The sequence below is a fragment of the Saccharothrix sabaoui genome, assembly GCF_051756985.1.
Lineage (GTDB): Bacteria > Actinomycetota > Actinomycetes > Mycobacteriales > Pseudonocardiaceae > Actinosynnema.
On record NZ_JBPKJK010000011.1, the window covers coordinates 1 to 57,671 of the forward strand.

The 57,671-nt window shown below is 72.2% G+C and carries 43 protein-coding genes, 5 pseudogenes and 1 CRISPR repeat array (1 of these 49 running past the window's edge); of the genes and pseudogenes, 24 read left to right on the forward strand and 24 right to left on the reverse strand.

All coding sequences use genetic code 11. The features are described 5' to 3' along the window. From ACR807_RS05305 to ACR807_RS05315, 3 genes are all read right to left on the reverse strand, one after another. Window positions 1–2,434: ATP-binding protein (locus ACR807_RS05305; RefSeq protein ID WP_438920066.1), on the reverse strand; the 2,434-nt coding region annotated here is incomplete at its 3' end. A 931-nt stretch (window positions 2,435–3,365) separates the two neighbouring features. Then, window positions 3,366–3,833, reverse strand: a complete 468-nt coding sequence (locus tag ACR807_RS05310; protein ID WP_438920067.1) for a helix-turn-helix domain-containing protein — start codon at window positions 3,831–3,833, stop codon at window positions 3,366–3,368. Between the two features lie 148 nt (window positions 3,834–3,981). Beyond that, the gene (locus tag ACR807_RS05315) at window positions 3,982–4,845 is read right to left on the reverse strand and encodes a helix-turn-helix domain-containing protein (protein WP_438920068.1); all 864 of its coding nucleotides are present in this window, start codon (window positions 4,843–4,845) and stop codon (window positions 3,982–3,984) included. A gap of 310 nt (window positions 4,846–5,155) precedes the next feature. On the opposite strand from ACR807_RS05315, the gene ACR807_RS05320 reads away from it, so the two are divergent. Both ACR807_RS05320 and ACR807_RS05325 read left to right on the forward strand, forming a co-directional pair. Then, a complete protein-coding gene (locus tag ACR807_RS05320; RefSeq protein ID WP_438920069.1) occupies window positions 5,156–6,346 on the forward strand; it encodes a helix-turn-helix domain-containing protein in 1,191 nt (396 codons plus the stop codon). A gap of 177 nt (window positions 6,347–6,523) precedes the next feature. Continuing rightward, window positions 6,524–6,670, forward strand: a complete 147-nt coding sequence (locus ACR807_RS05325) for a hypothetical protein (RefSeq protein ID WP_438920070.1) — start codon at window positions 6,524–6,526, stop codon at window positions 6,668–6,670. Here the strand turns inward: ACR807_RS05325 and ACR807_RS05330 are convergent. The 3 genes and pseudogenes from ACR807_RS05330 to ACR807_RS05340 form a co-directional block, all read right to left on the reverse strand. Then, the gene (locus tag ACR807_RS05330) at window positions 6,636–7,559 is read right to left on the reverse strand and encodes an ISAs1 family transposase (RefSeq protein ID WP_438920071.1); all 924 of its coding nucleotides are present in this window, start codon (window positions 7,557–7,559) and stop codon (window positions 6,636–6,638) included. The two genes, ACR807_RS05325 and ACR807_RS05330, sit on opposite strands and share 35 nt — an antisense overlap. Next, window positions 7,480–7,791 (reverse strand): annotated as a pseudogene (locus ACR807_RS05335) (transposase); the annotation flags it as partial. The gene ACR807_RS05330 and the pseudogene ACR807_RS05335, both read right to left, overlap by 80 nt. Window positions 7,792–7,983: 192 nt before the next feature. After that, window positions 7,984–8,106, reverse strand: coding sequence for a hypothetical protein (locus ACR807_RS05340; protein ID WP_438920072.1), 123 nt, complete (start codon window positions 8,104–8,106; stop codon window positions 7,984–7,986). Window positions 8,107–8,682: 576 nt separating this feature from the next. On the opposite strand from ACR807_RS05340, the gene ACR807_RS05345 reads away from it, so the two are divergent. Beyond that, on the forward strand, window positions 8,683–9,174 hold the full coding sequence (locus ACR807_RS05345; protein WP_438920073.1) for a TIR domain-containing protein: 492 nt from the start codon (window positions 8,683–8,685) through the stop codon (window positions 9,172–9,174). Next, window positions 9,171–12,701, forward strand: coding sequence for an NACHT and WD40 repeat domain-containing protein (locus tag ACR807_RS05350; RefSeq protein ID WP_438920074.1), 3,531 nt, complete (start codon window positions 9,171–9,173; stop codon window positions 12,699–12,701). The genes ACR807_RS05345 and ACR807_RS05350 overlap by 4 nt, the downstream gene beginning before the upstream one ends. 84 nt (window positions 12,702–12,785) lie before the next feature. Here the strand turns inward: ACR807_RS05350 and ACR807_RS05355 are convergent, their stop codons facing one another. Further along, window positions 12,786–13,751 (reverse strand): transposase, encoded by a 966-nt coding sequence (locus tag ACR807_RS05355; protein ID WP_438920075.1) that lies wholly within the window; start codon window positions 13,749–13,751, stop codon window positions 12,786–12,788. Beyond that, the gene (locus tag ACR807_RS05360; RefSeq protein WP_438920076.1) at window positions 13,699–14,487 is read right to left on the reverse strand and encodes a transposase; all 789 of its coding nucleotides are present in this window, start codon (window positions 14,485–14,487) and stop codon (window positions 13,699–13,701) included. Before ACR807_RS05360 ends, ACR807_RS05355 begins: the two co-directional genes overlap by 53 nt. A gap of 399 nt (window positions 14,488–14,886) precedes the next feature. Here ACR807_RS05360 and ACR807_RS05365 point away from each other — a divergent pair, with 399 nt between their 5' ends. Continuing rightward, on the forward strand, window positions 14,887–15,384 hold the full coding sequence (locus ACR807_RS05365) for a DinB family protein (protein WP_438920077.1): 498 nt from the start codon (window positions 14,887–14,889) through the stop codon (window positions 15,382–15,384). Window positions 15,385–15,452: 68 nt separating this feature from the next. Here the strand turns inward: ACR807_RS05365 and ACR807_RS05370 are convergent, their stop codons facing one another. Next, window positions 15,453–16,499 carry a saccharopine dehydrogenase family protein gene (locus ACR807_RS05370; RefSeq protein ID WP_438920078.1) on the reverse strand — a complete coding sequence of 349 codons (1,047 nt, stop codon included), beginning with the start codon at window positions 16,497–16,499 and terminating at the stop codon, window positions 15,453–15,455. Between the two features lie 71 nt (window positions 16,500–16,570). Between ACR807_RS05370 and ACR807_RS05375 the strand changes: the two genes are divergently transcribed. Further along, entirely contained in the window at window positions 16,571–17,515 is a 945-nt protein-coding gene (locus tag ACR807_RS05375) for a GlxA family transcriptional regulator (protein ID WP_438920079.1), read from the forward strand. A 5-nt stretch (window positions 17,516–17,520) separates the two neighbouring features. Here ACR807_RS05375 and ACR807_RS05380 read toward each other — a convergent pair. The 3 genes and pseudogenes from ACR807_RS05380 to ACR807_RS05390 all read right to left on the reverse strand — a co-directional run. After that, a pseudogene (locus ACR807_RS05380) lies at window positions 17,521–18,461 on the reverse strand (amidase family protein); the annotation flags it as partial. A gap of 33 nt (window positions 18,462–18,494) precedes the next feature. Next, the gene (locus ACR807_RS05385) at window positions 18,495–19,439 is read right to left on the reverse strand and encodes a serine hydrolase domain-containing protein (protein WP_438920080.1); all 945 of its coding nucleotides are present in this window, start codon (window positions 19,437–19,439) and stop codon (window positions 18,495–18,497) included. 210 nt (window positions 19,440–19,649) lie between these two features. Then, window positions 19,650–19,772, reverse strand: coding sequence for a hypothetical protein (locus ACR807_RS05390; RefSeq protein ID WP_438920081.1), 123 nt, complete (start codon window positions 19,770–19,772; stop codon window positions 19,650–19,652). A gap of 7 nt (window positions 19,773–19,779) precedes the next feature. Here ACR807_RS05390 and ACR807_RS05395 point away from each other — a divergent pair, with 7 nt between their 5' ends. Further along, window positions 19,780–20,214, forward strand: coding sequence for an Asd/ArgC dimerization domain-containing protein (locus ACR807_RS05395; protein ID WP_438920134.1), 435 nt, complete (start codon window positions 19,780–19,782; stop codon window positions 20,212–20,214). After that, window positions 20,202–21,467, forward strand: a complete 1,266-nt coding sequence (locus ACR807_RS05400) for an amino acid kinase family protein (RefSeq protein ID WP_438920082.1) — start codon at window positions 20,202–20,204, stop codon at window positions 21,465–21,467. Before ACR807_RS05395 ends, ACR807_RS05400 begins: the two co-directional genes overlap by 13 nt. Before the next feature lie 481 nt (window positions 21,468–21,948). On the opposite strand, the pseudogene ACR807_RS05405 reads toward ACR807_RS05400, so the two are convergent. Further along, a pseudogene (locus ACR807_RS05405) lies at window positions 21,949–22,047 on the reverse strand (helix-turn-helix domain-containing protein); the annotation flags it as partial. A gap of 109 nt (window positions 22,048–22,156) precedes the next feature. Here ACR807_RS05405 and ACR807_RS05410 point away from each other — a divergent pair. The 7 genes from ACR807_RS05410 (at window position 22,157) to ACR807_RS05440 (ending at window position 28,347) form a co-directional block, all read left to right on the forward strand. Then, window positions 22,157–23,323, forward strand: a complete 1,167-nt coding sequence (locus ACR807_RS05410) for an MFS transporter (protein ID WP_438920083.1) — start codon at window positions 22,157–22,159, stop codon at window positions 23,321–23,323. A 69-nt stretch (window positions 23,324–23,392) separates the two neighbouring features. Beyond that, complete coding sequence (locus ACR807_RS05415; protein ID WP_438920084.1) at window positions 23,393–24,100, forward strand: CPBP family intramembrane glutamic endopeptidase; 708 nt, start codon at window positions 23,393–23,395, stop codon at window positions 24,098–24,100. Window positions 24,101–24,197: 97 nt separating this feature from the next. Then, on the forward strand, window positions 24,198–24,668 hold the full coding sequence (locus ACR807_RS05420) for a hypothetical protein (RefSeq protein WP_438920085.1): 471 nt from the start codon (window positions 24,198–24,200) through the stop codon (window positions 24,666–24,668). A gap of 2 nt (window positions 24,669–24,670) precedes the next feature. After that, the gene (locus ACR807_RS05425) at window positions 24,671–25,312 is read left to right on the forward strand and encodes a hypothetical protein (RefSeq protein WP_438920086.1); all 642 of its coding nucleotides are present in this window, start codon (window positions 24,671–24,673) and stop codon (window positions 25,310–25,312) included. 52 nt (window positions 25,313–25,364) lie between these two features. Then, window positions 25,365–26,204, forward strand: coding sequence for a hypothetical protein (locus ACR807_RS05430; RefSeq protein ID WP_438920087.1), 840 nt, complete (start codon window positions 25,365–25,367; stop codon window positions 26,202–26,204). A 2-nt stretch (window positions 26,205–26,206) separates the two neighbouring features. Beyond that, a complete protein-coding gene (locus ACR807_RS05435; RefSeq protein WP_438920088.1) occupies window positions 26,207–26,989 on the forward strand; it encodes a hypothetical protein in 783 nt (260 codons plus the stop codon). Then, window positions 26,986–28,347: a protein kinase family protein gene (locus ACR807_RS05440; protein WP_438920089.1), complete on the forward strand. Its 1,362-nt coding sequence runs from the start codon at window positions 26,986–26,988 to the stop codon at window positions 28,345–28,347. Before ACR807_RS05435 ends, ACR807_RS05440 begins: the two co-directional genes overlap by 4 nt. Here the strand turns inward: ACR807_RS05440 and ACR807_RS05445 are convergent. The 3 genes from ACR807_RS05445 to ACR807_RS05455 form a co-directional block, all read right to left on the reverse strand. Beyond that, window positions 28,344–29,771 (reverse strand): toll/interleukin-1 receptor domain-containing protein, encoded by a 1,428-nt coding sequence (locus ACR807_RS05445; protein ID WP_438920090.1) that lies wholly within the window; start codon window positions 29,769–29,771, stop codon window positions 28,344–28,346. The genes ACR807_RS05440 and ACR807_RS05445 overlap by 4 nt on opposite strands. Window positions 29,772–29,996: 225 nt before the next feature. Then, on the reverse strand, window positions 29,997–31,439 hold the full coding sequence (locus ACR807_RS05450; protein WP_438920091.1) for a flavin monoamine oxidase family protein: 1,443 nt from the start codon (window positions 31,437–31,439) through the stop codon (window positions 29,997–29,999). 223 nt (window positions 31,440–31,662) lie between these two features. Next, window positions 31,663–32,592: a hypothetical protein gene (locus ACR807_RS05455; protein WP_438920092.1), complete on the reverse strand. Its 930-nt coding sequence runs from the start codon at window positions 32,590–32,592 to the stop codon at window positions 31,663–31,665. Window positions 32,593–32,711: 119 nt separating this feature from the next. On the opposite strand from ACR807_RS05455, the gene ACR807_RS05460 reads away from it, so the two are divergent. From ACR807_RS05460 to ACR807_RS05480, 5 genes are all read left to right on the forward strand, one after another. Further along, window positions 32,712–33,104, forward strand: a complete 393-nt coding sequence (locus ACR807_RS05460) for an MmcQ/YjbR family DNA-binding protein (RefSeq protein WP_438920093.1) — start codon at window positions 32,712–32,714, stop codon at window positions 33,102–33,104. 69 nt (window positions 33,105–33,173) lie between these two features. Next, complete coding sequence (gene trpB / locus ACR807_RS05465) at window positions 33,174–34,340, forward strand: tryptophan synthase subunit beta (RefSeq protein WP_438920135.1); 1,167 nt, start codon at window positions 33,174–33,176, stop codon at window positions 34,338–34,340. Further along, window positions 34,337–35,152, forward strand: coding sequence for a tryptophan synthase subunit alpha (gene trpA, locus ACR807_RS05470; RefSeq protein WP_438920094.1), 816 nt, complete (start codon window positions 34,337–34,339; stop codon window positions 35,150–35,152). Before trpB ends, trpA begins: the two co-directional genes overlap by 4 nt. A gap of 16 nt (window positions 35,153–35,168) precedes the next feature. Continuing rightward, complete coding sequence (locus tag ACR807_RS05475; protein WP_438920095.1) at window positions 35,169–35,990, forward strand: GntR family transcriptional regulator; 822 nt, start codon at window positions 35,169–35,171, stop codon at window positions 35,988–35,990. A 73-nt stretch (window positions 35,991–36,063) separates the two neighbouring features. After that, on the forward strand, window positions 36,064–36,894 hold the full coding sequence (locus ACR807_RS05480; RefSeq protein ID WP_438920096.1) for a type II toxin-antitoxin system PemK/MazF family toxin: 831 nt from the start codon (window positions 36,064–36,066) through the stop codon (window positions 36,892–36,894). A 3-nt stretch (window positions 36,895–36,897) separates the two neighbouring features. On the opposite strand, the gene ACR807_RS05485 is transcribed toward ACR807_RS05480, so the two are convergent. Genes ACR807_RS05485 through ACR807_RS05505 form a run of 5 tightly spaced genes read right to left on the reverse strand, consistent with a single transcriptional unit; the run spans window position 36,898 to window position 49,081 of the window. Continuing rightward, window positions 36,898–38,829: a hypothetical protein gene (locus tag ACR807_RS05485; RefSeq protein WP_438920097.1), complete on the reverse strand. Its 1,932-nt coding sequence runs from the start codon at window positions 38,827–38,829 to the stop codon at window positions 36,898–36,900. Beyond that, window positions 38,826–42,281 (reverse strand): DUF5682 family protein, encoded by a 3,456-nt coding sequence (locus tag ACR807_RS05490; RefSeq protein WP_438920098.1) that lies wholly within the window; start codon window positions 42,279–42,281, stop codon window positions 38,826–38,828. The genes ACR807_RS05485 and ACR807_RS05490 overlap by 4 nt, the downstream gene beginning before the upstream one ends. Further along, a complete protein-coding gene (locus ACR807_RS05495) occupies window positions 42,265–43,434 on the reverse strand; it encodes an ATP-binding protein (RefSeq protein WP_438920099.1) in 1,170 nt (389 codons plus the stop codon). Before ACR807_RS05495 ends, ACR807_RS05490 begins: the two co-directional genes overlap by 17 nt. Next, window positions 43,431–48,230, reverse strand: a complete 4,800-nt coding sequence (locus ACR807_RS05500) for a hypothetical protein (RefSeq protein ID WP_438920100.1) — start codon at window positions 48,228–48,230, stop codon at window positions 43,431–43,433. Before ACR807_RS05500 ends, ACR807_RS05495 begins: the two co-directional genes overlap by 4 nt. Continuing rightward, complete coding sequence (locus tag ACR807_RS05505) at window positions 48,227–49,081, reverse strand: DUF4132 domain-containing protein (protein WP_438920101.1); 855 nt, start codon at window positions 49,079–49,081, stop codon at window positions 48,227–48,229. Before ACR807_RS05505 ends, ACR807_RS05500 begins: the two co-directional genes overlap by 4 nt. A 218-nt stretch (window positions 49,082–49,299) precedes the next feature. On the opposite strand from ACR807_RS05505, the gene ACR807_RS05510 reads away from it, so the two are divergent. Both ACR807_RS05510 and ACR807_RS05515 read left to right on the forward strand, forming a co-directional pair. Beyond that, entirely contained in the window at window positions 49,300–49,446 is a 147-nt protein-coding gene (locus ACR807_RS05510) for a hypothetical protein (protein ID WP_438920102.1), read from the forward strand. 222 nt (window positions 49,447–49,668) lie between these two features. After that, the gene (locus tag ACR807_RS05515; RefSeq protein WP_438920103.1) at window positions 49,669–50,868 is read left to right on the forward strand and encodes a putative glycoside hydrolase; all 1,200 of its coding nucleotides are present in this window, start codon (window positions 49,669–49,671) and stop codon (window positions 50,866–50,868) included. Here the strand turns inward: ACR807_RS05515 and ACR807_RS05520 are convergent. After that, a pseudogene (locus ACR807_RS05520) lies at window positions 50,818–51,066 on the reverse strand (ATP-binding protein); the annotation flags it as partial. The gene ACR807_RS05515 and the pseudogene ACR807_RS05520 overlap by 51 nt on opposite strands. A gap of 734 nt (window positions 51,067–51,800) precedes the next feature. On the opposite strand from ACR807_RS05520, the gene ACR807_RS05525 reads away from it, so the two are divergent. Further along, entirely contained in the window at window positions 51,801–52,427 is a 627-nt protein-coding gene (locus tag ACR807_RS05525; protein WP_438920104.1) for a GDSL-type esterase/lipase family protein, read from the forward strand. 324 nt (window positions 52,428–52,751) lie between these two features. Beyond that, window positions 52,752–53,817: a CRISPR direct-repeat array (repeat unit 28 nt; unit sequence GTCTTCCCCGCGCGAGCGGGGGTGGTCC). Between the two features lie 108 nt (window positions 53,818–53,925). Here the strand turns inward: ACR807_RS05525 and ACR807_RS05530 are convergent. Together ACR807_RS05530 and ACR807_RS05535 are read right to left on the reverse strand one after the other, a co-directional pair. Next, window positions 53,926–54,732, reverse strand: a pseudogene (locus tag ACR807_RS05530) (ISAs1 family transposase); the annotation flags it as partial. A 33-nt stretch (window positions 54,733–54,765) separates the two neighbouring features. Continuing rightward, window positions 54,766–55,212, reverse strand: coding sequence for a transposase family protein (locus ACR807_RS05535; protein WP_438920136.1), 447 nt, complete (start codon window positions 55,210–55,212; stop codon window positions 54,766–54,768). Window positions 55,213–55,421: 209 nt separating this feature from the next. Here ACR807_RS05535 and ACR807_RS05540 point away from each other — a divergent pair, with 209 nt between their 5' ends. Further along, window positions 55,422–57,671: the 5' portion of an AfsR/SARP family transcriptional regulator gene (locus ACR807_RS05540; protein ID WP_438920105.1), read on the forward strand. 1,431 nt of this gene lie beyond the right edge of the window; the window shows 2,250 of its 3,681 coding nt (coding positions 1–2,250); it begins with the start codon at window positions 55,422–55,424; its stop codon lies off the right edge, out of view.

Here is a 57,671-nt window from a genome sequence, read left to right on the forward strand (position 1 = left end):
CCAGGCCGGCGGCGACGTCGTCCGGCGACAGGCTCAAAAACCAGTCCCGGACATGCTGGCGGCGCCTGACCTCGCGGTCGGGGTACTCGGCGACGAGCTTGCGGATGATGTTCGAGACGTGGACCTCCACCGTGCGGTGGGACAGCCCTTCGGCCTCGCCGATCTCCCGGTTGCTCATGTCCCGGGCCACCAACGACGCGACGACGAATTCCCTCCTGGACAACTCCGCCGGGCGGCGGACGTTCACGATCGGCCGCCCACGCAGGTCGAGCGCCAGTGCCATCACCCCGTCGGTGGCCAAGCGCTCCCCCAGCGCAACGCTGATGTCGAACTCCTCGTCACCGAACTCGCTGCGGGCCTTGCCTTCCGCTTTCTGCTGCACCCGCAGAAACGGCAGCAGCCCGAGGACCGACGCGTTGGTGAGCTTGCGGGCGGCGTTCGCGGCACCCATCAGCTGCGCGCCCCGCTCGTGGTCTCCGAGTTCGACCGCGATCAGGAACAGCAGCCACTTCGTCCACGCCGGCCCCCACGTGTCCTTGATCGCGTGCTGGATGCGCAGTGTGCGCTGCGCCAGCGTCAAGGCCTTACCGGGATCGCCGTGCAGCAGTTCGGCCAGCGACAGGGTCCACAGTGCCCAGGAGATCGACCACTCGGCTCCGGCCTTCTCCGCGGAGGCCAGCAGGCGTCGGCACCACGTGAACGCCGTGTCGCGGTCCGCGAAGAACACCGCACTCATCGCGCCGAACATGAGCGCCATGAACGCATCGCCGTCGTGCCCCGCGGCCAGGAACGCCGCCTCGGCCTTCCCGTAGCCCTCCACCGCTCCCAGTGCGAGGACCGGGTCCTGCTCGACCAGCCACAGCCGGGTCGCCCGCGCGTACAGCACCGGAGGAAACGTCTCCTGACACCCCAACGCCCGGGCACCGTCCTCGGCCTGCTCCAACAGCGTCAGCCCGTCGACCTGATTGCCCTGGATCAACGCCAGCCACGTCGACAACGACAGACCACTGATCCGGTCCACGGTCGGTGTCTCGGGCGACTCGTCCAGGGCCGAGGCCATCATGTCGCGGCTGTCGTTGATCCGGCCCGCGAACACCAAAGCCCTGCTGCGCCCGGTGGCGACCGTCAACCGCAGCGCCGACGTGGAGTGCCCCGTCGCGAGGAAGAACTCCTGCGCCGCGAGGATGTTCGGCAACTCCGCGTGGACGCACTGCATCCACGCGACCTCATCGGGCCCCAACCAGTGCTGCGCCGCCTGCTCGGCGAAGGAGAGGTAGTAGTTCGCGTGGGCACGGCGCAGCGTGATCGATTCCCCCGACGCCTCGACCAGCTCCTCGCCGTAGAGACGGATGGTCTCCAACAGCCGGAACCGCGTACTCGGCCCGCTCCTGTCGACGACCAGCAACGACTTGCGCTTGAGGCGGGTCAGCAGCGACCGGACCTCGGCCCGGTCGATCCCGCGGCTCTCCGACACCGCCGCTACCGCGTCCAGGTTGAACCCGCCGGCGAACACCGACAACAGCGCCCACATCCGCCGCAGCGGCTCGTCCAGCAAGCCGTAGGACCAGTCCAGCGTGGCGCGCACGGACCGGTGCTGCTCCTGCCGTGCGTCCCCGCCGACCAGCGTGTCCAGCAGTGCCCGACGCTGCGCCAGCATCTCGTGCAGCGTCATCGTCTCCAGGTTGACCGCAGCCAGCTCGATGTTCAGCGGGATACCGTCGAGCGCCTCGCACAACTCGATCGCCACGCAGTAGTCCGAGGCCGGAATCTCCACCCCGACCGCCTGGGCACGATCGATCAGCAGCTGGACTGCCTCGGGCACGCAGCAGGAACATTCCCCGACGCAGGCCGAGTCGTTGCTCGCCACCGACAGCGGCGGCACGGCCACGATGTACTCGCCCTGGACACCGAGGTTCTCCCTGCTCGTGGCCACCACCTGGAGCCGCGGCAAGGCCGCCAGCAGTTGACGCAGCAGTCGCGGCACCTGCCCCGATCCCGGGTCGGTGCCCACCAGGTGCTCGCAGTTGTCGAGCGCGAGCACCACCCTCCCCTTCGTCGACAGGGCCTCGATCAGCCTCGCCGCCGCCGGGGCGGGAGAGTTGTTCGGCAGGCCCAGCGCCTCGGCGATCGTCGACGCCAGCCGATCCTCCGTGGCCTTCAACCCCGCCAGCCGAACAAGCACCACCTCGTCGAAATCCTCGGCCAGATCAGCGGCGAGGCGTTCCAGCAGCCGCGTCTTGCCCACACCGCCCGCACCGGTCAGCGTCACCAGGCGCATCGTGCGGAGCAACTCGGTCGTCGCCCCGAGCAGAGCGCCACGCCCGATGAAGGTGGTCATGTCCGCCAATGCGGCACCGATCGCAAGTTCGGAAAGCACCTGCTCCTGATCCGATTCCGCCCCTGTCGCCTCGATCCCACCGGCGCCTGTCACCACGTTCGTTGCCCCCGACAGTTGTGCAGTCGGCGCCCCGACAGCGCCGACCAGGTTCCATAGGCCCGGCGTCGAACCACCTGCTGTACAGCCTCTACCAGGCAGAACTCCATACAGACAAGATATGATCACTCACCGTGCCCACGTGACCGTACACCGCAAATCTGCGGTCCCGCACGGAATACGAGCGAACCTCTGGTCAGTGACGGTCGCCACATGTGCCCATGGCCGACTCCTCACCCGGGCTCGACCTCGAATCGCCCCGACTCCACATCCGCCACGGTGACAGGTGGCATTGCACCGGCCTGCCCCATCCGGGTCGTGGTCAAGGCGCGTCGTGCATCCTCCGGCAGATCTCCGCCGTGCAACTCCAAGGCCACGCGTCCCCTGTGAGGAGCCGGCGACCGCCGACGCAGTCTCTCCGAGCCAGCAGCCACCCGACAGGCTCCGATGGCCTACAGGGAACGTCGGATCGACACCTGCCGACGCGACCTGTTCGACCGCACCCTCGTCTGGAACCGACCGCACCTGCCCCACGCTTTGCATGAACACGAAGTCCAACCTATGGGCCCCTGGTGGTCCCACCAGCGAAAACGCTGGTCAGCGTGGTCTGTAGCGGCCAGGTGTGGCCTGGTGTGGCGGGTAACGGCCGGTTGGTGCTCCGCGTGGGATCACGCGGTGGTCGTTGCCTGTCCCACCTGGCCGCTTGGGGCCGGGTGGTTCCGGACGTCAAGTTGGCAACGCCCCCGCTGCCTGCTCCGCAGACCATTCGGGTGATCGTTCCCGTAGGTCGTGGGATCACCAGCACCGGGGAACGCGGGCCCGGCGGGTAGGTCTGCGATCATGTGCGGCACGTGGACCGGGTGACGTACCCGCCGCCCTCCGGCCCTACTGCGGCGAACCAGGCCGGGGGCAGTCGGTGGCGGCGGGCGGTCTAATCCGTGGGCGGGTCCGGGCGGCATCGGCAGGTCTGGGCGGGGACGCTTTCGGCCAACCATGGTACCAACTCGATCGGGGGCACGTTCAACGCGGTGGCGAGCGCCATCAAGGTCGGTAGGCGGTCGAGGGAACGTTGACCCGTTTCGATCCTGGAGATGTAGGCCACGTTGAATCCGGCCCGTGCCGCCAGCATCTCCTGCGACATGCCACGCCGCATCCGTGCCCTTCGGAGAAGAACCCCAGGTGTATGGGCCGGGTCGAGCAGCGCCGCCAGAGGCACGTGCAGTGCCGTCGCCAGGGCGAACAGCGAGGATACGCGTGCCGATGTTCGGGAGTTCTGTTCGAGGCTGCGGACCAGGTTCAGACTGATTCCCGAACGGTCGGAAAGTTGTTGTTGGGTCATTCCCGCTTTCCGGCGGAAGCGGACGATGTTCTCCCCGATGGACAGGAGATCGACTCCCATTTCGCCGTGCGATGCGTGGTTACCGGACGATCGGGCGCACGAGGCACATATGTCCTGCTGGTTGTAGCGACTCAGGTTGGTGCCGCATCCACCCCGGCAAGTCCGTGACGCCCGGTTTGACCGGACTTCTACGTTCGCCATGGGTACATTACCTGTTCACTTTCGGCGACATCCCGGACTCGACTTCCACTGTCACTGTCACGTGGATATTGATGACGGGGAATGCGCCAGACTGCTCGAAGATGGCGGTCAAGGCCGTAATGAAGTCTACCCCGGAAACCGACCCCGCCGTTGAGCCACCGTGTTCGCTCCACAGGTTCTGTTGGAACTCACCCAGCAGCACCGACAGTTGGGTGACGGTGATCCCCAATGCTTCGACCAACCTCACATGCGTACCACAAAATATCGGCCGGTTCTCCCCCGATTCCCAGGACCTCACAGTACGCGGAGACACCCCTACAGCCTCCGCCAACGTTTCCTGGGTATGTCCAGCAATCTTGCGAGCCACGGCAAGCTGCGACTTTTCGGCACCCTTACACTCAACTGCTCGACTTTCCGCCTGGGCGCGACCTGCACTCTCGCGGGACTCGTCGTTAACGTGGAACCAGAGATGCCCCTGAGGGATTCCGAGCATCCTGGACCATCTGGCGAGTTTTCCGAGATCGAAAACACTCTCACCGTTCTCGATACGACTCAGTCGTGACGGCGATATGTTCAGCCACCTCGCCATCTGTTCCTGAATAATGTCGCGACGATGGAACGGATGGGTCCGGAACGCGCGAATCACCGCGCCCATCTGACGGGATTCAAGAGCCGGTCCGATATGTTCGTCGTCCCAGAATTCCGGAGGCACAGGCGGCACTGGTCGGGAAAAACGGTCCTTCTTCGCGCAAGCGGAACATTGCTCGCTTCGGTTGTCCCTTGCCAGCCGGGTTCCGCAGGGGCAGTGTCGCAGAAGACCCGGTCCACCCGTGAATGCATTCGCGCGGGATTTCGGGAACGTGATCGTCACCGTGACTGACCCTCTCGTCGCATAGGCGGTGCTGTGGTCCGTGGACGCCGGTAGCCAGCTCAGCCCTGTGGGGAGGAAGCGAGGCCCACACGAGACAGCGCGCGGCGTGGGACCACCCGAGCTGGCTACCGACACCGGGTCCCGCTGGCCGCGTCAGGTTTGACGACCGTTGTGGCCCGGTCCGTAGCCGCAGGATTGCAGTACGTGACCAGCACTTTAGGAGCGATCGAGGGCCCCAAGGGACATCAAAGGGACATGAGAGGGACACATGCAGGGGTATGGTTGTGGCTACACAGGGAGGTGGCGACACATGAATTTCGAGGATAATGGCGTAGCTGCACGGGTTATTGAAGCGCGGAAAATTGCGGGCCTGACTCAAGTTCAACTGGCCACACGAGCGAATGTGTCGCTATCGCTAATCAAGAAGGTCGAAAGAGGCGCAATGCCAGCCTCTCCAATGTTTATCGCATCCGTTGCACGCGCCCTCGGCCTTCTTGTTACCGACCTCACCGATTCTCGTAACTTTGACTCACTCCAGGGCAGTTACGGGCTGGAGAGAAGGTTCGTTCCAGACTTGGAACGCGCAATCATCGAAGGCAATAACACCCTCCTTGACGGACCACTGCATTCGCTACCCAGCCTCTCCCTTACGTTAAAGCGAGTCATCACCGGAGGGCGAGTCAGTCGTTACTCAGATATTCTTGAAGTCTTGCCTGACCTGATTCGCCACCTTAGCGTTCACTCTATCACCGCAGCATCCGATCAGCTTGAATTGGCTAACCGTCTTCTTGCTCAAGCGTACTACTCGGCAATGTTTGCCTCATACAAGTTCGGCCATCTCTCACTGAGCGCTTGGGCGGCCGAGCGAATGTCTATGACGGCAAATAAGAGTGGTGATCCACTGTGGGCAGCAATGGGTCACTACAGTCGATCCCAAGCTCTAATGTTCAGCGGAAGCTACCGCGCAAGCCAACTGATGCTTGACAGGGTCGAAGCCGACCTAGCAGATGAAAAAGACGCGCGCAAAATCGAAGTTCTAGGTGCCGCACACCTCGCTGGCTCGATCATCGCTGCTCGCCTTGATAAATCGACTCTGTCAGATGCACACTTGCAGGAAGCGCGAGACTTGGCTCGACACGTCGACACTACTGGTGATCAGTTTGACACTGCATTTTCTGCGGCCAATGTCGAAATTCACGCTGTTGCGGCAGCGGTGGAATCATCAGAACCCTCAGTGGCTCTAAAGCGTGGCGCTGGCCTCAACTTGACAGGCAAGCTGTACCCCTCCAGGATCGGCCACTATCATATTGACCTTGCTCGTGCATACTTCATGCAAGGTGACCATGAAAACGTAATCCGAGAGCTTCAATTGGCTCGGCAGATTTCACCTCAACAGGCACGCTATCATCCTCAAGTGCACGAACTGATTCGCGCATTGGCTCGCACCCGACGTCGCAGTGATCCGGTAGCACGACTGGGCGCATGGGCGGGATTGAAATAGCCAGCTAGTTGTCACTTGACCGCCCTAGGCATGGGTGCAAGTCGTCTCTCCAATTGTCCACGTTCCCTACACCTGGGCAAGTGGCCAAGTTTGTCACGCTGTGTCCACACTGACCGTGCACGGGATCAACACCAATAGGGCGCGTACCCGCATTCGCTACACAGGAAGAGCACAGCCGTGGTGGAGCTAGAAGCCTGGTACGACGTGGACCACGACGACCCCACGGTCGTGCGCACCCCGGCCGAGCTGGACGCCATGTTGGACGTCGTAGCCGGGCGGGAAGGCCGGATCATCGTGGACGTGTACGTGGTAGGGACACGGTGAAGTAGACCGTTTCGTGGCGGGTCTTTGCGCTGGTGGTGCGGCTGCGGGTGATTCGGACGGCCTGCTCGGCGTGCGGGGTGACGGCTTTGACGGTGCGGGTCTCGCGGCGTCCGTGACCACGGTCGCGAGTGCGGCCCCCGACGGGGATTTTGGGCCAAGGCAGGGATTTGAGTTGGGTGAGCAGCGTCGGTTGGTTGCCTTTGACCGCGGTCATCAGGTGGGCTCCGCGGGCGGCGACCTGCCGGACATGGTCGACTTGGGTGTGCAGGGCGTCGGCGACGAACACCATGCCCTTCAGGGAGCCCACGACCTTGTGGACGGCGTCGAGAAGCGGTGTGAACGCGGGGATCTCGTTCGTTTTCGCGTCCACGGTGACCTGGGCCAGGACGATGCCGATGTCGGTGTCCAGCGCGGAGAGCAGGTGGACCTGTCGGCCGTCGTCGAGGCGGGCGCCGCGCAGGGTCTTGCCGTCCACGGCGATGACGTGGCGGTATGGGCGTTGTCGGACCGGTGGTGATCGCCGGGCGCGGGTGGTGAGCCAACCGGCGAGGACGGTGGCCAACAGATCGGCGTCGAGGCGGGTTAGCAACCTCCACATCGTTGTGGCGCAGGGGATGCGATCGAAACCGAGCCGGTCGCGGGCGTGATGGTCGAGATCCTGCAGCCAGTCGGTGATGGCCGCGAATGACGACGCCCCGGCCAGGACCGCGCAGACCGCGATCGTGAGCAGTGCCGACAACGGGTAACGGATCCCGCGTGGGTCACGCGGGTCCGAGATCTTCGCCAGGGCGTCCCGCAGATCACCGTGCTCACCATCGGTGACAGGCGCCGGTGAGCCGTCGGGGGAGGGTGTCGTGAGGGTCAGTGCGGTGATGAGAGATGATGCCATCGGCGGGTGGGGTCTTCCTCGGAGTCGTGAAGCGTCGCAACTCCATGATCACCGACGCGATCTCACCCGCCGCCATCGCCTCCGCGAAGGCATGTTTCCCGGCGGTGTCGCGCGTTCGGCGCAGCGGGCTGCGGGCGGCGCCCCGGTCCTGCGTCGAGGCGGGCGTGACCAACACGGCCACCGGCAAACCCAGGGTGTCCACGACGATGTGCCGCTTGCGGCCCTGGACCTTCTTCCCGCCGTCTCAGCCACGCGTGGCCCGATTGACGGTCTCGGCCGCGCGCACCGACTGCGAGTCCATGACTGCCGCCGACGGAGCCGCCACCCGGCCCTCCGCCAGGCGGACACGGTCGCGCAACGCGTCGAGCAGCCGCTGCGACGCACCCACCTTCTCCCATGCGGCGAAACGCTTATAGACCGTTGGTCACGGTGGGAAGTCCGCCGGCAGCGCCCGCCACTTGATGCCGTTGTCGACCATGTAGCCGATCGCGTCCGCGATCAGGCAGTGGCAGTACTTCTCCCACCGCGCGCCCCGACCGCCAGGCACGCCGGATCGGGCCGCAGCGGGTCCAGCTCGGCTCACTGGGCATCGGTGACATCGGTCGGATACCGGGCCGTGCGTGCGGTGGGCCGGTGGGAGGCGGCCAAGCGGCAGCACGGGGCACCTGCGGTGGCCCCACCGGATGACAACGGAACTCCCGGCAGAGCGGCGCTTCGACAACGTCCGATCTACAGGAGTTCCCTCGTCTGCGCACCAAGGGCCTCATTCGCTCAAGCTCGGAAGCGGGCACTTACCCCGATCCTGCGGAGCCAACAGGCGCTGCCCCTACCAGGTGTTCCGAAAGCCATCGCGCTGGGCCAGCGTGCCAAACAGATCGTCGAAACGGGCCGCGTAACCCTTCACTGGCCCCGGAGCCGCGGACACGGACGACGTGCGGCGTCATGCACCTCGTACAGGAGCGAATCCCCACCTTCACCGGGTTATCACACTTACACCACCCTGTCAACAGACAACTTGTAACTACCGGTAAACGCGGCACGCGGATGTCACCGATGCTGCTGGAGTACCACCCCTGCTAGGGTCTGCCGATCCGGAGCGCATCCGGGAACTCCAGGGGGCGGGATGGCGGTCACCACGGTCCGGGTCTTTCTGAGCTGGTGTCACCGCGACGCCAAGGCCAAAGCGGCGCTGCTGGCTGAGTTGCTGCCCGCGTTGGAGCTGTTCACGGACCTGCGGGTGCAATGGTGGGAGGACAGCCATTTGACCTGTGGTGAGCAGTTCGCTCCGGCGATCTTCGACCGCATGGACGAGGCCGACTTCGGGCTACTGCTGGTCTCCACCGACTATCTGGTCAGCTCGTTCATCCGTAAGCACGAGCTGCCGCGGTTCGCCGGGCCGGACGCGGACCGGGGCGCGTTGCCGGTTCGACTCACCCCGTTGCCGCCGTTCGGCTCGGAGGTCGACTTCGGCGGTCTGGCGGAGCTGCAGATGTTCTCACTGGAGGGGCGAGCCTTCACCGAGACCACAGGTCCCCGGCGCAAGCGCTTCGGTATCGACCTTGCCGCCTCCATCCGCCGGCGTGCGCTGAACCTGAACGGATACCGGACGCTGTGAGCAGCAGGCTTGACCGCGAGCAGATCGCCGACCGCCTCCGTGCCCTGACCGGGGTCCTGACCTCCATGCAGCACGCCCGCGTCGCAGCAATCGGCGACCTGGTCGACGGGCAGGGCCGGTTCGTGTTGCGCGCGGCGCTGGAGGCGGCCGAGTTCACCGGGGACGACACCCGCGCGCAGGACGCGTTCCAGGACTTCCGGGACAAGGTCAACGCCCGCGCCCGCGATGCCGGCGTGGACCTGGTCCTGGAACTGGACAAGCGCAAAGTCAAACCCGACCGGCGTCACGGCTGGTTCACCGGGGACCCGGTCGGCCGCGTCCTGGCGTCCTACACGAACGAGACCTCCGGCCGCACCGGCATCACCCGCCCGGTCCTACCCGAAGTCGCCGAGATCGGCGACTCCCGCCGCCTGCGTGTCTACGTCGGGTTCCACCCCACCAGCGGCAATACCGCACGCCGGGCATCGGCGCTGATCCAGCAGTTGCAGGAGTCGCTGGCCACCCTGGCGGGGCAGGTGTGGGAGGTCGAGGACTCCCGGACGGTCGGCATCGGCGAGGACACCGAGCAGGCACGTGACCGACTGTGCGAGCAGGCCGACGTGCGGGTCGCTCTGATCAGCCCGGCTTTACTCAGCTCCGGCCGCGAGCGGCAGCGGGTGACCGGCCCGGGGTCCTGCCCGGTTGTGCCGGTCGCGTTCAGCCGGCTTCCCGACGGCCCGGTCAACCTCGCCCCGCTGCACAGCCATCAGATCGTGCGCCGTAGCAGTCCTTGGGTCGAGTTGACCAGCACCGCGCGGCGAGCCGAGTACGTCAACGAGGTGATCGCGGCCATCCGCACCGCCCTGCTCCCCACACCGCGCCTTGCCCTCGCCACTACCCCCGCTCCGGAGGACAAGGCTCCGTTCCTCGCCTGGGCCGAGAGCCAACTGCGCTTCGACATCGACCATCTCGTGCCCTCCAGGCTGGCGGAGACGGCCTTGACGGAATCCCGGCTGTGGCACGGCGATGTCTCCGCCGGGCCGCCGCTGCAGGCCGTGGAACGACTGGTGGAATGGGCCACCGACACCGCCCCCGGTGCGGCGCGGTTGTGCGCGTTGCTCGGCGATGTCGGCATGGGCAAGACGACCACCGCCAAACTGTTCGCCCAACGCCTGATGCAGTTGCACAACCAGGATCCCACCCGGCCGGTGCCGATCCTGTTCGACCTGCGCGACCTGCGGCTGTCCACACTGCCCGCTGGCGCGATGACGCTGGATCACATCCTCGACGGCATGCTCGACGCCCGTCGCCCGTCCGACGTGCCCCGCGACCGCCTGCACGCCGCCACCGTCCGTGCTCGCCTTGATCACGGCGACACCGTGATCGTCTTCGACGGCCTGGACGAAGTCCTGGTCAACCTCGATCCCCGCGACCGCAGCCTGTTCACCCGCCAACTCTGGCGCGCCCTGACCGGTCCCACCTCCACGCGGATGCTGCTGACCTGTCGCACCCAGTACTTCCGCGACATCCGTGACGAAGCCGCCTACTTCACCGGACTGGACCGCGAGGGCCTGCGCGGCAGTGACTACCTGGCGTTGCTCATGCTTCCCTTCGGCCACGAGCAGATCCGCGACTACCTGCTGGGCAACCTCGACCGCGACCCCGACGCCGTCGACAGGTTCCTGGACACCATCGCCGCCGTCCACGACTTGACCGACCTGGCCCGCCGCCCGGTCACCCTGCGCATGATCGCCGACATGGTCGAGTTCATCGAGACCGCCAAGCTCGAAGGCCGCGCCCTGCGCTCGGTCGACATCTACGCCGAGGTTGTCGACCGCTGGATCACCCGCGACGAGGGGAAACACACTCTCACCCCCGACCATAAACGACTGCTCATGGAGGAGATCGCCGCCGGGCTGTGGCGATCCCGTCAGAACTCCTGGACCCCGCAGCAGGTCGACGACTGGCTGCTGGACCTGCTCGATCGGCGTCCCGACCTTACCCGGCACTACCGCGAACGCCTGCCCGACCTGTGGACCGCCGACTTCCGCACCGCCACGTTCCTCAGCCGCGACGGCGACACCTACCGCTTCGCCCACCGCTCCCTATTCGAGTACTTCCTCGCCCGCCACCTCCACCGCATCCTCACCGACACCTCCGCACACGACCGGACCGAGCACCTCGCCGAAGCCCTGAGCATGCAGATCCCTAGCACCGAGACACTGGACTTTCTGGGACAGTCGCTCGCCGGCGCTTCCGCCCCGGCGCGCAAGGCCGCACTGGACGCTCTGCACCGCATCGGCCGCCACCACCACCCGCAAGCCTCCGAACTGGCCCTCGCCTACGCCCTGCACGCCCACCAGCGCGACTACCCGCGGCAGGACCTGACCGGTATCGACCTCTCCGGTGCCACCATGCCAGGCTGGCGCTTCGGCTCCAACGACCACACCAGGCTGCGCCTGACCGGCGCGCGACTGCGCGGCGCCAACCTCCGCAACGCCACCTTCCACAATGCGGACCTCACCGACGCCGACCTGTCCGACGCCGAGGCCACCACCGCCGAATTCCACCACTGTGACCTCACCAGGACCACCTGGACGGCGACCAACGCCGCAGGCACGATCCTGCGGCACTGCCGCATCGACGACCTCGACCTCACCCTCGCCCACACCCACCGCACCCAACTGCTCCTGTGCACACCGACACCCCAACCGGGACCGGAACTCCTCACCGCCCCCGCGAATTCGGCTCCATCGCGTGAGTACACGCTGCGGCATTTCACGGTTTCCGGCCAATTCGCCCGGTGCATAGCGTGGTCACCGGACGGCACCCGCTACCTCACCGGCGGCGGCGGCGGCGCCCGTCAATGGGACGCCGCCACCGGCGAACTCCTCCACCACACCACCACCGACACCGTGTGGTCGGTGGCATGGTCACCGGACGGCACCCGCTACCTCACCGGCGGCGACGACGGCGCCCGTCAATGGGACGCCGCCACCGGCGAACTCCTCCACCACACCACCACCACGTTCGTGCAGACGGTGGCATGGTCACCGGACGGCACCCGCTACCTCACCGGCGGCGACGACGGCGCCCGTCAATGGGACGCCGCCACCGGCGAACTCCTCCACCACACCACCACCGACACCGTGCAGGCGGTGGCATGGTCACCGGACGGCACCCGCTACCTCACCGGCGGCGACGACGGCGCCCGTCAATGGGACGCCGCCACCGGCGAACTCCTCCACCACACCACCACCGACACCGTGTGGTCGATGGCATGGTCACCGGACGGCACCCGCTACCTCACCGGCAGCAGCAACGGTTGTGTCCAGGTCCGTGATGTCATAACGGGGTCGGTGTCCGGCGTAACCATCGTCCTATGTCCTGGCGGTGAGGTGGTCGTCTACGACAGCTCCGCCAACATGGTCGTGGGGGTGACGGAGCAGGGTTGGCGATGGCTAGGGTGGAGCGCGCTCCAAGATGGATACATAGAACGCCTTCCCGCCGAGACCTTCGGCGAACTGCCGCCTTTGCCGTCATCGTGAACTGCTCCAACTTGGACTCCACTAAATTATTACCTCGTGCTGGATCTGAGCTTGACTCTGTCGGTGATCTTGGTCGCTGCTGTGTCAGCTGGCGGCTCGCCAGGAACGCAGGCGCGGGATGTCCTGCTCATCGAGGTAGTCCTGGAAAGCTGTCGGTGGTCGTGGGGGCGCGCTTGTTCCGGGAGGTTGCCGGCTGAGGCGTTCGATGTTGACCGCGATGGCGGTGAGCACGTGCTGTAGGTGGGTTTTGCTCTGTCCTCGGTAGCGGCAGCGGCGCATGCCATGACCGTGGGTGAACTCGAAAATGGTCCCCTCGATGCCGGAACGCACCGTGTAGCGCTTGTGCCAGGCCGGTTCCTGTCGTTCGGCGCGGTTGCGCAGCTGCAGTTCCAGCAACTTCTTCGGAGGGAAGCCCACGCTGCGCGAGGAAGCATGGGAGGTGGTGCACTGGGCTCGGACCGGGCAGGGTTGGCACTGGCCCTTGGTGAAGCGGGCCACGATCAGCGGGGCCGCGGTCGGTGAGGATGTCGGGTAGGGGCCGTGCCAGCCTCTGCTGATCTGGCCTTGTGGGCAGGTGACCTGGCGGCGGTCGAAGTCGATGCTGAAGTCGTCGCGGGCGAAGCCTTCGCCCTTCCGGTGCTGGTGGGTGGGGTTTCCCGGGAGTGGTCCGATGACGGTGATCCGGTGTTCGCGTTCGGCTCGCTCCAGGTGGACCAGGGAGGTGTAGCCGCCGTCGACCAGGTGCCGGTCGGGCCGCAGGCCGCGGTGTTGCAGTCTGGTGTGGATTCCGGGCAGGACCGAGGCGTCGGAGCTGGTGGCGGGCATGGTGGCCACATCGGTGATCACGTTCGGGCTGTCGCCGAAGCAGGTCTCGGTCACGTGCGCGAGGAACCCCTGCAGGCGAGTGACCTGCCCACGACACGCGTAGCGCACCGTCGGGTCGTAAGGCGAGACGATCCGATGCGCAGACGGCGGCAGACCGCTGCCCTGCTCGTCCTCACGCCACCGCAGGCGGCCCGTGGCATCCCGGTGGTAGTTCTGGACCAGCACCTGCCGCAGAGCCTGGACCTGGAAGACGTCCGGCAGGCCGGGATGGTTGTGGCCGAGGTGTTCTAGCAGGTGGCGGGCGTCCGCCCCGGTGGCGTCGATCCTGCTCTTGGACCGGGTCCGGGTTCTTGCCCAAACGTACGGGGCGGCCGTAGCGGCGGCCCCAGTGCCCGCCGACCAGCCCGTGCAGCGCACGATCGGCGACGCGGGCGAGTTCCTCCAGGGCCGCACGCACCGCCTCCGTCATCAATTCGAGGCGGGTCAGGTCGCGCACCGCGGCCAGGACGTGGGTGGAGTCGGTGCGCTGGGTGGTGCGTTCGCGGACCAGTCCGGCGTCTTTCAGACGGGCCAGGGCGGTATCGAGGAGGTGGTCTGTCCGGCCGGCCCGCAGGAGGCGGTCGCGGAAGTCGCCGAGCACGCTGTGGTGGAAGCCGGGGTCGTCGAGTTCGAGGCCGAGCGCGTACTTGAAGTCGATGCGGCAGCGCACGGCCTCGGCGGCACCGCGGTCGGACAGGCCCAGCAGGAACTGCAGCACGCTCACCGTGGCCAACTGGGCGGGCGAGAGCCCAGGGCGTCCGTTACGCGAGTAGCAGTCGGCGAAGTCCTCGTCCCTCCACAGGCCGTCGAGGCGGTCACGCACCCACATCGCCGTCGTACCAACGGGATTACCGGCTCGCGCCATCCGCGCGGTGAGCTCCGGGACCTCCACCACGGACCGGGGACCGACCGGTAACGACATCCGACCACCTCAGGGAGCATCGCGACTTCACCGACCCCCGGAAGCCTCCCTGTTACCGATCAGTCACCCTCCACGACACGCCAGCCATTCCAAGATCACCGACAGGGTCCAGCTCAGACACCGTTCCGACTCGTGTGGCACGACTCCGCCGTCGCCCACGAGCACCTCGCCGGCGGCTACGACCGGCGTCGACCGCGTCCGGCGGTCACCCACCATGCGGTACCTCCGGGACGTGCTCGCCGAGTACGACGTCGAGGTCGACCTGCGGTAGCTGTGCGCCGGCCACCGACCGGCGGCACACGAACTCCTGTCCGGAGGGCGGAACCAGACCGTGCGCCCATCCACACATGCCGATGAGCGCGTAGTTGTTCCTGGACGGCCGTCTGGGATGCTGCGCACATGTCCACCTTCCCAGCCGTGTCCGCCGAGGACGTTGTCGATCAACCGGTTCGCGCTCAGCTCGAGGCGTTCCTCGACGAGCACCGCGGCGCGCTCAACCGCTGCCTGGACGGCCTCACCGAGGAACAGGTGCGTCGATCGCTGGTGTCCTCCCGGACCACGCTCCTGGGCCTGGTCAAGCATGCGACCTTCGTCGAGAAGGTCTGGTTCGACGAAGCGGTCACCTGCCGCTCGCGTGCCGAGATCGGCATCCCCGCGACACCGGACGAGTCGTTCGTCATCGATGACGAGGACACCATCGCGACCGTCCGGCAAGCACACCGAGCCGCGTGCGGGGCATCCCGCCGCGCGATCTCGTCCTTGGGACTCGACGACACGGTCCACGGCAACCGGCGCGGCCCGCTCCCGCTGCGCTGGGTGTACCTCCACGTCCTGCGCGAACTCGCTCAGCACTGCGGACACGCGGACATCCTCCGCGAGCAACTCCTCGCCGAGTAGCGCGTCGTGTCCGCCCGTGCCACTGGACGGGTGACTGCCGAGGTGCGGGCGCGGCACCCGCGGGTCGACTATCGCGTTGTCGCGAATGGTTGCCGGTCGGACCGGACCGTGATGGCGTGGGCGTTCCGCTCCAGCGCGGCGAGGACGTCGGCGGCGTCGAACGCTTCGCCGGGCGCTGCGGCGCCCGGACCCCGGTGGCGTCCGTCGAGGAGTCGGGCGGCGCCTTCGACGACGATCGGCACGGTGACGGCGTAGATGTCGCGCCCGGTCGCGCTGATCCGCCGGGTGTCCGCGCCCTGACGCACGAGGACGTCCACGACGAACTGCTGCGCCGATCGCCCCTGCTCGTCGGTCGAGGCCGGAGCCGGCGTGGCGGCGTCACGGAGATCCTCGAGCGGAGCGGTGTTGAGGTGTGAACGCAGCTCGCCCACGTCGAGGTGGTGATCGATCGTGATCACCTCGGAGAACGGCAGCTGCACGACCGACTGGTCGCCCAGCGGCGACGGGTAGGACCAGGTGCCGGACGGTGCCGGGCTTTCCAGCGCGGTCAGTGCGCCGCCGCGGATCACCAGGCGGGTCGCGGTGTTGCGCGTGCCGGTGATCCTGGTGCCGGCGGTCGGCCACCAGCGGTCCAGGCCGATCGCGACCTCGACCTCGTCGGCTCGCGAGCCACCGTCGAGCGCGGCCGTGACCAACAGGTCCGCGAGGCCGCCGTAGAAGGCCATGGCGGGGACGACCGCGACGCCCGCGGCTCGGGCGGGGGCGTCGAGGTCGCGGTAGAGCGCCTGCACGACCGGCTGCTCGGCGGTGACGTCGAGGTAGTGGGCGCCGGCCTCGACCGCGGCGCGGGCAAGGGGCAGCGCGGTGTCGAGGAACGGCCCGGCGCAGTTGACGACCGCGCCGGTGCCGGCCACCGCCCGTCGGAGCAGGTCGGGGTCGTCGATGCCGACCACCCGGCGGTCCAGCGCCGCGTGTCGGGGTGGGACGGCGGCCAGGCGCTCGGCGCTGCGACCCGCCAGCACGGGGACGAGCCCGCGCCGCAGCAGCTCGTCGACGACGAAGCGCCCCGTGTGACCGGTGGCGCCGTAGACGAGGACTCGATCGGTTGCGTTCACGGGACCATCGTCGGGCGCGAGGCAGGTCGTGGACGAGTGTCTGAAACGACGTGGGCCGTACATTATGGGACATGCCCAGGATCGCGCTCGTCATGCACGGCTCCGCGATGCTCTACGAGATCGCGATCGCTTCCGAGATCTTCGGCGTCGACCGTTCGGAGCTGTCCCCGACCGGCACGTGGTACGACCTCGTGGTCTGCACCGCCGACGGTGCTCCACACCCCTGGCTGGCGCACCTGCCGACCACGTCGTACGCCGGGATCGCGCAGGTCGACACCGTCATCGTGCCCTCGTCCGACGACCTCGACGACAACCCCGACCCGGAACTCCTCGACGCGTTGCGCACGGCGCGCGACCGCGGCGCCCGCATCGCCTCCCTGTGCACCGGCGCGTTCGTCCTGGCCGCGGCCGGGGTGCTCGACGGCCAGGTCGCCACGACGCACTGGATGCACGCCGAGGACCTCGCCCGCCGCTACCCGCGGGTCGACGTCCGGCCCGACGTGCTCTACGTCGACGAGGGGGACGTGCTCACCTCGGCCGGCAAGACCGCGGCGCTCGACCTCTGCCTGCACCTGGTGCGTCGCGACCTCGGCGCCGCCGCCGCCAACGGGATCGCCAGGCGACTCGTCGTGCCCGCCCACCGGAGCGGCGGTCAGGCGCAGTTCATCACCCCGCCCGCCGAGCCACGTAACCCGAACGGCCTCACACCCACCCTCGAATGGGCACGTGCCCGTCTCGACCAGCCCCTGACCGTGCGCGACCTCGCCGGGCACGCCAACCTCAGCACCCGCCAACTCGCCCGCCGCATGCGGGCGGAACTCCAGGTCGGGCCGCTCGACTGGCTCCACCACCAGCGGATCACCCGCGCCCAGGAACTCCTCGAACGCACCGACGCCTCGATCGACCGGATCGCGACCAGCTGCGGCATGGGAACCGCCACCACCCTGCGCCGGCACTTCCACCGCGTCCTCGGCGTCACCCCCACCGCGTACCGGGCGACGTTCCGCCTGGAATGACACCGCGGAACGACGACCGCGCCCCAGGGCGGCCAGGTGGCCGGTCCGGCCCGGACGAGCTGGTCGAAGTAGGGGCGCTCGACGCCGTCGATGTCGATGCGCCGTTGCAGCGGATCGGGGTTGTGGTCGTGCGGGAACGCGGGAGTCGGCATGATCGGGCACACCACGGCGTCGAACTCGGCGAACAGCTGCCGCCGGCCGTCGCGGTGGAGTTCGCGGCGGTTGTTCGCCTCGATCCGGTCGCGGCGGCTGAACAGCATGCCGCGCAGCCGCGCCGCGTCGAGACTCCGGTCGCCTGCGCTCGGTCCGGCGGCGCGCGTCCGCAGCTGCTCGTCCGCCTCGACGGGAAACGCGCGACTGGGCCCGAGAACTGCAACTGCGTGTAAAGCGTCGCGGCTTCGGCCAGGTCGGGCAGCAGCGGACTGCGTCGTTCGACGCGGGCAGCACCGTCGACGAGCGCGGCGGCCACCCGGTTCACGTCCGCCCGCACGGCGGACCCGGTCGGGGTGAACGGGTGCTCGTCGAGCACCAGGACCCGGAAATCGCGGAGCCGTTCGTGGCGTGCGGGCGGCGGTGCGGGCGTGCGCAGCGAACCGGCTAGGTCGGAACCGGTGGACAACGCGCCGAACCCGGCCGCCAAGGCCGCCGCCGACCCACCGGAGGAGCCACCCGGCGTACGACGGTGCTCCCGCGGGTTGGTGGTGGTGCCGTAGATGTCGTTGAAGCTCCGGATGTCTTGCGGTCCCAACGGCACATTGGTCTTGCCGAGCAGCGGCCGGTTCTCACCACGCGCACGTGCCTGGTCGGCACGGCGTGCGGCGGCCCGCGCACGGTCGAAGTCCGGCACGCAGATCGCGTTGACCACCTCGTCGTCGCGCTCGGTACGGACGATCGCCTCGTCGGTCGGCTCCACCGACGTCACCGCTCCGGCGCCCGGGATTGCGATGACGACCCGGACTCCACGGTCGACGGTGCCCGGTCAGCGGCCTTCTTCCCCGGTCAGCTGTTCGAGCAGGGTGAAACCGTGCCGGTCCACCGGGATCGCGGTCGCGGAGAGGACGACCGCCGCGGTGCCGGCCGCGCGGTCCAGGCCCAGCCAGGTGCGGAAGCCGCCGGTGCCGCCGTTGTGCCAGGTGATGGCACGGCCGTTGCGCTCGATCGTGATCCACGCCGCGCCGATGCGCACCACCCGGCCGGTGAAGTCCTCGACGGGTTCCAGGGCGGTGGTGCCGGGTGCGGAGCCGTCGAGCAGCGCGGCGGCGAGGCGGGCCATGTCGCCGATGCGCGCGCGGATGCCCCCGGCCGGTCCCAGCGCTTCGCCCGTCCACGGCCGACGCTCGCGGCCCCACCTGGTGGTGCCGGTGAGTGCGGCCGGTCGCAGGTCGGCCGGGGTGGCGGGCGCGTAGAACACGTCCAGGCCGAGAGGGGCGGCGACCCGGTCCCGGAGCAGGCCCTGGAACGTCGTGCCGGCGGCGCTCGCCAGGGCGTGCCCCAGGAGTTGGAAGCCCAGGTTGGAGTAGCGGGGGCGGGGCGGGCCGGGGCGCACGCCACGTGCCTGGGTGAGCAACTGGTCGAGCGTGTCGCCGTACGGGTTCGCGCCGTGCAGCCACAGCGCCAGCGACCTGCGCAGCGGGGAGGCCGCGGCGGGCAGGCTCGGCAGGCCCGAGCGGTGGGTGGTGACGGAGGACAGCGTCACCCCGGCCACCGCGGTGTCGTCCAGCGGCAGCAGGTCGCCCAGCGTGGTGGACGGCCCGACCTCGCCCCGTTCCCTCGCGTCGGCGTAGAGCAGCCCCGTAATCCCCTTGGAGATCGAGCCGATCTCGAAGTCCGCGTCGGCAGGCGCGCCCGCGCTCGCCACCGAGGTCCCGGCAGGCGAAACCGTGGCCACGGCGGCCACTCGGTGCCGAGACCCCAGGCGCGCCACCAACTTCTCCGCAAGCGTTGCACCCGACAAGACCCACCCCTTGGAACCCTCACGCGACGACGGGCAAACGGTAGCCGGCGTGCCCCTGGACAACACGCTTCCTTCGACTACCGGTGATGCGACTTTGGTATGAAGTGACGTCGGCACGCCGTCGACCGCCCCTCGGCGACTTGATCAAAAAGTACGAACCCGCAGCTGCCTAACCGCAGGTCAGGCCGTGTAGCCGGCTTTTGGCACCTCACAGGCCATCGCCTCCGCCGAGCGCCTGGCCGACCGGTCGACGGCCCCCGAGCCCTCCGGCAGGTTCGGGCAGCCGCTGGCGTTCAACCTCATCCCCGAGATCGGCCTCGCCGACGACACCGGCTACTCCCACGAGGAGCGCAAGCTGGCCGCGGAGCCCCGGCGCATCCTCGGGCTGCCGGAACTGCGGATCACGGCGACCGCGGTGCGGGTGCCGGTCTTCGACTGCCACTCCGAGGCCGTCCACGTGCGCACCACCACCGCCGTGACCGCCGAGGCGGTGGAGGACGCCCTCGCGGCTGCCCCGGGGGTGCGCGTGTACCGGCGCGGGGCGACAACCGCCTACCCCATGCCCCGCGTGGTGGCGACCTCGGACGACGACCGCGCGCTGGTGCACGTCGGCCGGATCAGGACCGATCCCGACGACGACCGCGCCCTCTGGCTGTGGGTGGTCGCCGACAACCTGCGCGTGGGCGCCGCGGCGAACGCGGTCGACATCGTCGCGCTGGCGGTGAACCGGGGATGGCTCCGCTGATCCCCGAGGTCCTCAAGTTCGGAGGCTCCGCCTTCGTCGACAGCGCGGGCTTCGACCGGGTCGCCGAGCACGTCGCGCACCGAGCCGCGCGGTGCGGTCGCGTGGTCGTCGTGGTCAGCGCCATGTCCGGCACCACCGGACTCCTCCAGGAGGCGTTGCGCCGCCTCAACCCCGACCCGCCCGCCGGTGCTTCGGCGATGGTGCTCACGACCGGCGAGCTGGTCAGCACCGGGCTGCTGGTCGCGGCCCTGGCCACGCGCGGCGTCACCGCGACGGACCTATCGGGACACCGCCTCGGGTTCCTCGCCACCGGACCGGCCGACCGGGCCCAGCTGATCTCGGTCGATCCGGCCGGGTTGCGCGACGCGCTGCGGCGGTGCCCGGTGGTGGTCGTCCCCGGCGGCCAGGCCGTCGACGCGGCAGGCACCCTGGTGATGCTGGGCCGCAACAGCTCCGACCTGTCCGCGGTGGCGGCGGCGACAGCCGTCGGCGCACCGTCGTGCGAGATCTTCTCCGACGTTCCCGGTGTCTGCACCGCCGACCCGCACCTGGTGCCCGCGGCGCGGACGCTGCCCGTGGTCGGCCACGACACGATGCGCCTGCTCGCCGAGGCCGGGGCCAAGGTGGTCCAGGGGCAGGCGCTCCGCTGGGCACGGCGTCACGGGATCGAGGTGCGGTGCAGCACGATGCCACCGGCCGCGGTGTGCGGGACGGTGATCGCCGAGGCACCGCCCTCCGCGGCCTGCGTCGTGCACCAACGAGGCCGGATCTGGTCGTTCGGGACGACGGCGGACCGCGACGACGCCCGCACCGCGCTCCACGAAGAGGGCGTGGAAACGCTCACGGTGGGCACGTCGCTGCTGGTGGTCTCCCCCGACGGCCGCGACCGCGCCACCGCGCGCCACTGCGCGGCCGGTACCGCACACCCGGACTCGCGCCTCCTCACCGTCCTGCGGTCCGACGGCGCGGTGGAACGGATCGTCGTACCGCAGGACGAAGCGGTCGACGCCCTGCGCCGCGCCCACGACCGGTTGTACCCGCAGTCCGCACCACGGGCACCGGGCCCCCCGAGCCGAAGCTCCGCTCCCACCACAGCGGACTGCTCCTCGGTGCGGACCGCCCTCCCGTCCCGTGACCGGGCGGAGCCGTCGAACGGGCTCCCGACCCCACACCGACCCCATCCCGTCCGAGCCGGGCGGAACGGCGGTGGACGACCTCGCACCCCGTCGATCCGTTCCAAGCGTGCCGCCTGAGACGTCGGGATGCGCCGTGCTCGAACTCCGCCCGGCGCAACTCCGGTCGTGGCCGGTTCGACCCGCCCGTCCACGAACGGGTACGTGAACGCACCTTTCACCACCGAACGCGTGACGGCCCACCACGCGGGCCGCTGCTCGTGCACGTGCCGGTGGAACGCGACACCTCCGCGGATGTCGCGGGCTTGAACGATGTGGCCGAACGCCCCCGGTGACGGAGTTGTTCACCGCTCGGACGCCGTCACCCTCTGGTACCGGGTTCACGACGCCGGTCATGACGCACCGCAGGACGGCGGTTGGCGTGGTCGTGGTGCCACCGTGAGGGCCGGCCCGGTCTGGGCGAGGCAGCCGTCGAGCACGTCGGGCCGGTACTGGGCGGAACACCGGAGTCTGTCCGCGCGGCGCCCAGGTCCGCCGCGAGCCTCGTACCCGGGGCCACACCTCCTCGTGCCACACACCGACCGCCCGATCACGGTCCTGACGGCCCCACCGACCGCAACGCCTCCAGACCGCCTTCGCGCCAGGCCCGACGCCACTTCTCCACCTGACGCACACCCACCCGCAGCTCCGCGACGATCAAGAGCCATCACGGGGCCAGTTCCACCGCCAATACGAATTCAACCTCTATAATTAAAAGCGCCCGGGAATTCGATATAACTTTCCATTAATCATTCCCCTAGCGTCAGGGGATGCGTTCCGCCTTCGCCGGTTACCGGCACGTCCTGCGCATTCCCGCGTTCCGTCGCTTCTGGGTCGGCACGGCGGCGTCCCGCTGCGGTGGCGCGTTCACCACCGTCGCCCTGTCGTGGCTGGTCCTGGACCTGGCCGGGCCCGCCGAACTCGGTTTCCTGCTCCTGCTGTCCGGTATTCCGCTGCTGGTGACCGGCCCCGTGGCGGGACGGGCGCTCGACCGGTTCCCGGCGCGCCTGCTGCTGGGCTGGGACAACGCGCTGCGGTGCGCGCTGGTCGCGTCGCTGCCGGTGGCGCAGGTTGTCGGCGGGATCGGGCTCACCCACGTGTACGCGGTCGCCGTCGTGTCGGCCGCGTCGTCCTCGCTGACCGAGGTCGCGGAGGGCGTGCTCGTGCCGCACCTGGTGGCCGACGAGGACCTGGAGCACGCCAACTCGCTGCTCTCGGTGAACTGGGAGCTGGCCTACGTCGTCGGACCGCCGGTGGCCGGGCTGCTGGTGGGCGCGGCGGGCACCGGGGCGGCGCTGGTGGTGGACGCGGCGAGCTTCGCGGTGATGAGCGCGGCCGGGTTCGGCCTGCCCGCGCTGCCGACCCGGGCGGACCGCCCGGCGCGCGGGTCGGCGGCGCTGTGGCGGTTCCCGGTGGCCTTGGCGCTGACCGCGGGTACCGCCGGGTTCCTGTTTCTCGGCGGCGTGGTGGAGGTGTTCTACCCGGTGCACGCGCAGGGCGCCGGTCCCGTGCTGTACGGGGTGCTGCTGGGCGCGACGGGGGTGGGCGGCCTGTGCGGCGTGCTGGTCGGCGTCCCGCTCTGCCGGCGGCTGCCGGCCCGATGGCGGGTCGCGGCGGTCGTGGCGGCGGGCGCGCCGGTGTTCGCGCTGCTCGCGGTCACGCCGCCGGGCGCGGTGGCGGTCGGCGTGGCGGCGCTCGCGTCGTTCCTGTGGGGCCCGTACCACGCGGTCGAGCGGTCGGCGTTCCAGCGGGCCGTGCCGGACGCGGTGCGCGGGCAGGTGACCGGGGCGCGGACCGCGCTGTGCTCGCTGGGGTTCCCGCTGGGCGGCGCGGCGGGTGGCGCGCTGCTGGCCGGCGCGCCCACCTCGACCGCGGCGCTCGTCGTGGCCTGCTCCTACGGGGTGGTCGCGCTGGTCACGGCGGGGGCCTCCCGTTGACCTCGCCCGCGGCACGGGCTATGCACGGTTGTGGACGTTGGTGGGAACGAACCGCGGTTCGGGTGGCGGATGCTGGGCGTGTACCTCGCCGCGCAGGCGACGATGGTGGCCGCGTCGGCGGTGGTGCTGCTGCCGTTCACGGCGGCGGACGGGGACCGGCTGCCGCCGTGGACCCTGCTGGCGCTGCTGGTCGTGCCGATCTCGCTGGCCGTGGTGGTGGCGGTGGCGGGCACGCGGTGGCTGGGGCCGGGGCCGGCCCGCGGTCGGGCGGTGCGCGAGTTGGCCGTGCGGTGGGACTGGCGGGACCTGGGGGTGGGCGCGGCGCTGGGCGCGGGCGGCCTGGTGCTGACCCTGCCCGCGGTGGCGCTGTGGTCCCGGTGGGTGGGTGACGACCGGGCCGGGTCGGCGGTCGGGGACGCGTTCAGCGGGCTGGCGCTGCAGCCGACGGCGGCCGTCGTGGCGTTCCTCGCCGTGTGGCTGATCGCGCCGCTGGGCGAGGAGGTGCTGTTCCGGGGTGTGCTGTGGCGGGCCCTGGAGCACTGGGGCTGGAACCGCTGGGTGGTGTTCGCGGTGACCTCGCTGGTGTTCTCCGCGGTGCACCTGGAACTGCTGCGCACCCCGTTGCTGGTGGTGCTGTCCATCCCGATCGGCCTGGCCCGGCTGCTGACCGGGAACCTGCTCGCGGGCGTCGTCGCCCACCAGGTCAACAACTTCCTGCCCGCCGTGGCGCTGCTGCTGACGACCACCGGCGTCCTGCCCGCCGCCGGTCCCGGCTAGCGGCGTTGGGCCGTTCGGGGGACGTCGTGACACACCCGGCGCACCGGGGGCGATTCACCGGGTGACGAGCCAGCCACTTCGGCCTGGGAGGTCCACGGTGCCCGACGCGCTGCGCAGCCGTGTGATGGCACCCGTCTACGCGTTGATCGTGTCGTTCTGCGCCGTCCTGGTCCTCGGGGCCGCGGCGGACCGGGAGGGCACGACGACGACGTCCACGACTCCGCCGCCCGCGACGGCGCCCCCCGCGACGTCCGCGCCCGAACCCGCCGCGCCGGTGTTCCGCCTGATCACCGAGGAGCGCGACGGCCTCGTCGTGCGGCGGGAACCGGCCTCCGGCCTGGCCGGGAAGCGGGTGGAGGTGCTGACCGGCGGCGGGCCGGTCGTGGTCGGTGAGGGTGCGGAGCTGTCGGTGGGCGCCGGGTCGCGGCGGGTGTGCGTCCTGCTGCCCGAGGGGTGGACCGCGCCGCCGCCCGCACACCGGTTGGACGGGCGCGTCCACTGCTGGGACGTGACGCCCCGCGCCGACGGCACCCCGGTGAACCTCGTCGTCACCGGACCGGGGAGGTGAGCGTGCGCAGGACGACGGTGCTGCTGCTGACGGCCGCGTGCGCGGTCGCCGGTGGCCTGCTCGGCAGCCACCAGTGGCAGCTGGGCTTCTGGCGGCTGACGGCGGTGCTGGTGGTCGGCTCGGCCCTCGGGGTGGCCGTCGCGATAGGACTGCTGACCACCGACCCGGTGCGGCAGGTGCCCGTCCCGCCGCGACCGGCCGTGCCGCCGGGCAGCGGTCCGCCGGGTGCCGAACGACCGGGCGGCGAACGACCGGGCAGCGAACGACCGGGCAGCGGTCCATCGGGTGCCGGACCTGGTGTCGCACCGCCCCCTGCCGGGCCGCCGCGGAACGCGTCGGTCCCGGCCCCGCGGCAGGAGTCGGCGCGGCAGGGGTCGGCCCGGGGCGGGCGGGAGTGGTGGACCGAGTCGCCCCCCGCCGACCCGGGAGGCGGCGAACCCGCCGCCGCGCCGCCGCCCCGCCACGAGGTGACCCGGGCCGTGGTGGCGCAGTGCCCGCACTGCGGCGGCTTCCAGCTCGACGTGCGCCAGGACGGCGACACCTACGAGTTCGACTGCCGCGACCCGCGCTGCCGGTACCGGTGGTCGTGGCGCGCGGGTGACGCGTGGCCCACCACCGTGGTGCGGCGCAACCTGAACGGATGACGCTCGACCGACCACGAGGAGGCGGAGGACGGTGAACTCCTACCGGCAGTCCGTGTCGCGATCCGACCCGGGGTGCGTGGTGATCCTGCTGGACCGGTCGGACTCGATGAAGCTGACCTGGGGCCGGACCGGGGCGTCGCTCGCGGTCGGGGCCGCGCTCGCGGTCAACAACATCCTGCTCGACATGTGCATCAAGGCCACCAGCGAGGTCAACGCGCCGGTGCGGCACTACTTCGACGTCGGGATCTTCAGCTACGGCGCGCGCGCCGGCGGGCAGGGCGAGGGCGTCGAGTCGGCGTTCGGCGGCGCGCTCGCCGGGCGCGGCCTCGTGCCGCTGCCCGAACTGGCCGAGCACCCGGTGGCGGTGCGCGAGGAACCGTCGATCGACGTGATGCCGGTGAGCGCGAGGATGCCCGTGTGGGTCGATCCCGTGCACGGCTACCGCACGCCGATGTGCCAGGCGATCGCGGTGGCCGGCGGGCACCTGTTCGACTGGGCCGCCGCGCACCCGGACTCGTTCCCGCCCATCGTCGTCAACATCACCGACGGCATGGTCACCGACAGCCCGTACGAGGGCACCTCGCTGGCGGACTGGGTGAAGCGGTTGACGTCGATCGCGACGAACGACGGCGCGGCGCTGTTCTTCAACGTCTTCCTCTCGCCGTTCGAGGTGGACGAGGTCGTGTTCCCGGCCGACCCCGGCGGCCTGCCCGTGCCGGGGCCGGACCTGTTCGCGCTGAGCAGCCCGCTGCCGCAGCCCATGATCGACAACGCCCGCGTGGACGGCTACGACGTGCGGCCGGGGGCGCGCGGGCTGGCGTTCAACGTGGGCCGCTCGACGCTGCTGCGGGTGCTCCAGATCGGCACGAGGGTGCCGGGTCGGGCGAGGTAGCCGTGCACGCGCGGCAGGTCGTGTTCTACGCGCCGAAGCACGGCAACGCCGAGGCCGAGTGGGAGGACGGCGCGGCGGCGGCCCCGGCGGACAACGGCCGCGGGCCCCGGTTCGCCGTCGCGGACGGCGCGACGCAGGGCTTCGGCTCGGCGCGCTGGGCGCAGCGGCTCGTCGCGGGCTTCGTCGGCGCGGGCAGCCCGGCGCCCGCCCTGGACCGCGCGTCGCTGCACCGGTGGGCGCGGCACGCGCAGGACGACTGGCGCGCCGACCCGCGCGTGGCGGGCGCGACGCCGTTGCAGCGGCACAAGATGGAGGTGGTCGGGTCGTTCGCCACGTTCGTCGGCTGCGAGCTGCGCGACCTGGGCGGTCCCCGGCCGCGCTGGACGGCGGTGGCGCTGGGCGACGCGGTGCTGTTCCACGTGCGGGGGCAGCGGCTCGTCGGCCAGTTCCCGGCGATGGCCGCCGAGGACTTCGGGTCCAACCCGGACGGCGTGCCCACCACGCCGGACGGGCTCGCCGACGTGGTGGGGCGCGTGCTGTTCGCCGAGGGGGACCTGGCCGACGGCGACGTCCTGTACCTGGCGACCGACGCGTTCGCGCAGTGGGTCGTGGCGACCGGCGGTCCCGCGCTGTGGTCCGACCTGGCGTCCCTGGAGCACCCGGACGCGTTCCGCTCGCTCGTCGCCGACCGGCGCGCGGCCCGCGAGATGGTCAACGACGACGTCACCCTCCTGCGGGTGCTGGTCGACGCCGCGCCGCCCGAGCACCTGGTGGTGTGCCTTTGACGCGCTACCCGACGCCGGACGAGTACGTGAAGGCGGTGCAGCGGCCCGAGTCGTTCACCAGCGCCGAGCTGCGCGGGCTGGAGCTGGTGACGCACCCGCTGTACGGCATCCCGATGCCCGCGGCGGGGACCAGCGCCGTCGTGTTCAAGGCGGTCGGCGGCGGCGGCGAGGAGCACGCGCTGCGCTTCTTCACCCGCGACGGCGAGTGGAGCGGCGAGCGGTACGGCGCGCTGCGCGACCACTTCACCGCGAACGGCCTGGCGGGCGCGGTGGCCCTGCCCCGGTGGGTCGACGACGGCGTGCGCGTCAACGGCCGGACGTGGCCGGTGGTGCGGATGCAGTGGGTGGAGGGGCACACGCTGAACCGGCACGTGGACGAGCTGGTGGGACGCCGGGACACCGCGTCGCTGGAGGCGCTGGCCGGGTCGTGGCGGGAGCTGGTCGGGCGCATCCAGCGCGCCGGGTTCGCGCACGGCGACCTCCAGCACGGCAACGTCCTGGTCGACGGGGGCGGCGACCTGCGGCTCGTCGACTTCGACTGCTCGTGGATCGCCCGGTTCACCGGCGCCGCCGCGCCCGGCGAGACCGGGCACCGCAACTACCAACCGGCGGCCCGGCCGTGGGGCCGGTGGATGGACACGTTCTCCGCGCTGGTCATCTACCTGTCGCTGCTGGGCCTGGCGCGCGACCCGGCCGGCTGGCGGACCCTCTACACGGGCGAGAACCTGTTGTTCCGCGACGAGGACTTCCGGCAGCCGTTCCAGACCCCGGCGTGGCGGCACCTGGCGGGCGTCGGCGACCGGCGGGTGGACGAGTTGACCCGCCGGCTCCAGGAGTGCTGCGCCCCCGGTTGGGCGGCCGGGACGAGCCTGGACGACCTGCTGGCGCCGCGGGCCGTGCCGTGGTGGGAACGCACGCCCCAGCCCGCCGCCCAGTCCCCCACCACCCAGCCACCTGCGGCTCAGCCACCCGCGGCCCAGTCCCCAGCCGCCCAGTCCCCAGCCGCCCAGTCCCCCGACACCCGGCCACCCGCGGCCCAGCCGCCGACCACCCCCACCCCCGTCGCCGTTCCCCCGCGTCCGGCACGCCCCACGCCGCCCCGCCCGCGCCCGCCCGGCGGCCAGTGGTGGGTCGAGCCCGCTGCGCGACCGACTCCCCGACCGGCTCCTCGACCGGCTCCCGCCAAGGCCGGGCTTCGCCGCCCGGTGCTAGTGGCCGCACTGGTCACCGTGCTCGTGCTCGTCGTGCTGCTGCTGGCGGACCCCCGGGAACCGGAGGCGGCGGTGGGCACCGGCGCAATGGTCGGCCTGATCACGCTCGTGGTGGGCCTGGTCCGCCGCAGGCGGCGGTCCCGCTAACTGAAGAACCCGGTGGAGGCGGCGAAGGCGACCGCCCCGAGGATGCCGAACACCGCGATGACGATCCCCGTCCTGGCCCGCGCCTCACCGCGCGTCGCGCCCACCACGGTCAACGACAGCCCGAGGACCGCGAGGATGAGCAGGACGGTGACGGCGACGGGCGAGCCCTCGCCCCCGGTCAGCGCGATGAGGAGCAGGGGGAGGCCGAGCGCGCCCAGCAGCGTGCCGACGAACGTCACCGTGCCGCCGGGCGACCGCGCTCCCTCCGCGACCTGACCGGCCGGTGCCTGTCCGGCGGGCACCTGTGCGGCCGGTGCCTGCCCAGTCGCCGCCTGCCCGGCGGGCACGGTGGCGGCCTGGGCCTGTTCCCCGTCCCACCACTGCTCGGCGGGCGGTCGCGGTGCCGTCCCGCGCCGCTCGTCACCGCGGACGACCATCCCGCGCAACCACTCGGGCGCGGTACCGCGGGCCGGGGTTTCCGCAGTTGAGGTGTGCGCGGTCGGGGTCTCCGGGTTCGACGTCACGACGGGCCTCATCCCGAAGGGCGGCGTCTCGACCTGCCGCTCCTCCGCCGCCGCCCCCGCAGCACCGGTCTCCTCCCGCTCCTCTTCCCGAACGGGCTCTTCCCGGGCCGCCACTTCCCGGGCGGCCTCCTCGCGAACGGCCTCCCCCGCTTCAGCGGCCTCCTCCGCCCCGGGCCGTTCCCCGGCGGTCCGCCGCCAGTGGTCGGCGGCGGGCAGGCGGGTCTCCCCTCCCGGCGGCTCGACGCCCTCCTCCGGCTCCAGCCCGGCGAGGATCTCGTCGATCTCCCGCGAGTTGTTGCGGGTGATCTCCCCCCGCTCGCGGAACTCGCGCAGCAGCTTGACGATGTCGGCCCGCGCGACCGCGTCCTCCTCGGTCTTCAGGTGCCGCCGCAACTGCCCGACGATGTCCTCCTGCCGCTCGGGCGTGATCTGCGCCGGCCCGAGTAGCTCGGCGATCCGGTACAGGTACTCGAACGGCACCCGGGGCGGCTCGGGCAGCGGGTCCGGCAGCACGAGGGGCCGCGAGGTCAGCTCGGTCAGCGCCGCGACGAGGTTGACGATCGCGTTGGCGTCGCGCTCGCGGTAGTCGACGAGCTGCCGTTCCATGATCGGGATGCGCAGGTTCGCCAGCGGCCCGACCTGCACCGGCAGCACGGGCAGGCCGAGCGCGCGGGCGTACTCGAACTCCTGCCGGCACGGCAGCGACTTCCAGGACGCCTGCGACAGCGCGAACACGAACACCTTGGCCGACCGGATGGTCCGGATGATCTCCCGCCACCACAGCTCGCCGCCGTGGATCTCGTGGTCCATCCACACCTCGCGCCCCATCCGGCCGAGGTCGTCGCGCAGGGCGCGCACCAGCGCCTCGTCCGCCCTGGTGTAGCTGACGAAGATGGTCATGGGTCATGCCCTCCGGTCTGGGCGCCAGGCGTGAGCACTCACCCCATTGGTCGTCCCGGACCGGCGTTTCGTTGCGCCCGGCCGCCCAACCCGGCGACCCGGTCCGGCAATCGGTCCGGTGACCCGATCACCCGACGCGGCGCAGCACCACCGGGCCCGGCAGGAGGCCCAGCACGGCCCACCTGCCGAGCCCGCCGACCCCGCGCGGCTCGACCGACCTCGTGCCTAGTCCTTCCAGGGCAGCTCGTCGCGCAGGCCCTCGTTGATGGCGTGGGCGTTCTTCACCGCTGCCTTCAGCGCGCCCTCCACCCACCGGCGGTGGCGACGGTCGCACGCGTCGTTGGCGAACCACACCCGGCCCACCGGTCGGATCACGTCCTCGTAGAAGCCCTCGCTCATCTCGAACGCGCGGAACAGGGGGCCGATACCGCAGGCGAACCAGTCCAGCGCCCAGTCCTTGTAGACGCCGAACTCGAACGTGTCCCGCGCCTCCGGGTGGATCTTGACCAGGTCCTCCAGCGCCTGCTGCACGCTCTCCTCCCCCGCCAGCGGGGTGTAGGGCATGCTGTCCTGCTCCCAGCAGTAGGACGCGATCATCACCCCCTTCCCGTACCGGGTGTCCTGCCCGGCCGGCGGGTAGACGATGTTGCGGATCGCCAGGTCGGTCACCGTCAACCCGTGCGTGATGCCGTACTTCGTCTCCCACCACCGTTCGCTGAACTGCATGAACAGCTTGTGCGCGCGGCCGTAGTAGGTGTTGCGGATGGCGTACCACTTGTCCGGGTCGAGGCCCTGGATCTCCATGTGCCGCAGGGTCGCGAACGGCACGGTGACGACCACCTCGTCGGCCGCGACGGTGTGCGTGCGGCGGCCCGAGCGGTAGTGCACGCGCGCGCCGTCCTCGCCCTGGTCGATCGCGTGCACCTGCGCGCCGAACCGGATGTCGTCCATCAGGTGCGGCTCGAAGGCGCGCGGCAGCGAGTCGGCTCCGTCCACGATGTACGACAGGTCGCCGAAGACGTCCTCGTAGTAGTGGGAGAACCACTCGACGAGGGAGAAGTGGTAGCGGCCCTCCAGGTTGAACAGCGGTCCGAGCATGGACAGCGCGCCGTCGCCGAGGCCGCGCTCCTTCAGGTAGCCCAGCAGCGTGTACTTGTCGTAGTCGAGCAGGATCTTGTGCCACGCCTTGTCCGGGTCCTCGTTCTCCATGACGTCGACGAGCGGTTGCACGGTGTGCCGCAGCAGGTCGTGCGGCGTCCGGGCGGCCTCGTTCGCGGTGAGGTCGAAGCGGAACGCGGAGGCGTCGAAGTCCCGGCGGCGCACGCCCTTGCCCTGGAGGTACACGAACGTGTCCTCGTCGTACATGGGGAAGGGCTTCGTGGCCAACCGGAACTTGTCCCGGATGAGCCACTGCACCAGGGGGTGCTGCTCGGGGAAGCGCATGGCGCCGAACTCGCCGTACATGTCACCCGCGAAGTCCCGGTGGGTCAGGATGCGCCCGCCCAACCGGTTCTGCCCCTCCAGGATCGTCACCTGGTGGCCGGCTTCCTTGAGCAGCAGCGCGGCCGTCAACCCGGCCATCCCCGCCCCGACCACGACCACCCGCCGCCGCGGCGCCGAGCTCTCCGGCAACCCGTCCTTGAGCAGGTCGAGCACGTCCAACACCATGACCACACCTCACACCCGTTGGTCCGACCGTCCATTGGAGACAGAAGGGGTGGCCATCCCGTAACGACCGTAGCCCTGGTCGCGACCACCGGCCAACGCCCTGATGGAGTGGTTCCCGGCGGCGCCGCCGCGGTCGACGGGTACACCCCCTGGGCCGAACGGGTCGTCACGTCCCCCGGTCAGGTGGCGGAGCCCCGTCACCCCACCGGGCGGTGGGAGCCGGTCAGGGTGTCGCGGTGATCCGCGAACGGCGGGTGAACCGGCCGTCGTCGTCGGTGGTGAGCCAGGAACCGCCACCCACCGGCCGGACGTCGCCGGCGTCCCGGGCACCGGTCTCCAGCCGGCCCCGCGCCTCGCCGGTGCGCACGTCCACGAGGTGGTGCGCGAACTCCTCGTCGTCGGTGTCCTCGTCGTAGACGATGACGGCGACGAGGGCGGTGCCGTCGTCGAGGTAGCCGCCGGCGTACTCGAAGCAGACGTGCCCCGGGCCGGTGCGGAACGGCTCGGCGGTGGTCCGGGCCAGCACCTCGCCGCCGGGGTAGGCGTGGAAGGCGACGTCGCCCTGCTCGTGGTCGACCGTCATGAACCCGTCGCCGCCCGGCGCCAGGTCCACCAGGCAGCGATCGGCCCACGGGTACGGGTCCAGCTCGACCGCGCCGCCCTCGAAGCGGCCCCGGTACACCCGCGCGCCGTCCTGGCCCTCGCCGACGTCGAGCAGCACGTGCACGCCGTCCGGGTGCGGGAAGTGGCTCCCGCCGTGCCCCTCGCTGCCCAGGTCGGCCTCGGCGAGGACCGCACCGGTCGCCGCGTCCACGACGACCCACCGGTCCGTGTCGCCGCGCTTCGACATGGCGTCCGGCCGGTAGAGCCACACCACGCCGCCGTCGAGGGAGAAGGCGCAGTCCGGGCGGGCGGCGAACCGCTTCGTCCCGGCGGGGCCGAAGTCGACCCGCCACAGCTCCCGGCCGTCGGCGTCCAGGCACACCAGCGCGTCGTCCACGGTGTACGCGAGGCGGCCGAGGTCGGGTGCGGCGGAGTGGCCGGCGGGCTCGACGCCCCCGGGCAGCGGGAAGACGGCCACCGGGCCGTCGGGGAGGGTGAGGGCGTGGACCGAACCGTCCACGTGGCGCGTCACGACGCGGGGCACCGTCATGCGGCACAAGGTATCCGGCCACGGCGACACCGGGGTTCCGGACCTCGTACGCGTCGCGGCCGACGGGATTGTCGGTCCCCGTCGCTAGCCTGCCGACAGGACGATCAAGGGGGACGACCGTGGACGAGGACGAGGTGCTGGACCGGGTGCGGGCGGTGTGCCTGGCGCTGCCGGAGGTGGTGGAGGAACGCGCCTGGCGCGGCACGCGGTGGCGCGTGCGGGGGCGGACGTTCGCGCACGTGCTGGAGGTGGAGGACGGCGACCCGCCCTCGTACGCGCGGGCGGCGGGCACGGACGGGCCGGTGAGCGTGCTGACGTTCCGGGCGGAGGGCGCGGAGCTGGACGCGTTGAGCCACGCGGGGCCGCCGTTCTTCAAGCCGGAGTGGTCGGCGACCACGGTGGGCGTCGTGCTGGGCGACGGGGTGGACTGGGAGGAGGTGGCGGAGCTGTTGACCGAGAGCTACTGCGCGTCGGCCCCGAGGAAGCTGGTCGGCCTGGTCGAGCGGCCGTGATCGCGCTTGCGCGGCACCCCTGACACATCTAGAGTTCTAGATGTGTCAGTCGACAACGAGCCCGCCTTGATGCGGGCACCCGACGCCACCGGCCGCTTCGGCCGGTTCGGCGGGCGCTACCTGCCGGAGGCCCTGGTGCCCGCCGCGCGGGCGGTGGAGGCGGCGTTCCGCGAGGCGTGGGCCGACGCCGCCTTCACGACCGAGTACCGGCGGCTGCTCGCGACCTACGTGGGCCGGCCGACGCCGGTCACCGAGTGCGCGCGGCTGTCCGAGGTGCTGGGCGTGCGCGTCCTGCTCAAGCGGGAGGACCTCGCGCACACCGGGTCGCACAAGATCAACAACGTGCTCGGCCAAGCCCTGCTGGCCAAGCGGATGGGCAAGCGCAAGCTCATCGCCGAGACCGGGGCCGGCCAGCACGGCGTGGCCTCCGCGACCGCCGCCGCCCTCCTCGGCCTGTCCTGCACCGTCTACATGGGACGCACCGACGCCCGTCGCCAGGAGCTGAACGTCTTCCGCATGGAGCTGCTGGGCGCGGAGGTCGTCACAGTGGCCTCGGCGGCGGGCACCGGCACGCTCAAGGAGGCCACGAACGCCGCGCTGCGCGCGTGGGTCGCCGAGACCGACGACGCCCACTACTGCCTGGGCTCCGCCCTCGGCCCGCACCCCTACCCGTGGATGGTGCGCGAGTTCCAGCGCGTCATCGGCGACGAGGCGCGCGCCCAGTGCGCGGAACGCCTGCCGGCCGCCGTGCCGGACGTGGTCGTCGCGTGCGTCGGCGGCGGGTCGAACGCGGCGGGCACGTTCGCCGGGTTCGTCGACACCCCGGCCGCGCTGGTCGGCGTCGAGGCGGCCGGCGGCAGCGCCGTCGACAAGGGCGTCCCCGGCGTGCTGCACGGCTTCCGGTCGCACTTCCTCCAGGACGGGGACAGCCAGGTCCTGGAGGCGGAGTCGATCTCCGCCGGCCTCGACTACCCCGGCGTGGGGCCGGAGCACGTGCACCTCGCCGAGACCGGCCGCGTCCGGTACACCGGCGTCACCGACCACCAGGCGATGCGGGCGCTGGAGCTGCTGACGAAGACCGAGGGCATCCTGCCCGCCCTGGAGTCGGCGCACGCCGTGGCGTGGGTGGTCGACGCCGCCGCGACCGGCGAGCTGGCCCCCGGGTCCACGGTGCTGATCACGCTGTCCGGGCGCGGCGACAAGGACGTCCAGCAGATCAGGGAGTACCTCCGATGAGCGTTGCCGCAGCCGGCTTGGAGCAGCACCTGAAGGCGGCGGGACGACCGCTGCTCGTGCCCTACCTCATGGCCGGGGTCGTGCCCGACTGGCTCGACCTGGTGCGCGGGGTCGCCGAGGCCGGGGCGGACGCGATCGAGATCGGCCTGCCGTTCTCCGACCCGATGCTCGACGGCCCCACCGTGCAGCGCGCGGCGGCGGCGGCGCTCGACCGGGGCGCCCGGCCGAGGCCGCTGCTCGACGAGCTGGCCGGGCTCGACCTCGACGTGCCGCTGGTCGTGATGACCTACGCGAACGTGGCCGAGACGCTGGTGCCGTCGCGCGGGGTCGCCGGGTTCGTCGACCACCTGGCGGCGGTCGGCGTGCGCGGCGCGATCGTGCCGGACCTGCCGCTGGAGGAGTCCGCCGAGTACCGGGCGCGGGCCGCCGACGCGGGCGTGGCGGCCGTGCTGCTGGCCGCGCCGTCGTGCGACGACGACCGGTGCCGCGAGATCGCGTCGGCGTCCGCCGGGTTCGTCTACAGCATGAGCTCGATGCAGACCACCGGCGAGCGCCACGACCTGTCCGGCACGGCGCGCGCCCACTCCCGGCGGTTGAGGGCGATGACGGACCTGCCGGTGGTGACCGGGTTCGGCATTTCCTCGGTGGAGCAGGCGGTGGACGCCTGCCGCGACGCGGACGGGGTGGTCGTCGGGTCGGCGCTGCTGCGACCGCTGGTGGACGGCGCGCCGATCGCGGACGTGGTCGACGCGGTGGCGGCGTTCCGCCGGGCGCTATCCTCGGCGCGGTCGGGGGCGAGTCCGGTGGCGTGACGGAGTCGGGGGTGGCGTGGAGCGCAACGACCGCGGGTTCGGTGGCCGCGTGCCCAAGTACCTCGCGATCTACCGGGTGCTGGCCGAGCGGATCGAGGCCGGGCACTACGAGCCGGACGCGCCGCTGCCCGCGCAGCGCGAGCTGGTCGAGGAGTTCGACGTCTCGCTCATGACGGTCCGGCAGGCGGTCCAGGCGCTGGAGGCCGACGGCCTGCTGGAGACCCGGCACGGCGTGGGCACGTTCGTGCGGCGGCCGGCGTTCTCCTACGGGCTCACCGGTCTGCGCAGCCTGTCCCAGGAGCTGGTGGAGCAGGGCATCGAGCTGTCCACCGAGGTGCTGGGCGCGTCGGTCGCCGCCGCGCCCGCCGACGTGGCCGGCCGGCTGGGCCTGCCCGCGGACGCGCCCGTGCTGGCCGTGGAACGGCTGCGCAGCACGTCCGCCGGCCCGCTGGTGCTCCAGACCTCGTACCTGCCGGAGGCGCTCGGCGCGCGGGTGGACGTGGACGCGCTGCGCCGCCAGTCGCTGTACCGGCTGCTGGACGAGCTGGGCACGCCCGTGCGGCAGGCCGGCGAGACCATCCGGGCGGTGGCGCTGACCGACGCCGAGGCCGCGCTGCTGGACCGCGCCCCCGGCTCACCCGCCCTGCTGAGCTGCCGGCTCAGCCGCGGTGAGGACGGCGCGCCGCTGGTCGACGACCGGGCGCTGCTGGTCGGCGACGACACGGTGATCACCGCGGAGCGGGCCGTGACGGGGACGAACCTCTCCTACGGGCACGCGGCGCACGGCGCGGCGGTGCGGGGTGCGGCGGTGCGCGGCGGTAGCGGCGCTGGGCGGTAACGCGGTTCCCCGGCTGGGGCGACACGACGGCGTACGGCCCGCCGCGAGGGCGGCGGGCACGGGAGGAGCACGCGTGCGGTTGATCGGGAAGTTCATCGCCCAGTGGCTCGCCGCCGGGTACCTGACGTTCCCCGCGGTGTACCTGTGGGTGTCGCAGAACGACCCCGGGCGGTTGGTGGGCAACGACTTCCTGCTGGTCAACGCGTGCGTCGCACCGGTGGCGGCGGTGTGGGTCGTGCTGCGGCACCGGCGGGTCCGGCTGGGGTTCTGGTGGGCCGCCGCGCGGGTGGTGGTGCTGCTGGCGCTGTCGGGCGTGGTGACGTGGTACGCGATGGACCCCGTGCGGGTGGGCGTCCGGGAGCTGGACCCGACGCGGATCGCCGTGCTGCTGGTGTTCCTGTGGGCGTGGATCGCCGGGTCGCGGCTGCTGGACCGGGCCCTGGGCGCGCCGGCGCGGCGCGGCGGCGGGGTGGTCTGGCGGGGCGACGACGTCCGGCCGGGGCGCGGCGAGGTCTGGTCCGCGCTGGTGCCGTTCGAGGAGGGGTCCCACGACGGGGACGGGCAGCGGGCCAAGGACCGGCCGTGCGTGGTGGTCAGCACGTTCGCCCGGCACGCGTACGTCCTCAAGATCACCAGCGTGGACCAGGGCGACCGGCCCGGCTACCTGGCGCTGCCCGCCGGCTGGCACCCGTGGTCGGAGAAGGCGAGCTGGGTCAAGCTCGAACCGCTGATCAAGGTGTCCTACCTGGACTTCCGGCAGCACGTCCGCGACGCGCCCGAGCGGGCGTGGGCCGCGATCGAGGAGCGGTACCCGCCGGACGCCACGCCGCAGCGGCACACGCCGAGCGCGAAGCCGCGGACGCCCCGGCGGGGCCCCCGTTCCCGCCGGGACGCCCGGACCTGACCCCTACCCCCCGACCGCGGCCAGCCACGCCCGCCGCGCCGAGGCGCGGGTGAACTCCCGCACGTGCAGGCCCGCCCGCAGCCAGGCGACCGGGAACTGCTCGCCCGCGTCGCGCACCACCCGGCCGAACGCGTCGCGCTCGCGGTCGCGGGAGGTGGCGGCGAGGTCGGCGAGCAGGTCGGCGGTCGTGGTCAGGCCCGTGGCGCGCAGGGCCGTGACCTCGCGGTGGGCGGAGGCGACGGCGGCGACGGCCCGGCCGCCGAGGGTGATGCGGTGCAGGACGTTCTCCAGCGGTCGCAGCGGTGCGGGCACGCGGTCGGCCGGTTCCGGGCGCGGCGGCAGGACCTGGCCCGCGCCGCCGGCGACGTGGGAGCGCTGGACGCGGTCCAGGCCCAGGTCCACGTGGTGGGCCAGGTCGTCGGGCAGGGCCAGGTCTCCCGAGGCGGCGAGCGCGGTGACCGTGCCCGGCCGGTCCGGGAGGAGACGTGCCACGACCCGGAGGGCCAGGCCGGGCGCGCCGGCGAGGACGGTGAGGTTGTCGCGGGTCTGGTTCGTGTGGCCGACGAGGTCGAGGATTCCGTGCGCGGTGTCGAGGCGCAGGGCGGGGCCGGCCGAGCCCAGGACCGTGCCTTCCAGGAAGAGCAGGTCGGCGCCGGCGGGGCGGCGGGCGTCCGGTGCGGTGTGCGCGTGGAAGGCGCGGAGCACCTGGTCGGGCAGCGGTTCGGCCCAGAGGCGGGCGAGCGGGTCGGCGGTCCACGGGGTGGGTTTCGCGGACACGGCGCGCACGGCCTTGCCCGCGCCGAGCCGGTGGTCGGGCGAGGCGGTGCCGCCGGACAGGAGGAGGCCCGCGCGGCCCAGGGCGCGGTGGGTCAGGCCGGACTCGCCGACCGCCACCGGTCCGCTCGCGGCGGCGGCCACCCGTTCGGGGCCGCCGGGGGTGACGGCGGGGACGGTCCACAGCCGGCCCGAGTCGTCGACGAGGTGCGTGACGACGCCGGCGTAGCCGGAGGTGCTGATCACCGGTTCGGTGCACAGGCCGTGCAGGCGGAGCGCGCCGATCGGGTGGTACTCGCGCCGGGCGGTGCCGCGCAGGTCGTCCGGGTCGCCGGTGCCGGTGCGGAGGTCGTGGCAGAGGAGCATCAGGTCGACGAGTTCGGCGGTGAGCTGTTCGCGGTCGAACGACGGGTCGCCGGTGCGGGCGGCGGTGAGGGCGTTGGCGACGCGCAGCCCCGCAGCGGCGGCGCGGTGCAGCCCGGCGACCCGGGCGGTGTGCACGGCGCGCAGCAGTTCGGCCCGCACCACCGCCCCGCTGCCCGCAGCGCCGGAACGAAGGATTGTTGAACAACCCTCCCACACCGCCTCGGCCGCCGACCGCTGCTCGGGAGTGGCGGGGGCCGCCGCCGGGAGGTGGTTCCCGGTAGCTGCCGGGGACCTGGTAGCTGCCGGGGACCTGGTGCTCGGCGGGGGTCCGGCACTTGGCGAGGATTCGGCGGCGGGCGGAGCGGCTGTGTCGTGACCGGCGCCGGAGCCGGGGCCGGAGGCGGAGGCGGGGTCGGAGGCGGGGTCGCGGTCTTGCTCTTGGTCTTGGTCTTGGTCGGGGTCGGGGTCGGCTTCGGGGTTGTGGCCGGCTTCGGGGTCGGGGGCGTCGACCTCGTCGGCGATGTCCGCCGCCGCCACCGCGATGCCCCGGTGCAGGCACTTCGGCGCGAGCAGGCAGGTGCAGGACAGGTTTTCCGCCTCGGCCAGCACCCCCGCGCGCAGGGTCCAGGTGAGGACGGTCTCCGGGTCGAGTTCCGCGCGGGCGGTCGTGGGGGTGGTGGTGACCGTCCAGCCGGTCGCCTTGTCCAGCGAGGCGTCGATCCGCTTGCGCAGGCGCGGCGGGAGGGTGTCGAGCACGTCGGCCACCACCGCGGGCGCCACCGGGGGCAGGGTCACGAGCGCACCTTCTCCCCCACCCAGCGGGCCAGTTCCCGGGGGCTCAGGGCGGCCACCGGCATCCCGGCCGCGACCAGCGCGCCCGCCACGGACGTCGAGTAGCGCGCCTTGCCGGCGTCGTCCAGGCTCGCGCAGCCCAGCACGGTCACGCCCGACGTCACCAGCTCCCGCACCTGCGCGACGAGCGCGCCCACCGGGCCGCCCTCCTCGAAGTCGCTGACCAGCACCACCATCGTCCTCTCCGGCACGGTCACCAGGGTCCGGGCGTGCCGCAGCGCGCCCGCGATGTGCGTGCCGCCGCCGACCCGCACCTCCAGCAGCAACGACAACGGGTCGGCCACCCGCTCGGTCAGGTCGACCACCTCGGTCGAGAACGCCAGGAAGTGCGTGGTCAGGGCGGGCACCCCGGCGAACACCGACGCGGTCAGCGCCGACCACACCGTGGACGCCTCCATCGAGCCCGACACGTCGACGACCAGCACCAGCCGCCAGTCGCTGGACCGGCGACCGCGCGTGCGGAACACCGGCCGCTCCGGCACCACCAGCACCCGGCCGGTCGCGTCACGCCTGGCGGTGGCCAGGTTCGCGCGCAGCGTGCGCGGCAGGTCGAGCTTGCCGCCCGGCCGCCGGGTCGGCACCGGCAGCTGCACGCCGGTCAGCGCGGGCCGCACGCGGTTCGCCAGTTGCGCGGTCAGCTCGCGCACGAGCCGCGCCACCAGCGGTCGGAGCCTGGCGAGCGACTGCTCGGACAGCCCGCCGGCCAGCGACAGCACGCTGCGCAGCAGCTCGACCGAGGGCCGCACCGACCCGGGGTCGATCTCCAGCGCCGCCTCCAGCCGGCCGCCCTCGGCGGCGGTCGCCAGCACCTCCTCGCGGACGCCGTCGCCGAACAGCTCGGCCAGCTCCTCGGACCACTCGCGCACGTCGGGGAACGGCGACGACCGGTCCGCGCCGAGCCCGCCGGCCGCCGCGCCCTCGCCGCGCTCCAGCCCGTACAGCTCGTCCAGCGCCGCCGCGTAGCGCGCCGCACCTGCCGGCCGGTCACCCCGCGCGCCGAGCACCAGCCGCCACCGCACGCCCGCGCCCAGCTCCCGTCGACCACCGGCTACGGGTGCGTCGGCGGCGGCCGGCGGCACGGGAACCGGATCGTCCACGACGGGTGGTGGAGTCCGGGCGCCGTCGGCGAGCGGGGCCCGCAGGTGGTGGGACTCCAGCACGTCGGCGGCGGCGCGCTCGGCTTCCAGCCACACGGCCAGCAGTTCGGGGTCGGGTGCGCCGACCGCGTCCACCCGGTCGCCGGTCCGGGCCTCGACCACCGCGAGCACGCGGGCGCGGGCGGCCGGGCCGATCGAGGTGAACGCGCCGCGCAGCGCGGGCAGGCGGTCCAGGAAGTCGCGGTCCGCCAACGACTCCACCCGGGCCAACAGCGGGTCGAGCGCCTCCGGCGCCTCCAGCAGCGGACCGGCCGCCGCCAGCACACCGGTCAACGACCGCTTCAGCACCCCCCGCCGCTCGGGCGTGCTCGCGCCGTCCACCCAGGACGCCACCCGCTCGCCCAGCACGTCCGGCGGCACCAGGCCCAGCAGCACCCGCACCGCGCCGGCCGCGCCCGCGATGAGCGGCGCGCCCTCGTCGGCCAACCGGCGCAGGCACGCCGCCAGCCGCACCCCGGTGCCGTGCGCGTCGTGCCGCTGCCCCAGTTCGACCAGTGCCCGCGCGTCCGCCACGTCCTCCGACCCGGCCAGCCCGTCGAGCTGCGCGACCGCCGCCGTCTCCAGTTCGGCGGCGAGCAGCGGGTGCCCGTCGAGCACCGTCCCCGGTGTCCCGGGCAGGTGCCCGGCGCGCAGCCGGTCCACCAGGTCGAGCCCGGCGAGCAGCTCGGGCAGCGTCCCCGAGGCCGGCAGCACGGTCGCCGCGTCGCCCAGCAGCTCGTCCACGACCTCCGGCAGGCCGCACCGGGCCGCGTCGGCCAGGTCGGCCAGCACGTCGGCCGGCGTGTGCCCGCCGCGTTCCTCGCGTTGCGCCCGGCGCGCCCGCAGCCGTCCGCGCGCGGCCAGCGGCAGCGTGGCCCCCCACAGCCCGGCCACCGGCAGCATCGCCGCGGTGGCGGGCGTCCACGCGACGGTCCAGCGGGTGCTCAGGGCGTCACCGCCGCCGACGCCCGAGGTCCCCGTCTCCTCGCCGTAGGTGACGCCCAGCACGGCCAGTCGCCGCAGCGCCACCTCGCGCCGGGCGTCCAGCGCCGACCGCAGCGGGTCCAGGCGCAGCGCGACCGGTTCGCGGGAGCCCGGGCCGGGCAGCCGCAGGTCGGCCACCAGGTCCTCCACCGCCGGGGCCAGGCCCGACCTCGGCGTGCCCGGCGCGAGCACGCCGGTGCGGTGCCCGACCAGCACGTCCCCCGCGGCGCGGGCCACCACGCGACCGCGCCCCAGCGGTTCGGCGTGCGTCAGCACGGTCTGCACCGCCTCCACGACCTCGCCGCGGCCGGGCGCGGGCAGGCCGCGCAGGCGGGCCAGGTCGACGGCCAGCCGCAGCGCCTCCCGCGCCTCGCCGGGGCCGGCCGGGTGGCCCAGCTCCCGGACGCGCGCGCAGATCCGCACGATGACCGACGCGGCGGCGGCCTCGATCGCCGCCGGGTCGCCCGCTGCCTCCAGCACGGCCTGCTGCCACTCGGGGTCGCGGATGCCCGCCGGGTAGCCGGACCGCTCGTCCAGCAGCGCGAACCCGTAGGGCACGAGCGAGGTGACCACGTCGGACGACGACGGCGCGTCCTCCTCCGCGGGAGGCCCGGACAGCAGCGCCGCCGCGTGGAACGACCCGATCACCGCCGCGCACCGCCGGTCGCCCACCTCGGCCACCGCGCGCCGCATCCACGCCTCCCGGCGCAGGTCGAACGGGTCCACCTCGCCCGCGTCCGACCGCATCGCCCAGCCGACGTACAGCGCGGCCCGCCGCACGGCCTCCGGGTCCTGCCCCGGCGCGGCCACCTCGACCAGCCGGTCCCACAGGTCGTCGCCGTCCCGGCCGGTCACCGCGCGGCGCAGCGCGTCGGTCAACGGGGCCGCGTCCCGCGCGCCGGGCGAGTGCCCGGACCCGCGCAGCGCCAGCGGCAGGTCGCACGCGCGCACCTCGACGCCGTGCCTGTGCGCCCACCGGATCGCGGCCAGCTCGGGCGAGAAGTCGGCGAACGGGTAGAACGCGAGCCCCCCGCCGTCCCTGCCGGCCCCGGACAGCGCGACCGGCGCGACGAGGTCGGGCGCGGCCAGGTGCGGCAGCCACTCCGCCAGCTCCGCGGGCAGCTCGACCAGCAGCACCTCGGGCGCGAACGCCTCCAGCAGGGCGGGCACCGCGGCGGCCAGCGCCGGCGAGTGGTGCCGCACCCCGATCAGGTGGGGCGCGCGGTGGCCGACGAGCCGGTCGGCCACCGCGGTCCCGTCAGGCGTCGAGGACATCGCGCAGTTCCCACAGCCGCCGCCACGTGCGCGCGCCGCTCTCCGCGCGCCGCCGCACCGCGCCGTCCCAGTAGCCGAGCAGCCGGGCCGCGTCACCGGGGTCGTCCTTGCGGACCACGCCCAGCAGGTGGCCGGGCAGCAGGGACAGCGGGTCGCGGTCGCCGGGGAAGTAGGCGTCGGCCAGGCCGAGCGAGGTCGCGACGGACACCGCCTCGGCCGTGCTCATCACGGTGGACGGCCGCTCGACCGCCCAGCCCTCCTGGGACACCCCGTTGCGCAGGTCGCGGAACGCGGTGACCAGCACCTCCAGCACCACGTCGTCCACCTTGAACGGCGCGCCGACGCGTTCCAGCGCCGTGCGGGCCTGCCGCCGCACCAGCTCCGTCTCCGCGGCCAGGTCGCCGATCGGCCCCACGGCCTCGAAGTTGAACCGGCGCTTGAGCGCCGCCGACATCTCCGACACGCCCCGGTCGCGCAGGTTCGCGGTGGCGATCACGGTGAAGCCGGGCGCGGCGTGCACGGTCGCGCCGTCCGTGCCGGACAGCTCGGGCACGGCGATGCGCCGGTCGGACAGGATCGACACCAGTGCGTCCTGCACCTCGGGCAGGCAGCGGGTGACCTCCTCGACGCGCACCACGCCGCCGCCGCGCATGGCGGTGAGCACCGGCGACGGCACCAGGGCGCGCGGCGACGGCCCCTCGGCCAGCAGCAGCGCGTAGTTCCAGCCGTAGCGCAGCTGGTCCTCGGTGGTGCCGGCGGTGCCCTGCACGACGAGCTGGCTGCTGCCGCACACGGCCGCGGCCAGCAGCTCGGACAGCATCGACTTGGCCGTGCCGGGCTCGCCGACGAGCAGCAGGCCGCGCTCGCCGGCGAGGGTGACGACGGCGCGTTCGACCAGCGCCCGCTCCCCGACGAACTTCGCGCTGATCACCAGCCGCTGCGGCAGGCCGGCGACCTTCTTCGGCAGCGCCAGCGCGTCGCCGCCGCTGCCCATGACGAACGTGACGACGGCGCGCGGGGTGAGCCGCCAGCCGGGTGGCCTGGGGCCGTCGTCGTGGGCGGCGAGGAACGCCAGCTCGCCGGCGTGGGCGTCCTCGGCTGGCTCGACCTGCCTCGGTGCGGCGGTCGTGGCGGTGGCGGTCGTGGCGGTCACCTGCGTCCTCCGGTCTTCAGTTCCTCGTAGGCGGGCGCGTCGCCGTCGAGCACGCGCCGCCAGGCCCGGGCGAACAGGTCGGCGACGGGTTCGCGGGGCACGATCGCGTCGCGCGGCCGGTCTGCCGGCCGGAAGCCGAACAGGGGCGCCTTCCACGACTCGACGGGCAGGTGCGGCGCGCCGAGCGCCAGCCAGCCGCCGGGCAGGAACAGCGACCGCCCGGCGCGGGCCCGCTTCGCGGTGAGCACCAGGTCCGTCGCGGCCAGCTCGGCGCGCGCCTTCTTCAGGCGGGCGGGCTTCCAGCCGGTCCACCGGGCCACGTTGGCGTCGGTCGGGTCGGGCAGGGCCAGCAGCTGGAGGTACAGCACGGCCGCGTCCTCCCCGAGGGAGCACCGCTCGGCGACCTCGGCCACCAGGTGCGGCACGGACACCAGCGGGTCCTGCGCGTACGCCGCCGGGTCCACCCCGTCGGGGGCGGTCACGGCGCACGCGGCGGCCGTGCCGGGCGCGGCCAGCAGGTCCAGGTCCGCGAGCACGCCCTGCTCGTTCCCGACCTCCACCACCGCCGCCAGCAGGTCCCGGTCGCCCGGGCCGACCAGGGCGGGGCGGACGACCAGTCGGGAGTAGTGGTCGTTGACGCCGCACACCTCCAGCCACGGCCGGTGCCGGTGCACCTGCCCGGCCCCGGGCGGGTCGAGGTCGAGCAGCTGCTTGAGCGTGTCGCGGGAGTTGTAGTACGCGGCGACGAAGGCGAAGCCGGGGTGCGCGACCCGTTCCCGGGCCAGTTCCAGCGCCCGGGGCAGCCGCGCGCGCAGCGGCGAGCCGACCGGCAGGCGGTGCGCGAGCCACAGCAGCACGTGCGGCAGCGCGCCGAGGGTGGTCGCGCTGAAGGCGTCCCGGTGGCGGGCCACGAGGTTGCCGTCCTCCCAGCGGTGGTCGGCGTCGGTGGTGAGCCACGACGTGCTCTCGGGATCGGCCACGCCGCTGACGAACTCGGCGGTGTTGCGGAGGTTCGGCAGCTTCGTCGCGTCGACCAGGACGTCGTCGGGGACGGGCGTGCGGCGGCCGTGCTGCGCGACCCACACCTCGGCGACCGCGTCCACGTCGGGGCCGCGCTCCCACAGGTCGGCCGGGTCGGCGGGCACGGCGGCGGCCAGCAGCCGGTACCGTTCGCCGACGTCCAGCCTGCGCAGCCGCTCCTTGGCCGCGGACGCCTCCGCCTGGGACAGGCCGAGCAGGTGCCGCTGCTCGGTGCTCAGGTAGTGGGCGTTGTGGTTGTCGACGCCGGCCATGCCCGCCAGCAGCACCTTCGCCTCGGCCGATCCCAGGCCGGTGCGCTCGACGAGGGCGGGCACCGCCTCGGGGAACCACGGCGCGGGGCCGCGTTCGGCCAGCAGCTCCAGGAACCGGGCGACCTGCCGGGCGCCGAACGCGTGCCCGACGACCTCGTGCGCCGCCAGCCGCCACGTGCCGGGCAGCTCGAACGTCCCGGAGCGGCTGTGCTGGAGGCCCTCGTAGCTCTGGTAGGAGTCGGAGGACCACCGGTCGTCGAGCAGGGTGGTGAAGCCGTCGCCGACCGGGACGACCCGGTCCTTGGGCGGGACCTTGCCGCGCGAGACCTCCGCGGACGGCACCTTGACGTGCACGAGGCGCCAGCGCCCGTCCGCGTCGGCCAGCCCGGCGTCGGCGACGGCGCGCAGCAGCAGTTCCAGCGCCGGGCGGTGCGCGTCCGGCGTGAGCGGCGACGCGGCGCGGTGCGCGACGGCGGCGAGGTGCGGGAGCACGCGGTGCCACCCGGGGTGCACGGCGGGCAGCTCGCGCCCCTCGGCGCGCTCGACCGCGCCGGACAGCGCCTCCAGCAGCTCGGGCAGCGCGGTCCGGCCGTCGTGGCCGTTGTTGTACCAGCCGCCGAACCAGGACAGGGCGTCGACGAGTTCCCGCTCGGTGACCGCGGTGGCGGTGGTGTCGTGGGCCGGTTCCGCGGTGCGGGCGGCCTCGGCGACCTCGGCGTAGCCGCGGAAGGCGCGCCGGGCGTCGGCGGCGCGCCGCACGACGTCGGACACGCCCGCGATGAGGTTCGCGTCGGTCAGGCCGGGCAGCTGCTCGGTGATGGCGCGCGACAGCGGGTCGTGCTCGCCGCGCCGCACGGCCGCGAGCTTGTCGCGCACCGGCATCCGCTCGGTCGCGTCGGCCACGTCGAGCAGCCGTTCCACGGCCTCGCGGGTGACGGCGCGCAGCGCGGCCGACCCGGCCCGGTCGCGCACCCGCAGGGCGTGCCACCAGTCCCTCGGCGGTACGACCGGGGTGCCCATCGCGTACGGCGGGTGCTGGGCGAGCGCGGACACCGAGCCCCACGAGGTCCCGTCCGGGTCCTCGAACGACACCACGTCGCCGCGGCCGGTCAGCGCGACCTCGGAGCCGGGGAACCGCAGCAGGCCCACCGGTTCGCGGGTCGTCAGCCGCACCCGGCGGCCGTCGACGCCCTCGCCGGTCCACGAGCGGTCCGCCTCGCGGCGCACGCGCCAGCCGTGCAGGCCGTCGGCGACGCCCAGCGGGCTGTCCCCGGTGCCGGGCGCGGCGGGCCGCAGGTCGCAGTGGACCGCTTCGAGCCGCGCGCCGTCCGCGGCGAAGTCCTCCAGGAAGCGGGGCTTGCTCGCGCGGCCCACCGCGCCGGTCGCCGGGTCCACCTCGCGCCAGCGCAGCTCGCCGCTGTCGTAGTCGGTGGTCCACGTGGTCGTGCCGTCGCCGTGGGTGTCGCGGGGCTGCGGGATCGTGGTGTCGCCGGGGTGCACGGCCCGGGAGCCGGTGAACCGGCCGCCGCCGGGCAGCGCGATCGACGGGTGCGGGACGTCGGGCCGCCAGCCGTGGCGGTCCTTGCCGTCCACCGCGAAGACCCGCTCGGGCGCGTCGCTCCAGTAGCCCCGCTCGCCCTCGGCGGTGTACCAGGTGACCAGGAGGACGCCGTCGAACCAGGACGCGTGCACCCGGCGCCAGTGGGACCGCTGGTCGACGGGGACGCGCGAGACGTGCTCGGCCAGGACGCCGTCCGGGCCGACGACGACGAAGCGGTCGCCGCGGCCGAGCACGAGCGCGGGCCAGCCCTCGCCGGCGATGCTGATCGCCTCGTCCTGCTTCCCGCCGTCGAGCAGGCGGGCCGCCGCCTCCTCCAGGGCGGGCCAGCCCAGTTCGTCGAACAGGCCCGCGCGCAGCGTGCGGTGCAGCGCGTCGGCCACGTCGGTGCCCGCGACGGCCTCGGCCGCCTCCGGCACGTCGACGTACGCCTCGGGCAGCCGCAGCGGGCCCAGCGCGTCCAGGTGCCGGAACAGGTCGGGCAGGCCGCCCGCGGTGATGCCGGCGGCGTGCCGGGTGAGCCAGTCCCGCAGGGCGGTGCGCAGGCCCGGCACGGAGAAGGCGTTGAGCAGCACGTCGCGGCTGACGGTCGTGGGTCGGGTGTGCGCGCGGAGGTGGACGACGAGGCCCTCGCCCAGCGACCGGCCGAAGCGCTCGGAGGCGGCGAGCGCGGCCAGGTCGCGGCGACCGGGCGCGGCGTCGCCGGACCACTCCGCGACGTTCAGGTGCGGTGCGGCGCGGTCGTGCTCGGCGATCGGGACGCCGCGCTCCACCAGCAGGTCGAGCAGGTCCAGCTCGCCCTGGCGCCAGTTGTGCAGCACGCGCACCGGCACGTCGTCGGCGACCAGCCGGTCCGCCATCCGCGCGACGAGGTCGAGCAGCTTCTCCGAGCGGTTCACGCCGCGCCAGCCCGAGGAGCGCACGGACACCACGGACGACAGCCAGTCGGCGGGCCGCGCGGCGCCGCCGGGCTCGACAAGGTCGCGGGTCGCGCCGCAGCGCTCCAGGACGTCGAACCAGGTGTCCAGCGCGGCCACCGAGTCGGGCACGAACTCCAGCAGCCGCGCGCGCACGGCCTCGTCGGCGGACGCCAGCGCCACCAGCTCGCCCTGGTAGGACTTCCAGAACGGCGCGCCGGCGCGGCTGATCGAGGAGCAGTCCAGGACGGCGCGCAGCAGGCGCTCGTCCTCCTCCCGGCGCGGGCGCCCGGCGGCCTTGGCCAGCCGGCGGAGGTCCTCGGGCATCCCGGTGTACGGGGGCAGGCCGCCGCGGGTGCGCTCCACGCACAGCGTGAAGAACAGCTCGTGGGCCGCGTCCACGTCGTCCTTGCGGGCCAGGCCCTTCGCGTGCGCGGACAGCGCCTTGGCGGTCAGCGCGCCGGCGAAGGCGAACTCCAGGAACACCTCGCGCGTGCGCTCGGCGTCCACGACGAGGTCGTGCACCTCCTCCGCCTCGCGGGCCTTGCCGAACATGCTCGCCGCGTAGGTGGTGTTGCCGTGCTGGAGGAAGATCCGCCCGGCCTGCTCGTAGAACGTGGGCAGGAAGTGCGGCGCGGACCGGCCGAGCATCTCGCCCAGCGCGGTGAAGCCGTCCTTCGCGGCCCCGGCGCGGGACTTCGCGGTGCGCGCCAGGCGCTCGACGTCCTTGACCAGGTTGAGCGCGTGGTGGGCGTTGGCCGGGTCGTTGACCAGGGCCCACGCCGGGAAGCCCAGCGCGCTGCGCCGGCCGGTGCCGACGTCGGCGGTGCGCACGGGCGCGCCGAATCCGAGGTACTCGCAGGTGAGGTCCTCGGCCGCGCCGAGCACGGCGGGCACGAGCCGCACCACGACCCGGTCGCCCAGGGCGGGGTGGGTGTAGTGGCGGGCGGTGACCGTGTCGCGGTCCTCGCCGGCGGCGACGGTGCCGGGCAGTACGGCACCGGCGGCGATGAGCTGCTTGTCGTTCACGCGAGCACCGCTTCCTCGACGACGCGCCCGGCGTGGATCGCCGAGGCCATGCGCATCCCCTCGGACCACGCGACGGGTCCGACGTCGGTGAGCGCCAGTCCGGTTCCGTCCTCCAGCGACCAGCGCAGCTCGCCGGTCCACGTCTCGCCCTCGGGGTAGTCCGAGCCGAGCCAGAAGCGGGCCTCCACGACCCGGCCGCCCTCGAACGCGGAGTACACCGCGTCACCGCCGCGCACCGGGTAGCCGAGCGTGCGGCACCGGCCCAGCGCGTGGTTGAGCTGCTCGAACCTGCCGTTCGCGTAGTCGGCCACGGACGACTTGCCGGCCACGTCGGCGGGCGCGGGCCGGGTGAAGGTCTGCCGGAACAGCTGCTGCACCCTCTGCTGCACGCCCAGTTCCGCGCCGAACTCGCGCAGCTCCTCCAGGTCGTCCAGCAGCACGGGGTGCGGCACGCGCACCACGTCGGCGGTGACGCGCACCGTCTCGCCGTCGAGGGTGACCACGCCGAGCCCCCGCTCGGGGTCGGCGTCGCGCAGGAAGCCGGTCTCGTCGCCCGCGGTGACCACGAGGTCGCGCAGCGCCGCGGCCCACGCCTCGTCCGCCCACGCCTCGGCGACGAGCGCGGCGGGCACGGGCAGCGAGCGCGTCATCCAACCGTCCACCGTGGACGCGCACTCGGCCTCGTGGCGCGAGAGCCACTCGGCGAGCTGGCGCAGCTGCACGACCTTCGGGTCGTCCTTGAGCGAAGCGGGTACCGAGGAGAGCAGCTTGCCCTTGCCGTTGCGGCACTGGACGCGCCCGTTCTCCCCGAGCCGCACCTGGTACCCGGACGCGGCGTCGAGCCAGCCCACGGTTCCTCCTGCGAATCGATCTGCGACGGTGATGGCGGGAGGCTAGCGACGGGGTCCGACAAGAAGATCACCGCGACCGGTTCGCGATCGCGCCGTGACGGCGGGTCGTGCCGCGACCACGGACCGTGCCGACCGCAGTTCTGCGACCGATGGCCCATTACCCTAAGACTTCCCCAAATTCCCTACTGTTGTGACGCGCGTCTCTCTAACCTTTCGGTATGAGACTGCTGCTGTGGACCGCACTCACGTGCGCACTGGCGGTCGAGGGGGCCACGTTCCTGCCGCTGCTGGCCGGACTGGCGATCATCGGCTGCGCCGCCGAGAGGCCGACCCGCCACCGGGGGGCGCGCCTCGCACGCCCGTGACATTTACCAGTTGACGTGAAAAGCCAGACGAATACCGAACATCCGGCACACGGATATCAGGCGTGGCAGGACGATCCGGTACGCGTGGTGTGACACGCGTTACTTGACCTCTGCGCCGTTCGGCGGTTTTATTGCTGCCAAATCACCTGGCGGCTCTGCTCCCGCCGTTTGGAGTTCGGTATGCCCCTGCGCGAAAACAGGACCCGCACAATCGTCACGGCATTGACCGGAGCCGTGATCGCGGCGGCGCTGACCACCCCGACGGCCGGCGCCGCCGCACCCTCCACCACGGCCGCGCCCGGCCGCCCGCAGTCGTTCTGGCTGCACATGAACAGCACTCCCATCAGCGACGACGTGCTGGTCAAGGAGGCGAAGCGGCGCAGCTACGTGGTGCTCAACGCCTGGGAGGGCGACCTCGCCGCCAAGTTCAAGGCGGCGAACCCGGCGATCTCCACGTTCGTGTACAAAGACCTTTCCTCGACCCGTTCCTACGCGTGCCGCAACGGTGTCGACGATCAACAACTGCCGGCCGGCGTCGGCTATTGCGACGCGAACAAGAACCACCCCGAGTGGTTCCTCACCGACGCTTCCGGGAAGCGGTTCGAGTACAGCGGGTATTCGGGCCACTGGCAGATGGACGTGGGCGACCCCGGGTACCAGCGCGCGTGGGCCGACAACGTCGTCCGGACGACCCGGGCGGCCGGTTTCGACGGCGTCTTCATGGACAACGCGCTGTTCCCGTGCGACGCCTACCACGAGGGCCGGTGCCCGGCGGAGTACCCGACCGACGCCGCGATGCAGGACGCCTACGTGTCGATGTTGTCCGCCACCCGCGGGGCGTTCACCGCCGCCGGGCTGAAGACGGTCGCGAACCTGTCCAACGCCCGGCTGCACGCGGGCGCCTGGGACCGCTACACCGAGCACCTCGACGGCGGCTTCGACGAGTGGTGGCTGGCGTTCGACGACACCAACCTGCTGCCCGAGTACGACCAGGGCTGGAGCAGGCAGGTCGCCCAGATCGCCTCGAACGAGGCGCGCGGCAAGATCACCTGGGTGCAGCCGCACTTCTCCCCCGGCGCCGACCGGCCCTACCGGTACGCGCTGGCCAGCTACCTGATGGCGGCGGGCGGGCGCGCGGCCATCGCCGAGGTCGACCAGACCGACGGCTACGGCGACGCCTCGCCGTGGCACGCCGAGTACGACTGGGACCTGGGCGCGCCCACCGGCGCGTACCGCAAGGTGGCCACGAACGTGTTCCGCCGCGACTTCGCCTGCGGCACGGTCCTGGTCAACGCGAACCAGCGCGATACCGCGGCGGTCACCGTGAAGCTCGGCGGTACCTACCGGAACCAGGGCGGCACGGCCGTCACGTCAGTGGCGCTGAACGGCACCTCCGGCAGCGTCCTGCGCAAGGCGTGCTGACAGCGGCAACCGGACGGTGAAGCGGGTGTCACCGGGCTCGGACCGGACGTCGATGTCGCCGCGGTGGTGGTCCACCACGATGCGCCACGAGATGTCCAGGCCGAGCCCGGTGCCCTCGCCGACCTCCTTGGTGGTGAAGAACGGCTCGAAGATGCGCCCCACCACCTCGGGCGCGATGCCGGTACCGGTGTCGCCGACCGGCGATGCCGCGGTCGGCGAGCCAGTCGTCGACCTCGTCCTCCAGGTCGGCGGCCTCCATCGGCCCCGGCTCGACCGCCTTCGTCACCCACTCCCCCGCACTCTCGTCGCACGGTGCCAGCCCGGGTGACCGCCCGCAGGACCCAACCGCTCCCGCGGGCAGCCCCCAGGCCGCACCGACAGCGGATGTCCACCCACACCGCAATGAACACCGGTGCGCTTCGACCGGCCGCTGTCGGCCAACGCCGCCGTGTCGCAGTACGGCCACTTCGGCTTCTTCCCGTTGATGATGCCGCACGCACACGACATCACCGTTCTTGACGGCGACAGCTGGCCCCACCCGGTCTGCGACGCGCCAGGCCGGTGCGCGGCGACGCGCGGCCTGCTCGCCTCGCCGCGGGGTCGTGCGGCGATGACCGCGTACGGCTGCGGCAGCGACCTGCTCGGTGTGCCTGCCGCCCCCGGTCGGGACCATCGGCCTCACCCCCCCGCCCACGACGGGTGCGGCCGTCCGGCACGTCACCGCGCCGCAGGCCGACCTGGGCGGCAACACCCACCTCGCGCGGTCCCCCCTACGACGACACCGGTGGGGCCGGCCCCACCCTCCGACGCGGTACCGCTGACCACGTGCGCGCAGCCGGGCCACCGCAACCTCGGCGGGATAAACAACGGGCCGCTGCCACCGCCGACCCTTCACCGGCTGCCGTTCAAGGGTGCAAGCCTGAACTACCCGCGTGGCGTGGTGCCGGGCCTGTCCACCCCGGGGCACCAACCGTTGCCGCACGTCGCGCTCGACTCCTCCCTTCCGGCGAGGCCGCCAAGCCCTGCACCGCCCCTCCGACACCAACGGCTGCCACCACAGCGGCCAGGTCCACCCGGAGCTGCTCGACCCGGATCACAACCTGGACTTCATCACGGTCTTCCGCGCCTGCCCGGGAGACACAACCGGCGACGTGCGGCACGGCTCCAACGGCGAGCGGTCGCAGCTGGACTTCCCGGACACCGACACCGATCTGGTCATCATCACCATCGGCGGCAATGACGTGGAGTTCGCCGACTTCGCCCGCGCCTGCGTCTTCGACTCGTGCGATACCTCCACCGAGCAGTACCGGCGCTTGCCGGAACCGGTGCGGAACGCACTTCCGGGACGCCTCGACGAGTTCTACCGCGACATCACCACTCGCGCCCCGGTGCCCGGGTCTGGGTGCCGGGCTACCCGCAACTCGTCATCGACAATGAGGACTTCATCCCGTGCCGACACCTCGGCGACCTCCTCGACCACGACGCCGGCGACTACGACGGCCCCCGCGCCCTGGTGGGCGCGCTCAACGACGTCATCCGCGACCGCGCCACCACCATGAGCACGGACTTCCGGTCACGGGACCCGGCACGACTGTTCGCCGGGCACGAACTGTGCTCCACCCGCCTGCGGCCCTACTCCTACGGCCCTTCCGCCACCAACTACCACCCCAGCGCCGAGGCCAAGCCTCCTACGCCGCACTGGTCAAGGAACAAGCCGTCCACGACCGGTTCCGATGGTGATCGTGTCAGGCCAGACGACGCGAAGCAAAGTTTCCAACCGCGCCGTTCAGCTCTGTCAGTCCCGGGCGTGTGTCGATATTCGAGACCGCGATGAACCGAATGAAAACGCGGGCAGCGACCTGTAACGTCGCAGCTCAAGAAGTGTCTTCCCCGCGCGAGCGGGGGTGGTCCGCGTCTGGGGCTCCGGCCGCTGACGGCGAAGACGTCTTCCCCGCGCGAGCGGGGGTGGTCCCGGGGTGTACTTGGCTGCGGCGTAGTCCGCCATGTCTTCCCCGCGCGAGCGGGGGTGGTCCCAGTTGGGGTCCGCCGCTGACAACTACGTGGTGGTCTTCCCCGCGCGAGCGGGGGTGGTCCGAACCGCCAGCTGGTGTCGATGCTCAGGCCCAGGTCTTCCCCGCGCGAGCGGGGGTGGTCCCGCGGGGTCCTCGTCCTCGACCAGGACCTTCCAGTCTTCCCCGCGCGAGCGGGGGTGGTCCGGCCCGGCGACGGAGGGAGCACGATGGAGACGGCGTTTTCCCCGCGCGAGCGGGGGTGGTCCGGACCTGCTCCAGCGCGCGGCGGACGTCGGCGGGTCTTCCCCGCGCGAGCGGGGGTGGTCCGCTCGCTGGGGTGCATCGTCACCGCCCCGGACCGTCTTCCCCGCGCGAGCGGGGGTGGTCCGCGCGCCGGGCTCATAACCCGGAAGCCGTCGGTGTCTTCCCCGCGCGAGCGGGGGTGGTCCCTCGATCGCAGGAGGCTGGTCGCCAACCGCAAGGTCTTCCCCGCGCGAGCGGGGGTGGTCCCGAGTACGTGTAGGTGTTGGTCTGCCGACGACCGTCTTCCCCGCGCGAGCGGGGGTGGTCCGGTTCGCGTGGCCGGCGGGGAGGCCAGGCACACGTCTTCCCCGCGCGAGCGGGGGTGGTCCGCCGCGGCAGCGGGTGATGGTGGGGTCCGGTACGTCTTCCCCGCGCGAGCGGGGGTGGTCCTGCCTCGGGTGAGGTCACCGTGACGTGGCGAGCGTCTTCCCCGCGCGAGCGAGGGTGGTCCCCACGCCGAAGCAGTCAAGGTCGTCTGCGACAAGTCTTCCCCGCGCGAGCGGGGGTGGTCCCCCGACATCGCCCGCGTGTACCTGGAGGGCGCCGTCTTCCCCGCGCGAGCGGGGGTGGTCCCGCCTCCCACGGCATCGCGACCACCGACAGCGGGTCTTCCCCGCGCGAGCGGGGGTGGTCCTTTGTGATCCACTACCCGTACTCGGCCGTGCGTGCTGCTATCGGCTTCTCCGTCGTCTACGAGACCAGGCGCGGACCGTCGACCATGATTGGACATGGCTTCCCAGGGTCATTGCGTTGTGGGGTAGCTGCTGGTCACGGCGGTGATGAGGTCGTGTGATCGGCGGTTGGCGCGTCGGAGGGCGCGGGCGATGTTGGTGTCGCCGTTGGTGCGGTGCCATCCGATCGCGGTGTTGCGCAGGGTGGCGATGACGGCGGGGCCGGTGCCGGTGCGGGCTTGGTGTGAGTCTTCACGGAACGTCACGTCGCGGACGTGGTGGATCTGGTTCTCGATGAGCCATTCGCGGCGGATCCAGTCCTGCAGGTCGCTCGGCAGGGCGTCGCCGGTGGGAAGGGACACGGTGAAGTAGGCGGTTTCACGAGTGGTCTTCGTGTGGGTGGTGCGGCTGCGGGTGATCCGGATGGCCTGCTGGGCGTGCGGGAACGCGATGCCGCCGGGGGTGCGCGGTGTGACGGCTTTGACGGTGCGGGTCTCGCGGCGTCCGTGACCGCGGTCGCGGGTGCGGTCACCGACCGGGATTTCGGGCCAGGGCAGGGATTTGAGTTGGGCGAGCAGCGTCGGCTGATTGCCCTTCACCGCGGTCATCAGGTGGGCGCCGCGGGCGGCGACCTGGTGGGCGTGGTCGGTTTGGGTGTGCAGTGCGTCGGCGACGAACACCACGCCCTCCAGAGTGCCCACGACCGTGTGGACGGCGTCGAGAAGCGGGGTGAACGCGGGAATCTCGTTCGACTTCGCGTCCACGGTGACCTGGGCCAGCATGATGCCGGTGCCGGTGTCCAGCGCGGAGAGCAGATGGACCTGGCGCCCATCGTCCAGGCGGGCGCCGCGCAGGGTTTTGCCGTCCACGGCGATGACATGACGGTATCGATCTGGTCGGACCGGTGACGATCACCGGGCGCGGGCGGTGAGCCAGCCGCCGAGGACGGTGGCCAACAGATCGGCGTCGAGCCGGGTCAACACCCGCCACATCGTTGTGGCGGAAGGGATGCGGTCGAACCCGAGCCGCTCACGGGCATGTCCGTCGAGATCCCGCAGCCAGTCGCTGATCGCCGCGAAAGACGACGCCCCGGCCAGAACCGCGCAGACCGCGACCGCGAGCAGCGCCGACAGTGGGTAACGGATCCCGCGCGGGTCACGCGGGTCCGGCACCTTCGCCAAGGCGCCCAGCAGACCGCCGTGCTCACCGTCGGTGACAGGCGGCGGCGGGCTGCCGACGCGGCCCGGCGTGACGGTCAGCGCGGTGATGAGAGATGATGCCATCGGCGGGTGGGTCTTCCTCGGAGTCGTGAAGCGTCGCAACTCCATGATCACCGATGCGGTCTCACCCGCCGCCATCGCCTCCACGAAGGCCCTTCACACCCCAAACTCCCAGCTCAGCGTCTTGCTGTCTGACTATGCAATCGCCCTGCATGGCTTCCCGGACAGAACCGTGGACAACCACCGGGCAAACCATGTCCGAACGGGTGAAGCCCGCACCGTTGCGGATCCCCCCGGCAGATCGCCTGTCACACTCCGGGCAGGTCGAGCCTTCCGGGAGGGCGCGGGTGGAGATCCGACTGTTGGACGGTGTCGGGATTCACAGTGACCAGGGCGAACACAAGCTGAAAACAAGAACGCAGAAGTGCATGTTGGCCGTGTTGGCCTTGTCCCCGAACGAGCCGGTCAGCGTCGGGAAGCTGATCGACTGCCTGTGGTCGCCCGACAACCCGGAAGGTAAACAGGCCAGGAAACCTGCGTCCACCATTCAGACCTACGCCAAGCACATACGCGGCGCTCTTACCAGCGCGGGTGGTAATGGCGCCTGGCTGGACAGCAGATCACGTCCCGGGTTCTACGTGCTCGCCATCGACCGGATGTTGGTGGACTACCACCGGTTCCGGACCTTGGCCGGCACCGCCCAACAGACCCGTGACCCGGACCGGTTCGAGGAGGCGTTCGCCCTGTGGCGGGGTGCCCCGCTGGCCGGACTCGCCGGCGACTGGGCCGACCGCCGCCGCGGGGAGATGGCCACCTGGCATCGAACGCTTAAAGCACACCACTTGCAAGCCCTGCTGGGCAGTGGCCACGCCGACCGGGTGCTGCAGGAATTGCACGTCCTCGTCGAGCACCACCCGACGGACGAGTTCTTGCTTCTCGGCGTCCGCGCCCTGTGCGCGCTCGGAGAGCACATCGCCGTCCCCGTCTGGATCGATCGCCTTACTACCCTGATGCGCCAGACCTACGGCGCCGAACCCTCTGCGGGCACACTGGCTCATGCTCGCCGACTCTCCTCAGCCGTGGCCACCGTGCCACGGGTGGCCAGCACCCTGTCGTCCGGTCTGCCCGAGTTCCCCGGCCGCCAAGCTGTGGACAACGTCGTCCATGGCAGTCCCGTAGTCGCGGGCCAGGGGCACACCATCACCCCCGTACCGGCGGGCCCCGCCGCGGTGTCGGTGGAGAACGCCGTCCGGGATCACCGGCAAGTGACGGGGCGAGTGTTGAGCGAGGGGTTCACCGGGCGGGGGTGGGTGCTCGCGGAGATCGACGAACGTCTGGCCGAGATGTCCGGCGGCTACGTCTGGGTCGAGGGGGACGCCGGGGTGGGGAAGACGGCGTTGGCGGCGTTCCTGGTGCGGGAGCGGGGGTGGGTGGGGCACTTCGCCGGGGTGAGCAGAGGCGCGACGGTGCGGGTCGGGTTGCAGAACCTGGTCGGCCAGTTGGTGCGACGGTGGACACTGGCGGACATCGCGCCGGGCGCGATGGTGCCGGAGTGGGCGTTCACCCCGGAGGGGTTCGACGTGGTGCTCCGCGCGGCGGCCCAGCGGGCGCGGGCCGCGGGGAGCCGACTGGTCCTGGTCGTCGACGGGGCGGACGAGGCAGAGGTCGACGGGCAGCCGTGGGGACTGCCGTTCGTGCTGCCGGACGGGGTGTTCGTGGTGGGCACCTATCGGACCGGCCACCCGCCGGCGCGCGCCGGCGGCAACCAGGCTGTGGTGCGGCTGGCGGCCGACGATCCGCGTAACAGCCTCGACGTCGCGGCACACCTGCGTGCGGTGCTGCCGCCGGAGCTTGCCGGCGAGGACGTCATCGCCGCGCTGTTGGACCGGTGCCGGGGCGTCTGGGTGTACCTGCGCTATGCCGTCGAGGAACTGCGCAACGGGGTTCGTGACGTACGGGACCTCGCCACTCTGCCATCGGGTCTGTCCCACTACTACACCGATACCGTGGATCGCTGGAGCAGGAGCCCGGACTGGGACGCCGGGCTGTTGCGGCTTTTGGGCGTGGTCGCCGTCATCGGGGAGCCGCTCAACGCCGCCGACCTCGCGCTGGCGGCCGACGCCGACGAGACCGCGGTCCGGCGCTGGTGCCACAGCACCCTTCGGCCGTTCCTCGCCGTGGAGCGCGCGGGGCCGACGGCCCGCAGCTTTGCCGTCTACCACACCAGCCTGCGGGAATTTCTGAACGGCCGCCCTCTGGACGACCTCGGAGCCGAGGAGGACTGGCATTGGAGCGAGACCCTGGGTGCCGCGGCGACGACCGCACGTCACCGGATCATCGATCACCACCTCGGCAGGTTCGGCGGGCTCGACGCCGGGTTGCCGCGACTGTCCGCCGACCACGACCTGCTGACAGCGGGATCGGGATACGCGGTGAGACACCTGGCGGGGCACCTGCTCGACGCCGGACGGATCGAGGATCTCTGCCGGCTTCTCTCCGTCGGGGACAGGACGGGCAACCTGTGGTTCGCCGTCCACGAGCACGCCGACGCCGTCGACGACTATCTCGCCGACGTCACGGCCCTGTGGGTGCACCTC

Coding starts and splice junctions, on each gene's coding strand:
- ACR807_RS05310 (WP_438920067.1), bottom strand. CDS start 3,833: ATGGGAGTCGATCTCCTGTCCATCGGGGAGAACATCGTCCGCTTCCGC.
- ACR807_RS05320 (WP_438920069.1), top strand. CDS start 5,156: ATGAATTTCGAGGATAATGGCGTAGCTGCACGGGTTATTGAAGCGCGG.
- ACR807_RS05330 (WP_438920071.1), bottom strand. CDS start 7,559: ATGGCATCATCTCTCATCACCGCACTGACCCTCACGACACCCTCCCCC.
- ACR807_RS05345 (WP_438920073.1), top strand. CDS start 8,683: ATGGCGGTCACCACGGTCCGGGTCTTTCTGAGCTGGTGTCACCGCGAC.
- ACR807_RS05360 (WP_438920076.1), bottom strand. CDS start 14,487: ATGTCGTTACCGGTCGGTCCCCGGTCCGTGGTGGAGGTCCCGGAGCTC.
- ACR807_RS05365 (WP_438920077.1), top strand. CDS start 14,887: ATGTCCACCTTCCCAGCCGTGTCCGCCGAGGACGTTGTCGATCAACCG.
- ACR807_RS05375 (WP_438920079.1), top strand. CDS start 16,571: ATGCCCAGGATCGCGCTCGTCATGCACGGCTCCGCGATGCTCTACGAG.
- ACR807_RS05390 (WP_438920081.1), bottom strand. CDS start 19,772: ATGAGGTTGAACGCCAGCGGCTGCCCGAACCTGCCGGAGGGCTCGGGG.
- ACR807_RS05400 (WP_438920082.1), top strand. CDS start 20,202: ATGGCTCCGCTGATCCCCGAGGTCCTCAAGTTCGGAGGCTCCGCCTTC.
- ACR807_RS05410 (WP_438920083.1), top strand. CDS start 22,157: ATGCGTTCCGCCTTCGCCGGTTACCGGCACGTCCTGCGCATTCCCGCG.
- ACR807_RS05415 (WP_438920084.1), top strand. CDS start 23,393: ATGCTGGGCGTGTACCTCGCCGCGCAGGCGACGATGGTGGCCGCGTCG.
- ACR807_RS05445 (WP_438920090.1), bottom strand. CDS start 29,771: ATGACCATCTTCGTCAGCTACACCAGGGCGGACGAGGCGCTGGTGCGC.
- ACR807_RS05450 (WP_438920091.1), bottom strand. CDS start 31,439: ATGGTGTTGGACGTGCTCGACCTGCTCAAGGACGGGTTGCCGGAGAGC.
- ACR807_RS05455 (WP_438920092.1), bottom strand. CDS start 32,592: ATGACGGTGCCCCGCGTCGTGACGCGCCACGTGGACGGTTCGGTCCAC.
- trpB (WP_438920135.1), top strand. CDS start 33,174: ATGCGGGCACCCGACGCCACCGGCCGCTTCGGCCGGTTCGGCGGGCGC.
- trpA (WP_438920094.1), top strand. CDS start 34,337: ATGAGCGTTGCCGCAGCCGGCTTGGAGCAGCACCTGAAGGCGGCGGGA.
- ACR807_RS05490 (WP_438920098.1), bottom strand. CDS start 42,281: ATGTCCTCGACGCCTGACGGGACCGCGGTGGCCGACCGGCTCGTCGGC.
- ACR807_RS05510 (WP_438920102.1), top strand. CDS start 49,300: ATGAGACTGCTGCTGTGGACCGCACTCACGTGCGCACTGGCGGTCGAG.
- ACR807_RS05535 (WP_438920136.1), bottom strand. CDS start 55,212: ATGGCGGCGGGTGAGACCGCATCGGTGATCATGGAGTTGCGACGCTTC.